The organism is Pseudoalteromonas sp. S2755, assembly GCF_005886535.1.
Lineage (GTDB): Bacteria > Pseudomonadota > Gammaproteobacteria > Enterobacterales > Alteromonadaceae > Pseudoalteromonas.
Genome location: NZ_PNDS01000024.1, coordinates 1 through 57,671, shown reverse-complemented (window position 1 = coordinate 57,671; position 57,671 = coordinate 1). Strand labels below are relative to the sequence as shown.

27 protein-coding genes (1 of these 27 running past the window's edge) are annotated in these 57,671 nt (G+C 45.0%); 9 read left to right on the top strand and 18 right to left on the bottom strand.

Annotation, left to right across the window (positions count from 1 at the left end; translation table 11 throughout):
• The 6 genes from acnB to CWC03_RS04880 form a co-directional block, all read right to left on the bottom strand.
• On the bottom strand, positions 1-1,063 hold the beginning of the coding sequence (gene acnB, locus CWC03_RS04905; RefSeq protein ID WP_138524450.1) for a bifunctional aconitate hydratase 2/2-methylisocitrate dehydratase. 1,535 nt of this gene lie to the left of the window's left edge; only the first 1,063 of its 2,598 coding nucleotides appear in the window; the start codon lies at positions 1,061-1,063; the stop codon falls past the left edge of the window.
• A 310-nt stretch (positions 1,064-1,373) separates the two neighbouring features.
• Positions 1,374-2,423 (bottom strand): OmpA family protein, encoded by a 1,050-nt coding sequence (locus CWC03_RS04900; protein ID WP_138580804.1) that lies wholly within the window; start codon positions 2,421-2,423, stop codon positions 1,374-1,376.
• 151 nt (positions 2,424-2,574) lie between these two features.
• Positions 2,575-4,353, bottom strand: coding sequence for an ABC transporter ATP-binding protein (locus CWC03_RS04895; RefSeq protein ID WP_138580801.1), 1,779 nt, complete (start codon positions 4,351-4,353; stop codon positions 2,575-2,577).
• Positions 4,354-5,775: a protein adenylyltransferase SelO gene (locus CWC03_RS04890; RefSeq protein WP_138580800.1), complete on the bottom strand. Its 1,422-nt coding sequence runs from the start codon at positions 5,773-5,775 to the stop codon at positions 4,354-4,356.
• Between the two features lie 16 nt (positions 5,776-5,791).
• Positions 5,792-6,472: a DNA-3-methyladenine glycosylase I gene (locus CWC03_RS04885; protein ID WP_138580803.1), complete on the bottom strand. Its 681-nt coding sequence runs from the start codon at positions 6,470-6,472 to the stop codon at positions 5,792-5,794.
• Positions 6,473-6,683: 211 nt separating this feature from the next.
• Positions 6,684-8,318 (bottom strand): cyclic peptide export ABC transporter, encoded by a 1,635-nt coding sequence (locus CWC03_RS04880; protein WP_138580799.1) that lies wholly within the window; start codon positions 8,316-8,318, stop codon positions 6,684-6,686.
• Between the two features lie 99 nt (positions 8,319-8,417).
• On the opposite strand from CWC03_RS04880, the gene CWC03_RS04875 reads away from it, so the two are divergent.
• The 6 genes from CWC03_RS04875 (at position 8,418) to dhbA (ending at position 15,004) form a co-directional block, all read left to right on the top strand.
• Entirely contained in the window at positions 8,418-9,173 is a 756-nt protein-coding gene (locus tag CWC03_RS04875) for a (2Fe-2S)-binding protein (protein ID WP_138580798.1), read from the top strand.
• A 79-nt stretch (positions 9,174-9,252) separates the two neighbouring features.
• Positions 9,253-10,467, top strand: a complete 1,215-nt coding sequence (locus CWC03_RS04870) for an isochorismate synthase (RefSeq protein ID WP_138580797.1) — start codon at positions 9,253-9,255, stop codon at positions 10,465-10,467.
• Positions 10,454-12,070 (top strand): (2,3-dihydroxybenzoyl)adenylate synthase, encoded by a 1,617-nt coding sequence (locus tag CWC03_RS04865; RefSeq protein WP_138580796.1) that lies wholly within the window; start codon positions 10,454-10,456, stop codon positions 12,068-12,070. Before CWC03_RS04870 ends, CWC03_RS04865 begins: the two co-directional genes overlap by 14 nt.
• 9 nt (positions 12,071-12,079) lie before the next feature.
• Entirely contained in the window at positions 12,080-12,946 is an 867-nt protein-coding gene (locus CWC03_RS04860) for an isochorismatase family protein (RefSeq protein ID WP_138580795.1), read from the top strand.
• Positions 12,946-14,253: a condensation domain-containing protein gene (locus CWC03_RS04855; protein WP_138580794.1), complete on the top strand. Its 1,308-nt coding sequence runs from the start codon at positions 12,946-12,948 to the stop codon at positions 14,251-14,253. The genes CWC03_RS04860 and CWC03_RS04855 overlap by 1 nt, the downstream gene beginning before the upstream one ends.
• Positions 14,240-15,004, top strand: coding sequence for a 2,3-dihydro-2,3-dihydroxybenzoate dehydrogenase (gene dhbA, locus CWC03_RS04850; protein ID WP_138580793.1), 765 nt, complete (start codon positions 14,240-14,242; stop codon positions 15,002-15,004). Before CWC03_RS04855 ends, dhbA begins: the two co-directional genes overlap by 14 nt.
• Here the strand turns inward: dhbA and CWC03_RS04845 are convergent.
• The 7 genes from CWC03_RS04845 to CWC03_RS04815 all read right to left on the bottom strand — a co-directional run bounded on the left by CWC03_RS04845 (position 14,979) and on the right by CWC03_RS04815 (position 40,826).
• Positions 14,979-16,322, bottom strand: coding sequence for a PepSY-associated TM helix domain-containing protein (locus tag CWC03_RS04845; RefSeq protein ID WP_138580792.1), 1,344 nt, complete (start codon positions 16,320-16,322; stop codon positions 14,979-14,981). The genes dhbA and CWC03_RS04845 overlap by 26 nt on opposite strands.
• Positions 16,323-16,375: 53 nt before the next feature.
• Positions 16,376-18,457: a TonB-dependent siderophore receptor gene (locus tag CWC03_RS04840; protein ID WP_138580791.1), complete on the bottom strand. Its 2,082-nt coding sequence runs from the start codon at positions 18,455-18,457 to the stop codon at positions 16,376-16,378.
• Between the two features lie 81 nt (positions 18,458-18,538).
• Entirely contained in the window at positions 18,539-22,495 is a 3,957-nt protein-coding gene (locus CWC03_RS04835; protein WP_249313948.1) for a non-ribosomal peptide synthetase, read from the bottom strand.
• An 88-nt stretch (positions 22,496-22,583) separates the two neighbouring features.
• Positions 22,584-25,694: a non-ribosomal peptide synthetase gene (locus CWC03_RS04830; RefSeq protein WP_138580789.1), complete on the bottom strand. Its 3,111-nt coding sequence runs from the start codon at positions 25,692-25,694 to the stop codon at positions 22,584-22,586.
• A 15-nt stretch (positions 25,695-25,709) separates the two neighbouring features.
• Positions 25,710-26,771 carry a TauD/TfdA family dioxygenase gene (locus CWC03_RS04825; RefSeq protein WP_138580788.1) on the bottom strand — a complete coding sequence of 354 codons (1,062 nt, stop codon included), beginning with the start codon at positions 26,769-26,771 and terminating at the stop codon, positions 25,710-25,712.
• 226 nt (positions 26,772-26,997) lie between these two features.
• On the bottom strand, positions 26,998-36,066 hold the full coding sequence (locus tag CWC03_RS04820) for a non-ribosomal peptide synthetase (protein ID WP_138580787.1): 9,069 nt from the start codon (positions 36,064-36,066) through the stop codon (positions 26,998-27,000).
• Positions 36,067-36,209: 143 nt separating this feature from the next.
• A complete protein-coding gene (locus CWC03_RS04815) occupies positions 36,210-40,826 on the bottom strand; it encodes a non-ribosomal peptide synthetase (RefSeq protein ID WP_138580786.1) in 4,617 nt (1,538 codons plus the stop codon).
• Between the two features lie 194 nt (positions 40,827-41,020).
• Here CWC03_RS04815 and CWC03_RS04810 point away from each other — a divergent pair, with 194 nt between their 5' ends.
• Positions 41,021-43,186: a TonB-dependent siderophore receptor gene (locus CWC03_RS04810; protein WP_138580785.1), complete on the top strand. Its 2,166-nt coding sequence runs from the start codon at positions 41,021-41,023 to the stop codon at positions 43,184-43,186.
• Between the two features lie 67 nt (positions 43,187-43,253).
• On the opposite strand, the gene CWC03_RS04805 is transcribed toward CWC03_RS04810, so the two are convergent.
• The 4 genes from CWC03_RS04805 to CWC03_RS04790 form a co-directional block, all read right to left on the bottom strand.
• The gene (locus CWC03_RS04805) at positions 43,254-45,674 is read right to left on the bottom strand and encodes a penicillin acylase family protein (protein WP_138580784.1); all 2,421 of its coding nucleotides are present in this window, start codon (positions 45,672-45,674) and stop codon (positions 43,254-43,256) included.
• Positions 45,675-45,798: 124 nt separating this feature from the next.
• A complete protein-coding gene (locus CWC03_RS04800) occupies positions 45,799-50,190 on the bottom strand; it encodes a type I polyketide synthase (protein ID WP_138580783.1) in 4,392 nt (1,463 codons plus the stop codon).
• A gap of 3 nt (positions 50,191-50,193) precedes the next feature.
• The gene (locus CWC03_RS04795) at positions 50,194-55,419 is read right to left on the bottom strand and encodes a non-ribosomal peptide synthetase (RefSeq protein ID WP_138580782.1); all 5,226 of its coding nucleotides are present in this window, start codon (positions 55,417-55,419) and stop codon (positions 50,194-50,196) included.
• Positions 55,420-55,569: 150 nt separating this feature from the next.
• The gene (locus tag CWC03_RS04790; RefSeq protein ID WP_099031308.1) at positions 55,570-55,773 is read right to left on the bottom strand and encodes an MbtH family protein; all 204 of its coding nucleotides are present in this window, start codon (positions 55,771-55,773) and stop codon (positions 55,570-55,572) included.
• Between the two features lie 284 nt (positions 55,774-56,057).
• Between CWC03_RS04790 and CWC03_RS04785 the strand changes: the two genes are divergently transcribed.
• Positions 56,058-56,570, top strand: coding sequence for an RNA polymerase sigma factor (locus CWC03_RS04785; protein WP_138580781.1), 513 nt, complete (start codon positions 56,058-56,060; stop codon positions 56,568-56,570).
• A gap of 29 nt (positions 56,571-56,599) precedes the next feature.
• Here CWC03_RS04785 and CWC03_RS04780 read toward each other — a convergent pair whose 3' ends face one another.
• Positions 56,600-57,040, bottom strand: a complete 441-nt coding sequence (locus tag CWC03_RS04780; protein WP_010374385.1) for a tellurite resistance TerB family protein — start codon at positions 57,038-57,040, stop codon at positions 56,600-56,602.
• A gap of 54 nt (positions 57,041-57,094) precedes the next feature.
• Between CWC03_RS04780 and CWC03_RS04775 the strand changes: the two genes are divergently transcribed.
• On the top strand, positions 57,095-57,469 hold the full coding sequence (locus tag CWC03_RS04775) for a hypothetical protein (protein ID WP_138580780.1): 375 nt from the start codon (positions 57,095-57,097) through the stop codon (positions 57,467-57,469).
• The last annotated feature ends 202 nt before the right edge of the window (positions 57,470-57,671 follow it).

Below are 57,671 nucleotides of genomic sequence, written 5' to 3'. Positions count from 1 at the left end.
CAGTTAGACCACGACCGATGATCAGTGGAATACGACCACCAGCACGTACTTCATCAAGAATTACGTCTGATTTTAGTGAGAACGTCGAGATAACTTCGTCTGTACCGTGACGCTTAACTACACCTTCGTATGGGAAGATGTCGATTTGGTCGCCCATGTTCAATTCATCAACTGGAAGTTCAATAGGTAGTGCACCTGAATCTTCCATGGTGTTGAAGAAGATAGGTGCAATTTTACCACCTAGACACACACCGCCAACGCGCTTGTTTGGCACGAATGGGATGTCATCACCCATGAACCAAAGTACAGAGTTAGTTGCAGATTTACGAGATGAACCCGTACCAACAACATCACCCACGTATGCTAGAGGCAAACCTTTGCCATTAAGCGCTTCAAGCTGTGCGATAGGACCTACTTCACCAGGTTTGTCTGGGTTGATACCATCACGCTCGTTTTTAAGCATAGCTAGTGCGTGTAATGGGATATCAGGACGAGACCAAGCGTCTGGGGCTGGAGACAAGTCATCTGTGTTTGTCTCACCTGTTACTTTGAATACAGTGACAGAAATTTTGTCTGCAACGGCTGGCTTCTCAAGGAACCATTCTGCATTTGCCCATGATTCAATCACTTGCTTAGCAAACTCATTACCCGCTTTTGCTTTTTCTTCTACGTCGTAGAATGCGTCAAACATCAGTAGCGTGTGAGATAAACCTTTAGCAACGATAGGTGCAAGTGCTGCATCGTCTAACAGATCAATCATTGGCGCGATGTTATAACCACCTAGCATAGTGCCAAGCAGCTCAGCTGCATATTCTTTTGAAATAAGTGGAGATTCCGCTTCGCCTTTCGCTACTGCAGCCAAAAAGCCTGCTTTTACGTAAGCAGCATCATCTACACCTGGCGGTACACGGTTGATAAATAGATCAACGATGAACTCTTCTTCACCTGCAGGTGGAGTTTTTAGTAATTCGATAAGGTCAGCAGTTTGCTGCGCGTCTAACGGCTTAGGCACGATACCTTGCGCGGCACGCTCTTCTACGTGTTTACGATATTCTTGAAGCACAATATTGCCCTCTTGGTGACGTGGACAGACAAGTAAATGATCTGGCTGCGATTATTGATACAATCGGCTGAACCATTCCCTTGACCATAAAATATAATGAACAATTATAAGGTCTTTGAGTATAGATGAAAATCTTGCATACGATACCTCGCCTTATAGTCACTATAAATACAATGAATAAGCATACCGGAACAAGTATATTTTGATGAATATCAGTCAAACGAGAATCATTTTAATTTTGCGAAAAGGTACTAACAATTGGATCAAAAAAGGCTCCTGAAGGAGCCTTTTTGCATAAGCTAAGTGAAAATTAACGCTTAACTTTTACTTTCTCTTTAGAAGAAACGTGCGCTTCTACACGACGGTTTTCCGCATGTGCTTTTAGCGTGTTTGCTGGATTTTTCAAACGCTCTTCACCGTAACCAACCGTGGTAATACGCATTGAATCTACACCCATATCAACGAGTTTCTCAGCAACGTTTTTCGCGCGGCGCTCAGAAAGCTTTTGGTTGTAATCAGCATCACCCACAGCTGACGCGTGACCTTCAATCACAACATCTGCATTTTTATGCTCTTTCAAGAACTTAGCAACCGCGTTGATATCATCAACATATTGCTGTGAGAAAGTTGCATCGTCATGCGGGAAGCGGACTAGCAGACTTACTTTATCTTCCTTAGTCTCGTACAAAGTACAACCAGAGGCATCAACAGCATCCGTCATTGGTGTGTTAGCACATTTATCTTCGCTATCCACAACACCATCTTTGTCACTGTCTTGCGGTGCTTCTGCAACTACAGGAGCAGGGGCTGGCGCAACCTCTTCCGATTTACCAACGCTACCGAATGAGTAGTTGATACCAATTTTACCACCAACATCAGTAAAACCTGCTTCTAGACCTTGGTAAATTGCCGCTTCTGCATTCACGAACAAATGATCGGTGAAGTAATGACGAACACCTGCGCCGACGTTAGCAAAAGTGTTATCTGAGATTACATCTAGGTTCATCTTTTTGATACCCACTAAACCATAGAATGGGCCACCATCAAAGTGGTACAAACCGTCGATACCGTAACGCTCGGCGTCCATTGAACCGTTGCTGATCCCACCAAGATCAAAGTCCATATCTGCATATTCGATACGACCACTCCAAAACTTGTCAAAGCGGTAGCCAATTTCAGCACCCCAACCAGTAGAATCTTCTACGTCCAGACCAGCCATATCACGGTGATTCTGCCAGTCAGCATCATAGTAATCACCAAACACACCTAGATATACGCCTTCTGTAGGCTCAGTAGTGTTCGCATTTGCATTGGCTGTCACTGCCATCGCAACTAGTAAGCTCAAAGTTTTAATTTTCATCATTCCTTCCCATCTCTGTTAGTTTACGCATTGAGTATCGACTCGGATAGTCTATCAGAAAATGCGTCTACCGATTACGTTGCATAGATAATATTAGCTCGTCTATTAATGTTTACTTAACGTTACATAAGGAATTTTTGCTATTTATGAATTAATTTTGATGACCAAATAGGATTTGATACAGACCTTGTTCCTTTAACAGTTCCTTATGTTCTCCATACTGGGACACTTCACCATCATCTAACACATAAATTAAGTCGGCTTGTTTTATTGCGCTCAGTCGATGTGCAATAATCAAAGTCGTTCTATCAGCCAAAAACGCTTGCAAATTGCGATGAATTTTTGCCTCAGTCTCAATATCAAGTGCCGAGGTTGCTTCATCCAGCACCACTACTTTAGGGTCGGCAACAACCATTCTAGCAATGGCTAACCTTTGCTTCTGTCCTCCGGACAATTTGATCCCGTTTCGACCAACTTGTGCATCTAACTCGTCGGACAGCGCAAGTACGGTATCGGCTAACTCTGCAACATGGAGTGCCTGCCACAATATTTGGTCAGATACCTCACGCCCCATTGCTAGGTTTTCACGGATGCTAGTATTAAAGAGTATTGGCTGCTGCAGTACAGTCACTATATTATCTCGCACGGCTTCGTAACCAATTTGCTCTACTGGTGTGTCATTTATATGAATCTCGCCACTTTGCTTTTCATACAATCCCAAAAGCAATTGCACCAAAGTAGATTTACCACCTCCAGACACCGCTACTAACGCTACTTTCTTCCCTGCTGGAATATGCAAAGATACCTGCTTGAGCACGGGTTGCTCTGCAACGTAAGCGAAGTCTATATTGGCAAATTTGATATCAACCTGAGATGAATCAAAGACGGTTTTCGTAGCGGGATATTGTGCTTCTGTCGCAAAATTAAAAACCTGATTTAACCTACTAAGCGCCGCGGAGGCACCATAGTACGCATATTGAATACCAAGAATTTCCTGCACAGGCCCCATCATGAACCAAAGGTAACCAAATACCGCAAATATCTGGCCGACTGTTAAATCAGAAAACACCACCATAAACATAGCGACAGCACGAAAAAACTCGAACCCCACCAAAAACACGGTAAAGCTTAAGCGGTTAACCGCGTCCGTTTTCCATTGTGACTGCACCGCGTAATGTTTGAGATCTTTGGCGGCTACTTTAACCTGTGCAAAGTAGTTACCCTCTCGACGAACGGCTTTTAGTTGAGAAATAGCATCTAGCGTCTCGACTAACGAAGTTTGCAGTGCTTCAAATGCAGCATTCTCTTCCTTTTTCAGCTCTTTAACATGTTTGCCAAACTGTCGAGAAAAATAGATAACCGCCGGATTGAGCAACAGGATAACCAGCCCCAACATCCAGTCAATCCAAAGCAAAATCGCCGCAGTGCCAATAATTGTGAGTAAACCGATTAAAAATCGTGACAAGGTTTGACTGATAAATTTATCCAAAGTTTCTACATCGGTAATACAGCGAGAGCTAATTGCTGCACCACCTTGGCTTTCGTACTCCTTCAGTTGAACTTTAGGTAAATGTGTAAGTAAACGCTCACGGATTTGATAACTAATGTCCTTGCCGATAATAGTAAACTGGCGTGACTGCATCACTCCTAGCACCAGGCTGGCCAAGCGCATAGTTATTACAGCTAACAAAATAACCACAATATAGCCACTGGGGCCATGCCATTGCTCGGGTAAGACTGAGTTCATCCAAGCCACTGCTCTGCCTGGTGTGTCTAGTAAGACTTCATCGACCAGCAACGGCATCATCAAAGGGATAGGGACACTCACCAACGCGGCAAACAAGGCGATGATATGCGCCTTAATAAGCGGTCGCTTGTGCTCGAGGACTTTACGTTTAATTTCTTGCCAAGAAAGCTGCTGTTCTGCCATTTAGGTTCCACAAAAAGTTTGATAGTGGGCCGGTGTAGACGCACTAGTCCACGATTCAGGGTAGTCTTTGTAATCATAGGGCGACGTCAACGCAGTTAGCCAATCCTCTAGCGTTTGACTCATGCCTTGCTGATTAAATAGCGCAATCTCAGCCTCCACCAACGCATTACGAGGGATAAGTATCGGGTTAGCTTGACTCATCAGGTTAGCCGCAACGTCATCGGGAGCCCGCCTTTGTCCCCATCGCAGCTGCCAGCTCTCCAACTCCGTTGGCATGGATAAGGCTTTGTTTGGGTGACCAAGCAAGCTATTGGTTAGTGCCGCAAAGGAATTAGTAAAGTCTAGCTCATGCTCTGTCATCAACTTGAGTAAGTCACTAAGGAGAATGTCGTCTGCGTCGCTCCATTCATCAATACCAAGCTTAGCCGCCCACATATCTTTGTACTTGCGATTAAACGATTCAGAAAACTCCGCCAAAATTTGACTAAATGCTTCAATTCCCGCTTGCTCATCCTGCCATAACACCAATAAGGCCTCGGCAAGTCGCGCACAGTTCCAATTCATGATGTTTGGCTGATTACCAAACGCATAACGGCCTTGACGGTCGATAGAGCTAAACACGGCGTTAAAATCAAACTTTTCCATCATTGCACAGGGGCCAAAGTCTATCGTTTCACCACTGAGTAAAATATTGTCGGTATTCATCACGCCATGAATAAAGCCAACCCGCATCCACTCGACAACTAAATCAACTAACTGCTCACACACTTCACGGAACAATTCGAGCACATCCTGTTCGGTCTCAACTTTAAAACCCTCAAATAATTGCTCGCCCAGCAAGTTAAGTAGGCTCCATAGCTCATCTTTATTTTGCTGAGTAGCCAGATATTGTAAGGTGCCGATGCGGATATGACTTTTTGCCACACGACATACAACCGCGCCAGGTACTTCACCTTGACGATAAACATGGTGTCCAGTGGTTACAACAGCCAGGCATTCCGTAGTTGGAACACCCAAGCCAACCATAGCTTGGCTCATGATGAACTCACGTACCGCAGGCCCTAGTGCACAAAAGCCATCACCGCCTCGAGAAAATCGCGTCGCTCCAGAGCCTTTCAAGTGCAGGTCGTATTGACGTCCGTCATCGAGTTTCACCCCACCAATTAAATGCGCTCGACCATCACCAAGTAACGGGTTAAATTGCCCAAACTGATGACCACTGTAGGCTAAGCTCGTAGGCTCAATGTTACCTAAAGGACGTTGACCACTTAACAGCTCAGCAAGCGCTATGGTGTCGTATTTATCTAGCTCAAGCTTATTTAGCAGCGGCGTATTGGATAGTAGTAATGTGGGCTGATTAAATCTTGCTGGTTGCTCCTTAAAGATCAGAGCAGAGCCTTGATAAGGCTGAAAAAATACCATGCGGCCATCTCCATTTTTAGCGAATATTATCACCAACACTCATTGACACAATTTGGCTTAACTCTTGTAAGCTAAGCCCGCTATATTGACGCATTTCATTGAAAAACTGCTGCGCCGCTTGCAGTGACTTCTTACTTTGCAAGCCACCGTCGATGATCTCCTCAGCACGCAGTACCGTTTCGACATCTTTACTCAGTAAAAACGTATCTTTACCTAACACACGAAGCGCATAAGGACCGGTATTCCCACCAAGTCTCGAGCCATGCTTTTTCAAGTACAACCACAACCCAACAATATTGTCTTCAGGCCAGTGTGCGACAAATTCACTAAAGCGGCCATGCTGTTGTTGCACTTCAAAAATCATATGGCAATTGTCAGCAATACTTTTCACCTTTTTAGCATTACGAATGATCCGTTCATCCTGACTACGTTGCTCGTACATTTCAGGAGACATCATTAACAGCTTCTCGATTGAGAACTGCCAAAACACTTCTCTAAAGCCGTCCCATTTATTATCAACCACCGCCCAATAAAACCCACTTTGAAATATCTTGCGAGTAAATTCCTCTAACCATTGATCATCACTTAATGCCAGTAGTGATGCGGTGCTCAAGGGTTGATTAAGCTTAGCTTTTAGCGCCGCCTCAGAGCCTTTTCGCTCGGCAGCTCTATGATAAATTTTTTCGAATATTTTCATGCTCATGACCGAGTTTGCTTGGTATTGTATACAGGGTAACTTATCTCGCCTGAGCTCGGAATAACAACCTGTTCTCTAACGGTAGTTTTTCCTCATTGTTATCTGAGTCAACCATTAATGTGAGAGGTTTTGATGGGATCTTAATGAAGGCTACGCCTAGCCGCGTTACTGACTGCGGCTAGGTTGATGTTTCGTGTATAAAGAAACCTTATTAGGCTAATGCAGGAGTTTGAGTTATTGGGAGTTGGGTGACTTCGGTTAGGCAGCCATTTTCCATTTTTAATAACCTGTCAGCCAAAGAGAAGTATTTATCATCGTGCGTGATCACCAAAATCGTTTTTCCTTTGTTTCTTAATTCAGGCAGAAGCTCTCGATAAAATACATCTTTAAAGACTGGATCTTGGTCCGCTGCCCACTCATCAAAGAGATAAAATGGCCTATCCTCCAGGTAGGCAACAACTAAAGCAAGACGTTTTCGCTGGCCTTGTGATAAACGTTGTGTCGTAAAGCGGCCTGATTCAATACTCACTTTATGGTGTAAATTAAGCTTGCGAATTAGCTCATTTCCTTTTCGCTCCAGCTGATCGCAAGGCACATTTAACAGACGATCGAATAAGTAGTAATCACCAAACACCGTACTAAAAAGCTGGCGATAAGCATCTAATCCAGCGCCACTAATCGGCTGGTTATCTACTACGATCTCTCCTTCGTCTGCTTCATACAAACCGCACAGTACTTTAGCGAAAGTTGTTTTGCCACTGCCATTACCACCAACAAGATAAATGAGTTCGCCTTGCTTAAACTCAAGATCTATTGGTTTCAGTGAAAATATATCGTCGCTTTGTTCGTGATAGTAACGGTGACACAGTGCGTGTAATTGAATACGGTTAAACTGTTTGAAGACTTGCACACTATTTCCATCATCACTCATCAACTCATCAGTTAATGTTTTGATGGTATTCGCTGAGGCTTGCGCCGCAAAAGCTCTGGGTATATTTGCCAGTAAGGTTTCTAATGGCGTTAGCATATAGAGAAATAACAGTGCGAAGCCAGACATAATGCGCTGACTCTCTTCACCAGTTTGCTGAGATAAAAAATATAACGCCCCACCAATGAAGGTAAAAATCAAAAAGCCACCCCAAGAGGACGCCATATGCAAAATAGAAACCCCCTCAATACGTTCTTTTCTTAAAGCGTCTATCGCCGGGTGCAATACTTCTAACTTGAAGAACGCTCGCTTACTGCGGTTCAGTTTAAGCTCTTTGATACCGTCAGTGATCGCATCAAACTGTTGAAAAAGGCTGTCTTGCATCGCTGCAGCGTTCGCTATTTTTTTAAACGCAACATTGTTTGCAAAGCTATAGCTCACCGAACCTAAAACCAAGGTCAGTAATGCGAAAAGAAATATTAACCAGTCTAACCAAGCCATATATACGAAAGCACCAAGCACTATCATGGCATTCGTCAATATACCCGGCATACTCATGAAAAACCCTGCCACCTTTAAACTATGCTCTGTTAAGCAAGATTTGATCTTCGCGTCTCCCTGTAACTCTATGTGACTAATTTTTGCTTCAATCGTTTTATCAGCAACCAGTTTTCTTAGCTCAGCTTGGCTATGCTCACTCAACTGTTCAGCAACTAATTTAGAAATTAGCTGTACCACGACCCCTGATATTGCCAGCGCCGCAAAAACCCAAAAGAACTCTGTCTGACGCTCGCCTTTGGCATTTATGATTTCGTTAATAAGTGCCACCAGTGAAACACTAATAATGCCGAATACAACGCTGCTCAGCGCAGTGGCCACAAAGCGCTGCCAAGTCTTTTTTATCAGAAAAACTAACACGATTTCTCCCAAGGATGATCAAATCCCTTACAGGACGACTTTGAACTAAAAAAATTCACTTGGATCGCGTCTTATATTAAAAACTCAACAACCTTGACTATGTTGCCAATTCTTAAACCTTACCTGTCACCACCGCTTGATAACTATGCTAGAGGTGTTGCACTTATTTCTGGTGATAAACCCTCTTTTGCTCAGCAAATCAAAAATATAACCACCTTAAGTGACGCGATCTCTCGCTTTGGTTCAACAAAGGGAGTGACAAATAAAAAGGCGCAGGCTTCAGTTTGGCACATGCACTACACACTGCGTATCATGCCCTCAATTTTATTTACGCACAGTGTGTTGGGCCGTGTACTCCCATTGGCTTTAGATAAAGTCGTGATCGACATGGAGAGCTGGCAACTACAGCTGCCCAATCAAGGGAGAGCCGTGGAGTATCACGATACAGCTACGCACTATGCCGAGTTTATTGACGCGCATTTAGCTCCGTTACATGCCTTTTTAAATCAGCAATTTGGGGTTGCTGAGCATGTTTTATCGAGTAATTGCGCTTTTCGTTTGAGGCAGTTTTTTCCAACCATCATTCATTATGTAGGCGAACGCCCTAAGGTAAACGATGACTATCACACTTTGTCTCAGGCAGTGAAGATCGGGGAACATGTAAACCCTTTCTATACCCCAAAGCTGCAACTCTGTGACGAGCGTGGTCCCTATCAACTGAGGGAGTCATGCTGCCTGTTACATAAAACAAGCGATGGCAAGCTTTGTCGCGACTGCCCAAAGCATCCTCATCACTTTGACGCCCATCAACAACAGCGAACTTTGCGCAGGGTTGCTTTAACAAACTCGATATAAATCTAAATCTTTATTGTTTACCTTCGTCTTGATTTCAATTAATTCGTTTTCACTGCTGTGATATCAGCAAGGTGTGCTTATGGACTTTAGCCAAGTTATTCAACTCGAACAATATGCAAAAGCCACGCAATTTAACCCGGAGAACAACTGCCTGTTTACAACGGGTACGCATTGCTTAGTTAGTCAAGGGATCAAGAAACGCGTCACTTTACCCATTGGTGATACAAAGGATTTGGTCGCTACAATTGACTCTCACATGCATAATGAGCCAGACAACACTATCGCCTTTGCCGCTTTGCCATTTTGCAAAACCGAGCACGCGCAAATTATTATTCCAGAGCAAGTTTCTCGTTGGGAAAAAGCGGCATTCAGTGCTTGGTTTGACGCTGAGTTAGCGTCATGCCAAGGCGTACCAAACTCGCTATTAGGAATTACCGATTTACAGCCTCAGGCTCAATTTGAAAACGCAGTTTCTCAAGCCAAACTGCTATTTGATACCGGGCTACTCAATAAGATTGTTTTGAGTAAACAGACTCAACTGCGCTTTGCAGAGCCAATAAATTCCCAAGCCGTACTGCGGAATTTGCTACAACAAAGTCAGTCTGGCTACCACTTTTCATTCCCTACAACCGACAACGCAATTTTAGTGGGTGTCAGTCCCGAGCTATTACTGCGCAAGCAAGCTGAGAAATTAACCACTAACCCGCTGGCAGGTTCAATTCCAAGGGATCCTTGCCCAAAGGAAGAAGCGCACCGCCGCAGTGTATTGTTTGCCTCTAAAAAAGATAGATATGAGCATGCTGTTGTCATTGAAGACATTCAACAAGTATTGACGCCACTTTGCAGTACCCTACATATTCCAGCTCAACCTGAGCTATTGAGCACCGCCACTATGTGGCATTTATCTACAGTCATTTCAGGTGTCTTAAAAGAATCAGCAACCCATAGCTTAGCAATTGCAAACCAATTGCATCCAACCCCCGCACTCTGCGGTAAGCCAACTGCTGATGCTTACCCCAAAATAGCAGAACTAGAGCAGCAAAGCAGAGGATTGTTTTCGGGGATCATTGGCTGGTTTGACAAGCACGGCAATGGCGAATGGGTAGTGGTGATCCGCTGCGCAGAATTACGCGATAAGACCGCAAAGTTATTTGCGGGAGCGGGTATTGTTGCTGCATCAGACCCGCGCTCTGAATGGCTAGAAACAGAAGCCAAACTCAATACCATGCTAAACGCACTCGAAACCAAGCAAGCATATTACGCAATGAGAAATACATTCCATGAAGCAAATTGATTTTACTCCTTGGCCAGCTGAATTAGCCGAGCGCTACCGCGAAAAGGGTTATTGGCAAGACCTACCGCTAACTTGTGTAATTGGCGATCAATTAATACAGCATGCAAACAAGGCTGCTGTCATTGACGAACACCGGAGCTTAACTTATTTGCAGCTTGATCAATATAGCAATCACTTAGCTGCTTATCTCTCAGCGCAAGGGGTTCAACAAGGAGACACAGCGCTTATCCAGTTGGCTAATCAAGCCGAATTCTATATCAGCTTATTCGCACTTCTCAAGCTTGGCGCAGCCCCTGTGTGCGCACTATTCAGCCATAAACAGACTGAAATTAGAAGTTACTGTGAACAGCTAGCACCTAAGGTGTTAATTGTTTCTTCAGCACATGAACTATACCGAGATGAGCAGTTCATATTATCGTTACAAAAAGACTACCCTAGCATACAAGCAACACTGATAGATCACCCAAAAGGTAATAGCCAGCTTAAACAAGCTTACTTGCAATCACGACCATTTTCAGCGCCAGACTTAGACCCGACTCAGGTAGCATTTTTCCAGCTCTCAGGTGGAAGTACTGGCACACCAAAGCTGATCCCAAGAACTCACAATGACTACTTATATTCCGTGGTGGCAAGTAAAGACATTTGTGCATTGACGGAGCAACATATTTATCTTTGTGCTCTGCCAGCCCCGCATAACTTCCCGCTTAGCTCTCCGGGCGCCTTGGGTTTTTTTGCTGCAGGTGGCACCGTTGTCTTAGCCCCAGATCCAAGCCCCAGCAGCTGCTTTAGTTTGATTGAAAAATATCAAGTAACACACACAGCATTGGTGCCTCCAGCTTTGCAGCTATGGTTACAACATGCCCCCAAAAGCCAATATCGCCTAGACAGCCTTGATGTCATTCAAGTGGGTGGCGCTAAATTAAGTTTAACGATAGCACAACAAGTCAAACCTGTTCTTGGCTGCCAACTACAACAAGTTTTTGGCATGGCTGAGGGGCTTGTTAACTACACACGTTACAATGATGATCTATGGCACATTCTCAATACTCAAGGGTGTCCAATTAGTGAAGATGATGAAATCAGAGTCGTGGATGAATACGGCAACCCCGTGCCCGATGGCGAAGAGGGGCGATTGTTGACACGAGGACCCTATACCATTCGAGGATATTATCGCTCACCTGAGCACAACCAAACTGCATTTGATGAGCAGGGATTTTATAGTTCCGGAGATTTGGTAAAGCGTCTGCCATCAGGACATTTAATCGTTACAGGTCGCGTCAAAGATCAAATCAATCGAGGCGGGGAAAAAATAGCAGCGGAAGAAGTTGAAAACCTGTTACTCAGCCACCCAAATATTCAACAAGCCGCCATTGTTGCGATGCCTGACCCAACCTTGGGAGAAAAAAGTTGCGCTTTCCTGACCGGTATACCGCTGAAACCATTAGCCATTCGCAAATACTTACGTGAACAAGGAATTGCAGATTACAAGGTACCGGATAAGTTTAAGTTTATAGATAACTTACCACTAACTCCCGTGGGTAAGGTCGATAAAAAACAGCTCCGTAGCGAGACTGAAGCACTGCAAAAATCCATTCAACTTTAGAGAAGTAAAATGACTATACCTAAATTAAATCACTATTCTTTACCTCGCGCAGCTGAACTTGCGCCAAACCGAGTGGATTGGCAACTTGACTCGCAACGTACTGCGTTACTTATCCATGATGTCCAACATTACTTCGTCTCTTTTTATGGTTCAGACAATCCGCTAGTACAAACCATGATAGAAAACATTCAGCGAATTAAAGCGTATTGTTACCAACATGATATTCCAGTCTATTATACCGCCCAGCCGATCAAACAAGGTCGCAATGAACGAGGGTTACTGCTAGACATGTGGGGAGCTGGACTACAAGATCCAAGTCAACAACCCATAGTTGATGCATTAGCGCCAACCGAACGGGATATTGTCCTGACAAAGTGGCGATATAGCGCTTTTCAAAAATGCGATTTCGAAGCGCAGCTAAAAGCACAGCAACGAGACCAACTTTTGATTGTCGGTATTTACGGCCATATTGGTGTGATGACCACAGCTATTGATGCATTTATGCGTGACATACAGCCTTTCGTTGTCGCTGACGCAATTGCAGACTTCACTAAAGACGAGCATATGATGGCCCTACACATCATAGGCCAACGTGCAGGAAAGGTGATCACGACAGCAGAAGTGGTTGGCGAAGCAAGTATTGACCTGACGACGCTCGCGGGACTTAAAGCATTCATTTTGCCTTTGATCGACTGTGAGCCAGATGAGTTTGATGAACATGAAAGCTTGATTGATTACGGTCTAGACTCCGTGCAAGTGATGAACTTGATTTCATTATGGCAACAACAAGGTATTGAAACTAACTTTATTGAGCTAGCACAAATGCCTACTCTCGCAGCTTGGGTAGAGCTGATTGAATCTCGGATGGCAGAATAATGGCGTTGCCATTAACCGCTTCTCAACACGCGATGTGGCTACTACACACGATCAGTGGCCAAGGCAACTTATTTAATGTTGCTGAGTGCTTAGAGTTTCGAGGTAAAATAGATGCCGAGCAATTTTCCATCGCACTCCACCATGTCTTTGGACAAAGTGATTTGTTGCGCAGTAACTTTATCCATAATGACGATTTTATTCCAAGCATAGTAGTTGGACAATCGCTGCCTCTGCTGATCACCGAATATCTTGATCATGATATTGCTTCTCTAGCTGAGTTTATGCCACAACAAGTAGCGCATGAGCTAGCCAAATCTTTTGACTTAAGCTCTGGTTGCTTGATGCGATTTAAATTGGTGCGCACCCCTAGCCAAGATTATTGCTTTATTGTTGCCCATCACATTGTCCTTGATGGCTTTGGCTTTGGTTTATTTCATCAAGCGTTAAGTCGCAGTTATCAGGCTTTAAACACAGGGAAGCCTCTGCCAAATTGCCATTTTGCTTCACAGCAACAACTGCTAGATCTTCATGGTAGTGAGCGCTACCAAAAGCAACTATCTGAGGCTGCAAGCTCTCTTAATGAATGGCTTGATGAATACCCGGTGGCGCAAAGCTTTAGTGATAGCAAAGCTGCGATTACTGAACCAAACCAACGCTACCATTTCGCGTTAGCTCGAACTCAGTGGCAAACGTTACAATCGGCAGCAAATCTAGTTCAATCCACACCCAGCGAAATATTGCTAAGTGTAGTTGCCATAGTGTTAGCGGCTAAATGCAACAGCCCTAAAGTGACATTAGGATTGGTGATGATGAATCGCCAAGATCCAGTGGAATTTTCATGTCCCACCGTACAAAGCAATGTGTTACCACTGCCGCTAACTTTGCCAACGTCAGGAGGACTGGCAGATGTGGCCAAGTACATCAATGGGCAGATAAAACGCGTGAAGTCATTGCAATGCTATCGTGTTGAGCATTTAAAACGAGACCGCAAACAACAAGGTAAAGCGATTGAAGTTAGCGGCCCGACAGTAAATATTTTGCCCTTTACTAGCCACCCACGCTATGGCGAAGTCAAAAGTCGCAGCCATATTCTTAGTGCTGGAACGACGGACGACTTTATGCTGCAAATCTATTTAAATGGTGATGACCCCGTGCAGTTTGATATTGATTACAATCCAGCAAGGTACTCCCCTGAGCTCGTTGTGTCTATCGCAGAAGCAATGCAGGAAGCGGCTAATGTCTGGTCGAACACACCGTCTTTGCCTTATCTCTCCGTTATAGAGGAAATGAACAATGTGCTTCGATGACAGCCTCAAGCAAGAATATCACAACAAAATTGTTTGGGTGACTGGTGCAGGACAAGGCATAGGACTAAGTGTCGCAAAGCAGTTTGCGCAGCTTGGCGCTCGTGTCGTGGGTTTCGATAAGCAGTTTGCAACGACAGAACCACTATTTAAAGCCATACACTGTGATTTAGCAGACCTCGTAACATTGGAGCATACGCTGGCAGCATTAGTACGACAAGACCTCGCTCCATACAGCTTAATTAATGTTGCGGGCGTACTCGAGCTTGGCGCGCTAGAGGCATTATCACTTGCGCAATGGCAACACTGTCAGCAGGTTAACGCTGGCGCTGTATTTGTTTTCCTGAAGTCGTGTGCAGCTCATTTCAAACAGCAGCGTAGTGGCAGTATAGTGACGGTTAGCTCCAATGCGAGCCATACGCCCCGCCAAAACATGGCAGCTTATTGCGCGTCGAAATCAGCCTCAACCCAATTAACCCTTACTGCAGGGTTAGAATTGGCTGAATATGGCATACGCGCCAATGTGATTGCTCCGGGCTCTACGTTAACGCCAATGCAAACAGGTATGTGGCGAGATAACTCAGGCGCAGAGCAAGTGATCAAAGGGTTCCCGAGTCAATATAAACTTGGGATCCCACTGCAAAAGCTTGCAACACCTGAAGAAATGGCCCACTCGGTGCTATTTTATGCCTCATCCCTAAGCTCACATACCACCATGCAAGTGATCACTATAGATGGTGGTGCGACACTTTAGGTTTACTAATAAGCGTTGCTTCGCGACATAAGTGAAGTAACGCGCCTCCCCATACAACAATGATAAAGCAAGTGACTAACGTCCAAATCGACAAAAACAGCGCCGAACCTGTTGGTAGCACAGGAAACTGACCTGCGACTCCATAGTTCATAAGCGTATGGTAGGCGTAGTAAGCAATACATAACAAAAGGCTTAAACTGAAAACCAAAGAAGCTTTCACGCCTCGTAGATCTTCTTTTCGGCGCAGCTTGAGCTGGCGTTTAACATACATATAGGTGCCGCTAAGCACTAAAAAAGATAGTGCAATCCCAAAAATGCACCACAATATTTTTACCCATATACCGGCAAAATTACCAAAATGCAAAGGATCCGCGGTATCAGATAAACGCCAATATACTCCCTGACTAGACGCAGTTTGGCTATATACGACTTCCCCAGTATAAGGATTCATATACACCTTATTTGCTCTGTCCCTTACCAATACGTCACTGGATTGGCCTTCAACATAAAAGTACCCTTCGGAATATCTAATCGCTCTAATTTCCAGATCAGGTCTCGCTTCTCTGACTTTTGCCGCAAGCGCCACAACAGAGAGCTGAGGCTTATCTTGTGGTTGCAATTCCGGTAAGGGGTTCACAGCAAAATCACCAACATCTGTATACGCAGTTTTACCATCAGCCAAGTCCATTCTGACAAACTCAAACAAGTACCACATACTGGTTATCGCAATCACCACTGCTAACCACAAACTCCATACTCCAGCTAATTTGTGTGAGCTTGCGACCTTAGCGCGAGTATCGCCGCTAAGCTTTAGCGTAAAAAACTTTTTCCACCAGCCTCGATACAAATACAAAGCACTAATCGTGGATACGCATAGCGGAATGGCAAATAGCAAAACCAAGTAATAAGACACAATGCTGTCGAACACACCAAAAAAATGCATATGAAAATCTCGGAAAAACCGCTGAATATTCAAAAAGCTCGTTTTCCCTTGTATATTTCCAGTGTATGGATCAACGTAAATATGCTGCCATGGATTATCTGGCAAGCGAACCACAAAATCGTGAGCAAAATACGCTTCTGAACCCGCAAAAGCGATCCCTATTCGTGCGTCTGGATAGGTTTCTTGAACCTTTTCGTAAGCATTCGCTAAACTGACTTGTGGACTACTTTCTGCCGCTCTCACCCTGTTATCGAATAGCCAATCTAATTCGTAAGAAATGGTCGCAAATGCCCCTGTCCAACAGATCACGAACAATAGCAAGCCGAACCAAACACCGCTTAAACTATGCCAACTGAACCATTGTTTTGCTGTCATTCTTTTCTCCTAAAAAGAGCAATTGGCTAAAAAGCCAACTGCTCTCTCCCTGTTTAAAATCGATAGTCGACCGTTAAGCTCGCACTGCGTGGATCGCCTGGAAACAACTGGCTATAACTATAGCCGCCTGTCCAATGTACTTTGTCGAACATATTGTCAATCACCAAAGAGGCCTTCCAACTATCTACCTGATAATACACACCTGCGTTGTAGAGCAGATAACTAGGCAATACTAACCCTGTAGAGGAGGTTGCTCGCTCCCCCACATAGCTCGCCCCGATCCCAAATGCCCAATTATCATCTAACTGGTAACGTGACCATACAGTGGCCATATGTTTAGCAGCGCCCTCTTTGCGTTTGCCAACTTCACTATCATTCAAATCTTTGGTTACTTTCGCTGAGTTATAAGCATAATTGGCAATTACGGAAAGTTGTTCCGTGATTTGACCATTAAGATCGAACTCAAATCCACGCGCTTGCTCGGCACCACGCTGACGATACATATATCGAGCAAAATCGATTCTGGCTGATGCTTCAGCATCATATAGCACGACATTTTCACGCGTTATTTGATAGATAGCTGTGGTTAATTGTAAATCATCGCTAAATAACCGCGCCTTAAAGCCAACCTCATATAATTCGCTATCTTGCGGTTTAAATGGACCACCTTGTTCAGGGTTATTTGAGTATAAAGGAGGAGGCTCAAAACCCTGCATCCAACTCGCATAAATGCTCTGGGTATCTGATAGCTTATACACCGCTCCCAATCGTGGTAGCAGTTGGCTATCTTTCGAGGAACCGCCGCCGGTATTATCTAGATCAAAGCTTTCTTCACGTAAGCTCGCCAGTACCGACCATTGACCAAATACCATACGGTCTTGAATATAGATCCCTTCACTTTGCAGGTTACCACCAAACACAGGTCGCTGAGTTGCATTGTAGCTACCAGTATCTCGGCGCTTGTATTCAGGATTTAGAATATCGAACTGCATCGCGTTGTTGGCAACTCGCTGGCTGGATTCTCTAAACCTATCAATATAGTCATAGCCAATCACCACATTATGTTCGATATCACCGAGGTAAAAGTTGCCATTTAGATAACTGGAAAAGGAGTCTGATTGTGCTTCTGAAGCACGTTCAATGTAGCGTAAATTGACGATAGAGTCTGAATCATCAGCATAATTTCCAATGCCATGCTCGACTAAGTCTTGATCACTATTCTGATGCATGTACTGCACAGCTAACCACCAAGCATCGCTAAAGCGATAGTCAACTGCCAAGCTGCTGATCAAGCTTTCTGTATCTAGCTTATCCCCTGGCTGTGTTGCTGAAACTTCAATCGGTATCGTGCCCAAACGCTGATTGCCACGGATATTCGGCTGCCCTCGTTCTAAGATCCCTTCACTGTCTGAATACACCAGTTCGAGATTAAGCTTAAGCGTGTCACTGGGAATAAAAGTGACACTAGGTGACACTAACAAACTTTTATTAAACGCTTGATTTCTAAAAGATTCAGAGTCTTCATAACCCACATTGAGTCGATACAGAACTGACTCCGATGGATTGATTGCACCTGTGGTATCCAGTGCAACATACTGCTCTTGGTAACTACCGACCCGAGCACTCAATTCATGACGACTAGTCGCTAAAGGCTTTTTGGTTACGGTATTGATTACTCCACCAGGGCTGGCGTCACCAAAAATAGCTGAGGCTGGGCCTTTAACCACCTCCACTCGCTCAACATGCGCAATGGCGGTTTGTGACCAAAAATCATTATAAGTTCGCATACCATTGAGGCGGCGATCATCTTGGCTGCGAAAACCTCGAATGGTGATGTCGTTATACACCGAAAATTCGCTCGCTCCACTAACAAAAGGTGTCACGTCGTTAAGCCGCATCAATCCTTGTTGCTTGATTAGTTCTTTTGTCACAGCACTAATTGACTGCGGCAGGTCTAAAATATCAGCTGCCGTTTTTGTTGCTGAATACGTGTAGGTGGCAAAGTTTTTTTCCGAGTCCCGTCCCAACACTTCAATCACTTCAATGTCTTCATTTGTCATTGATTGTTCAGCAGACCAAGCTGGTGCTGTGATACAACTGACAAGTATAAGCACTCGCTTACATACAAATTGCATGGTAATAATCTCCCTTTTACATTAACCTCGGGTTAATTACCTACAATAGTAACGAAAACAGTTATCATTTACAATTTGATTTTATTCAACGCTTATTATTTTTTGTACAGTTTCAATAACACTGGGATGTGAGATAATCTGCATATGATCGGCATCAACATAGTCCGAGTGTTGAATATTCAGGCGCTGACAAAATCGTTTTGCAACTCCCACATCACGCTCGTTACTCCACACAGTATAATAGTTAACACCATCACCTTGCCGATAGTTAAGAGCATGACGACCAGCACAGCGCAATAAATAAGTCTGCTCTAAGGTTTGCACTATCTCGGAGGTAGGCATAGCTGCAACACTTTCTTCAAGCACATTAATATGTTCGAGAAGAAAGCGCGTGATATCGTCAGCTCTTTCAGTCGCCGAAGCTCCATCAGACCAAGAAAACTGAGCTACCGCTTGATAAAACTCAGCTTCAGAGTTTGGAGCTGCAATACTCTCTGAGAGTCTTGTTAAAATATAATCACGCCAACTTTCTAGCTGGGTATTGGTTGATTCGAACGGGTCCCAACTATCAATTAAAAACACACTGTCTATGCGTGTATTTCTCCCCTCCAGCGCTTCAACCAACTGCAATGCTATCGCCCCCCCCAAAGACCACCCAAGTACATAAACATTTTGATACTGCCTAAGGTCTCCGAGCTGTTCCGCATAGCGATGCGCCAAAGTACTAAAGTCATCCTGTTGTGATAACTCAAGATCAGGGGTAATACCAATACAGCGAATATATTCAGGCAACGCCATCGCAAGGGGTCTGTATGACATAGTAAAACCACGGCCATCATGAAGACATATCAGCAAATCGCTATATGACTTCGATGATGCAGATTCAGGTAAAATGTCAAAAACATTAAATTGTTTAGAAAGTGCAATTTGCTGAGCCAAATCACGTAAGTTATCTGCTTGCCAAATAGCTTGTGCGAGTAAGGGCTCTGGTCGAGCTAATTTTTGCCATTGATGCACCATACGTAACGCATGAATGGAGTTACCACCCAACGCAAAGAAGTTATCTTCTCGATATACTTGGTTAACCTGCAGCACCTGCTGCCATACTCTAGCCAGCGCTTGCTCAAGATGACCTTGAGGTTGCGTACCCTGACGGCTTTCCTGCAACGGTTTGGGTAGTGCTTTTCTATCCACCTTGCCACTGTGATTAAGCGGTAACGCTTCTAACAAGATGATTTGTTCTGGCACCATATAACTGGGTAACAAATCACTGACAGCTGCTGTTATTTGGCCGCGACTTAACGTCTGCGTGCAAACATAAGCAACAAGCCGTTTATTATCCTCATCACCATGCGCTACCACTACCGCTTGATTGACTCCTTCCACCCTTAACAACTGGCTTTCAATTTCCCCCGTTTCTATACGGTGCCCACGGATCTTCACTTGATGATCTGTCCGCCCAAGAAAGCGCAGTTCGTTGCGTTCGTTACGCTCAACCAAATCTCCCGTGCGATAGAGTCGCTCGCCTACACTGGAAAAAGGATTCGCAACAAATCGCTGTGCCGTCAACGCGGGTTGATCCATGTAACCTCGCGCTAACCCAGCACCACCGATGTAAAGCTCTCCAGCAACCCCCGTTGGGCATACGTTAAGGTAGCTATCTAAAACATATAACTGTGTATTACGAATTGGGAAGCCAAGGTGAATACTATCCTGTACCCGATGGCATGAAGACCACACCGTGGTTTCAGTCGGGCCATACATGTTATAAAGCGCAACCTGCTTGGCTTTTAATGCTTGAGCCAACACTGGAGGTAATGCCTCTCCACCGCATAACCCAACGACAGGATGTGAAAGCAGTGATTTAGCCAGTAGCCCCTGCCATCCCGCAGGAGTGGCTTGAATATGACTAACTCCCTCTAAGTCACCTTCTTTCAAACTGAATACCGAATCTGCAATCCTAACTTGTGCACCGCAAACCAATGGCAGATATAACTCTAAGCCCGAAATATCAAAACCAAGTGCAGTTAGAGCCAACCATTTTGAATCTTGCGTGAGCGAAAACTGGGACTTCATTGCTAAGATAAAATTCACCAGATTGTCGTGGGTAATTGCGACCCCTTTCGGTTGCCCTGTGGAGCCTGAGGTATATAAAATATAAGCAAGCTGCTGAGCACAAACTCGCAGTGATGCCTTATGGTCTTGATACCGTGTTCGGTTCACTTTTGCAATCGACCAAACCGGTAATCCACTTGGATTAAATATATCTTCCAAGTTAGTCACGATAGCCCTTGCAGCACTTGATGCAAAGATTAATTGCTGCCGCTGATGGGGCATATTGGGATCAACGGGGACATAGACCACACCTGCCTGCATACATCCGAGCAGTGCTACAACCATATCTATCTGGCGCGAAACGACCACCGCCACTCTATCCTCGGATTGCACGCCTTGTTCGATAAGAAAGTTTGCAAAATTCTCACTGAGTTGCAGTAGTGCTTTGTAATTCAGCTTATCACCGCTGTCATCTTGCAATGCAACTGCAGCCAGAGGGAGCTGCTGCTGTTTAATCAATTCGACGACTGTAGTGACTTCGTTAGTTTGTCGTGATGCACACAAGGTAGGATCTGGTTGATAGACAGTTATGTCATTAATAGCTGCTTCAGGCTTGCTGATCAATGCATCCAGTAAGTTCAGGTAACAGGTTAAGAGCTGATCTAATAAAGCCGCGCGATACATAGCACCATCAGCTTCGAAGTAAAGCTCGATAGTCCCATCTTGCACGCTCACGTCCAATGATAATTCAAACTTAGCAACCTGACTTTCAACATTCATCGGGCGTAGTGCCAGCGCCATGTTATTGCTTGGAACAGTGTCGCTTTGTAAATAATTAAACAGAACTTGAAAGTGCGGATGCCTATCCGCTAATACAGGCCAATCTAATTGCTCGGCAAGCCACTCAAACGGAACTTGATCTTCGTTTATCAGTCTTAGGGTATGGCGCTGGTTTTGGTTGACGGCATCTATGAATGTCACTCCCGCACGCACTTCATTTTTATAGAGCTGCGTATTCATAAAACAACCCACTACATCAGCCAGTTCAGGCAGGTTTCGAGCAGCAGTTGGCGAGCCAATCAAAAAGTCTTGTGTGCTGCTAAACCGGCTTAATGTTGCTTGTAATAAAGTCATAAAAACGGCCGCTGAAGTACAGCCATGACGCTGACACAGAGCATTAACTTGCCGGGCTTGCTGCTCAGATAGCCGATGACTGAGCATTACTGGAAAAGAGGAAAGCGTTGTCGTTGACTCCTTGCTCGGCAAGGTGATCGGCTGAGGCTGCTGTTTAATGTACTCCCGCCAATAAGTCAGCGTTTCTTTGCCACTGTCATGAGCAAGATATTCACTTTGCCACGTTGCATAATCTAAGTAGCGGCAACTTGGTTTGACCAATGCTTGCCCTTGATATGCAGCTAATAAATCTTTTAATATCAGTGTTTTTGACCAAGCATCACTGACAATATGATGATTCCGTAATAATAAATACCCACCTTCCGCCGTATTCACCCAAGCGGCTTTTAAAAGTGGTACCTGACTTAAATTAAACGGTACATCACACCATGACTTCACAGCAGCTTGCTCAAGAAGTGATTGGCTATCTAATATCGAGTCTATGTCAATAATAGTGAGCGGTACCTTACATGCTGAGGCGACGACCTGAGTTGCTGTGCCATCGAACTGATAATAAGTACGAAAGATCTCATGACACTCGACTAGTGCGTCTAATGCTGATTGCAGCCGAGTAAGATCCAATGAAGTAGGCGCATGATATGTACGTAATACGTCGTAGGCATTACTTTGTGGATCTATTTGCTGGAGCAGCCATAAGCGTTTTTGTTGCAATGAAAGTACACCCGAAACACTCTCTGTTGCAACAACCCCTGTCACTTCATCCTCTACCTCAGGCTCACTCCATAACTGCGCCAACAGGTCCAAATCAAGTCCATCTACCAATTCATCCGCTAACTCATTATTTGACATACACATACTCATAAAAATAAAAGTGGGAGCCGCTGGCTCCCACTTCATAGTCTAAAGATCATCGAAAGCTACGCCTTCACTTTGATATCTATGTGGCTTTCAGACCCATTTTTTCACGCAATGCCGCCTGCTGCTCAGGGGTCAGCGTTGCCAGTTTGATTTGCGTCAATGCTAATTTCTCCAATCTAGACGGATCGCCACTTAAGTTATTTAGTGCTTGCGCTAAAGATTGAATACTTGGATTGTCAAAGACCACACCTGGCTCAATGTTGAGCAATAGTAACTTCTTTATCCGCGTCGCAAATTTGATGGCTGATAGTGAATGACCACCTAAATCAAAGAAGCTCGCATCACAACTTACTCGTTCCACTTCTAAAATCTTCGCCAGTGTTGACGCCAGCAAGGTTTCCAACTGACTATTCGGGGCTACATAGGTAGACAATGTCAGGTCGGCAATCTTAGGTAGACCTTGACGGTCCACTTTACCATTAGCCAGTAAAGGCAGCTCAGCTATGCTGACAAAGAATGCCGGTACCATTGCATCAGGCAACACTTCACGTAGTTGCGTTTGCAGCGCTAAATTGTCTTGCCCTGTAAGTAGCTCAGCCGGAGTAGTTTGTTTATCCAAATACTGAGTAAGGAAGGCAACCAACACAGCCTCGTTGCCATAATGCTGTACAGCGACAAAGCAATCGATACTTTCCAAATGCTGAGAAATTGACTGTGCCACCTCGTTAGGCTCCACCCTGAACCCACGGATCTGAACTTGGTCGTCTTTGCGACCGGATAAGCTAATGGATCCATCCGGTAGATAACGAGCGAGGTCCCCGGTTCGATAAAGTCGCTCAGCCCATTGGCTGTTATTTACAAACACATCATCGGATCCCACGTTGATGTAGCCGGGAGACAATTGCTGACCAGCGATACAAAGTTCACCCTGCTCACCAGTAGCACACAGTGCATCTTGGGAGTCTAAGATAAAAATTTGAGTGCCAGAGAAAACATGACTTAATCTAGGTACCGCAGCATCAAAGCGCGCATTATTTTCGTATTGGTGTGACATTACACCGACCGTCGTTTCAGTTGGGCCGTAATGATTAAATACCTGTGCCTGTGGGGCAAGTTTATGCACTTTTTGGATCAACGCAGGTTTTGCCGCTTCCCCCCCCAGGATCAATTTACTTGGCAGACGCGCCGGTACGACTTCTAGTAACGCTTGCAAGTGAGAAGGTACTATTTTTACGCAATCAACGTCTTGCTCTGCCACAAAGCGACCAAATGCCTCACCATCAAGCATTTCTTGCTCATTCGCTACAACTAAACTTGCACCGTTGTAAAACGCATTAAACAATGTTGTATTGCCAATATCAGCCGCTACGGTCGACGTTAAGCCAAAGCGTTGATTCTCTTGTAAGCCTAAAGCATGGGATGAGGCCGCACAGTACTGCGCCAGTTGTCGATGTGCAATCGCCACGCCTTTTGGTACCCCCGTCGAACCCGACGTAAATAGCACATAGGCGGTGTCATCCAAGCTTATTTCAGGTAAGACACCCGCATCAAGCTCAAGTTGTTGTGCATCAAGTAGTAACTGCTCAATATTTTGCTCATTAATATGAAGTGTGGCACTAGCAGCTTCCAGTACACGCTGCTTACGCGCTTCTGGCCAACTCGGGTCGATAGGGCAATATGCTGCACCAGCTCGCATCACGGCCAACAGCGTAACAACCTGCTGCCAACCTCTAGGCAGTGATAACAGCACAATATCACCCTGCTTTATAGCTTGAGCTTGTAATGATTGAGCCAATTTATTAACTAAAGTCACTAGCTGGTTATAGCTCAGAGCATGCGCGCCATCGACCAAAGCCACATGCTCACTTTTAGCATCAGCAAAATAGTCGAGCTGTTCAAAGATATGAGAGGCTGTTACCCCTTTATCGGCATTCAATTCAACAAAACGCTGCTGCTCCAATGGCGTAACTAATGAAATTTCACTCACTGGATTCGCCAACTTTTGCGGTGCCTGAGCGAGCAAATACACAAATTGCTCCAGTAACAAGGTAGCAGCTTGATGAGAATACGCAGCACTATTAAATTGCAACCTAACGCGGTCATCAGCAATGGTTAAACTCAACTCAGCATTATCAGCCGTCACAGCTGTGGCTTCAACGCTCGCAAGTGTAGAAGCGAATTGAGTCATCACGCTACTTGTTGCTAAGCCCTCAGGGCTTTCAAAACATTCAGCCCACTCATTATGTTGTTCTAGCGTAAAAGCAAACTGGCCTATCCATTCCTTCAGTACTTGCATCGCAGCCGCAGGTACTTGAACGGGTAGTGCTTGGGTATAAACCCCGAGCGCACCAGCTAGGTCTTCACTCATTCTGCGAGGATCATAGCCAATACTAGTGACAAAACTTTGCCCCGAGATACGTGCTAATAACAACCACCAGAGTGACAAATAAACACTTTCGGCTTCGACTTCTAACTGTTGTGCCAGCGCTGCAATGCCGTCAGTAACCGCTGGTGATAAGTCATAATCAATGCATTGCAAGCTCTGTAACGTACCTTGCTCAGGGGCTTTGTGATAAGGCAACGCGAAGTGATCCTTTGCCGTGCTAAGTTGACTAATATATTGCTGCCAATAAGCTTTCCCCTGAAGTGACTCTTCACTGCTGGTCAGCTCTTCAAGCCAAGCGAGGAAATCTGGGTATTGAACACTCTCCTCATGTTCAACGCTCGGCGCTAGCAATCGCTGCGCAATGTATTCAGTACTCGCAAGATCAACACATAGCGCATGCGTGCGCACCAAAAGGTAAGCCTTGTCTTGATGGGCGACTCTTATTACTTGTAGATTCTGACCCGATGCAGGGTTTAACGACAGCGGATATAAACTAGCTAATGTTGCTAAGTTGATGCTGGTGCTTGATTCTAGCGTCACTGACTCAACCACTGGTTTGGCGACCTCTTGAGGTAACTGCCTTAACCCACGAAAGCCTGGAACTTCAGCAAATGCAAAACTTAGTACAATATTGCCATCGATTATTTCGTTTAACCTTACCTGTAGCTGCTCAGCGCTATACTGAGGATCCAGCCGTGAAAGCGTACTATTAAAAGCCAGTGGCTCTAATGAATTACCTTGGTTTTGCTGCTGTGTACTCAGTGAAATACCTTGTGGATAAGCAGAAATATATTCTTGGATCATAAGATACACTACCTTTTACTGTACATTATTTGCGTGTTGTAACTCTTGTTGCGTATAGATGTCCCCCATCGCAACAACGATTTTTCGTGGACCCTCGAATGGGTCTCTTGCGTGTGCAGCAAGCATATTATCTAGCATCACGACATCGCCTTGCTGCCAGTCAAAGCGAACGGCACAGGCTTCGTATGCGGCACCAATGATCGCCATCTCTTCCTCACTAATCGCGCTTCCATCACCAAAATAGACATGCCTAGGTAATCTCTGCTCACCGACCAGTTCAATAAGACTTTCTTTAACCTCAGGCTCCAAACAGGCGATATGATGCAATTGAACCTGGTTAAAAAACGACCTTTCTTTGGTAAGCGGATGGACGATTACCCCATGGGTTTTAGTTTTGGTTTGTAAGCCATCGTTTTCTAACCAGCTGTATTCAATACCTGCTGCGCGGAGTCGCTCTTCCACCTCAGCTTTGCTATCGGTCTTATAAAAATGCTGCCAACTTACATCCACACTTTTGTGGAAATTGCGAAGATAAAGCAGGCCTTTTTCTTCAATTTTCTTAACCAACTCACTTGGCAACACAGATAACATGCGACGACAATCGACAATCGGGGTTGTACCACCAACAGGAGAAGGTAGTTCACAAAAAAACCACTGTTTACGAGGCCACTGCTCTAAGTGAGAGCTCTCGTTGTGATAAAGGATCATTTTGTTTTCAGGGTAGGGAGTCGATTTATACGTCTTCTTGCCGCCCTCTTTTTTAGGCAGATCACCATAATTACCATAAAGCCCAGGTTGGATCGCACTGGCAAATTGCTCAAAGTCCTGCGGTGTTTTTAGACCAAAACCACGGAAGACCAACCCTGCATATTTCAGCAAGTTAGTTTCTATAAAATCTCGATTTGCTTCAGCCCAAATGTACGGGTCTAAATCTTTACTGGTTGGTTGGATCACCGCAGGAAACCCTTCAGCTCCTGGGAAAAATGTCGTAGAAGTTGCAGCCTGAGTAGCGCTAGCTGCGGGTTTTACCCCTTTTTTAAGTGATGAAAATTTACCTTTTCGCACAGTGGACGTCATCGTTTTCTCCTGTCATAGACTCATACCAATCCGCGGTAATGAACTATCGGACCTCCAATAGAACATCGCCCTGCTACCTTGAGTTGGTCTGCTTAGCGATATGACGTAAGACAAATTATTTTCTTTACTACAAAGTAGAAGATTTACTTGATTTGAATCAAAAATGAGGTGCATCTCGCACCTCATTTTTATACAGATAGTTAAACCGGTTATGATCTGGAGCTCGCTACTTCTTTAACTTTGCAAACTTCGTTGATTTAAACTTATTCTGACTCGCTTGTTTGCTAATTTGCGGTCTGAACGTCGCTAAACTTAGTGCGGGCTGTTGCACTAGCTGCCCAAGCAACGCTAGCCATCTATCCAGTGCAACTTGCATTTTATCTCGTCGGTATAGTCCGCTCTTGTAATAACAACGACCTTGATACGCGCTCTTTTGAGCATCAATAAAGATTGCTGAGTCAAACTTGCTCGATGTATCTGTAGAGGAGAGCCCTTCCATATTGAGCCCTTCAATTGGCCAATCCGGCTTTGGCGTATTTTGCATTACAAAAAGCTGTTGGAATAATGGCGACAACCCCGCAGTTCTTTGTACACCTACCTCATTAATCACGCCGTCTAAGGTAAACAACTGATTGCTTTGTACATCGAGTAAGGTGTGTTGAACATGCGCACACAGCTCAGCAAAGCCCATAGCGCCAGTAAGGCGGATACGCAATGGAAGTACCCTAATAAAATATCCGATCAAAGGTTCTAGGTCGGCATGTTCTCGTCCCGACAGATCAGTGCCTAGCACTAAATCTTGCTGCCCAGTTATTTCATATAACCATGCAGCATAACTTGCCAGCAGTACACTAAAGACAGAACACTGCTGATGTTGCGCTAACTGCTCGATGGCTTGGCGCACCTCGGCCACGATGGTAAAGTCGATAACTTCACCTTTTGTATCACTATTTTCAGGACGCGGTGAATGCAGAGGGATCAGGGTTTGCATAGGTGCATCAGCCAATTGAGTTCGCCAATACTGAGCAACCTCGCGCGCCTCATCACTTGCCAAGCGCAGCTGCTGCCACTTAGCATAATCACTATATTGAACTTGCAGCGCAGGTAAAACGACTTCGCGTTTCTCAACCTGTGCCAAATAAAACTCACCAACCTGCTGCACCAGGTTGCCCATAGACCACCCGTCACTGACGATATGATGCATGTTAATAGTTAACTGATAGTGTTTATCCGCAATTTCGACCAGCAACACGCGTAGTAAAACATCTTGTGCTAAATCAAACGGTGTGCGCTCGAAGTGCTGACGCAACTCGGTCGCCTCTTGCTTATTGTGCTCTAAGCTATCAGTCAGTTTCACGAACTGCCAATTCAGTTCATTTTCCTCACTGTAAAGCGCAACCACATCGCCTTCTTGCTCCATGAAGCGATAACTGAACGTACGATGCCATGCCAGTAACTGAGTAAATGCTTGCTGCAGGCTTACCACATCAAGCTCACCAAAGAGATTCACACTCGTAGTGATGTTATAAGCCGCTTTATCTTTTTCTTCACTTAATTTGTCCGTGATCCAGAGACTGCGCTGCTCCGCCGATACGGGCACTTGCTGCTCGAAAGGCAGTGCTTGTAGTACAATCGCTTCAGCCTCCCTATTCGCTTGATGCTGCTCAGCAACATATTGTGCCAACGCAGTAAATTCACTGCGTTCAAAGATTTCCCTGACCCCTAGATTCAATTCAAATGTTTGATTGATTTGCGAGGTCAACCTCATCGCTAGAATAGAATCCCCACCCGCATGGAAAAACTGGCTATGGGATGATGCTTCAACGCCTAATAACGCCTGCCAAATTACCGCCAGTTGCTTTTCGTGAGTGTTCATTGCATGGCTTTCAATCTGGCTTACTTGCCGTGAGGGCTGAGGTAACGCTTTTACATCTATTTTTCCGTTTATAGTCAACGGAAATTGGGCCAATGCAAACCAATGAGCCGGTTGCATATAATCAGGTAACCTCTGCTGAGCTTGTGTTTGCAGCGCATTAAGATCCAGATCTTCTCCTATCACATAAGCAACTAGCTGTGTTTCTTGCAGACGGACCAGTGCACTATTTACGCTAGGCATTGTCATGATTTGCTTTTCGATTTCAGCCAATTCAATGCGATAACCGCGTACTTTAACTTGTTGATCCGCGCGCCCGTGATAAACAAGTTCGCCTTGCTTGCCCCAACGCACCAGATCACCTGTACGATATAAGCGCTCGCCTTTATCGCTAAATGGGTTAGCAATAAAGCGCTCTGCGGTTAAATCCGCTCTAGCAAAATAACCTTGTGCCAACGTACCTGCAATATACAACTCACCAATTCCACCTTGCGGCGTAAGGTTAAGCTCTTCGCTCAACACGTAGGCATGACGCTCGCCAACAACTGAACCAATCGGCACATAAACGCTATCGAGCAATGAAGCATTATTGTCTTGCCAAATGGTCGGCGTGATCACTGTTTCTGTTGGCCCATAAGCATTGATAAATTGTGTGTGAGGTGCACGCTGACGCCATTGAAGTAGCTCTTGCACAGGCCAAGCCTCGCCACCTACAATGCACAAGCGAACAGCATCAAGATGCGGCAAGTGCTGTAAATAGGCGCGCGGTAAGTCGACGATATTGATCTGCTTGGCTGTGATGAGTTCGCTACACTGCTCCGGTAATAGCGTTTTACCATTCACCATCGTGAGTTGGGCACCCATTAACAACGGCACAAAAACCTGCTCAAGCCCAGCATCAAAGCCCAATGAAGCAAATGCTAAAGCATGATCGGCGGCCTTGTATTGATAAGCATCGGCTATTGCCAAACAATGGCTCAATAGTGCTGCTCGTGTGACCGCAACCCCTTTTGGTTTGCCAGTAGAGCCAGAGGTAAACACCAGATATGCCAATTGCTGTGGATACTGTATAGATACTTCTCGCTTAGCGTGGCTCGCTAAGTTTATGATACTGCTGAGAGAAATTTGCTCAACAGCACAGTGCTCAAGCCCTTTCCCTTGATATAGCACCAATCGCGGTTCACTCACTGCAAGGATATCATGCAGACGGGAATCTGGAGAGTCGGAATCAAGAGGGACGTATATTGCACCAAGCTGCCAAATGGCTAAGATACTTGCGAGCGTATCGAGTCCTGTCCTCATCAATAATGCAACACGATCTTCACGGCGGATCCCTTGGCGTTGGAGACCACCGGCTATCTTTTCGCTATGTACCAACAGAGCCTGATAACTTAGTGACTGGTCTTCAAAGTGGATCCGTGCACTATGCTGATGCAGCTCAGCTTGCTGGTATAAGCATTCCATAATATCGACTTTTTGTGTTTCCTGCCTGCTTCGGGGATCACCAAGTTCAAGTAATGCCTTTTCCTGCTCCGTACTCAATGCGGTTATATTGCCAAGAGGCTGCATCACCCCTTGCGCCAGCTGCGAAATAATAAGTACAAAGCGCTCAAGTAAGTGCTTTGCCTCAACCTTATTTAATGCTGCGAGTTGGTAGTGGAAAGCAATGTCGATGGTCTCTTGCTGTGAAATCGATACCGTCAGTGGGTAATCCGTCTCTTCGCGGCTAGCCACAAGCTCGAATTGCGTGGATTCCTTATCAGCTTGCTGAAGTGCCTCCGCTATCGGGTAGTTTTCAAAGACAACCAATGTATCGAATAATCCACTTGGGCAGTCCAATCCACCTTCTCTTGCCCATTTTTGAACATCACTTAAGGGAGTATATTCATGCTCACGTGCAGCCATGCCTTGGCGCTGTAGCTGCTGCAACCACTGCCCTACGGGCAATTCTGGCTCCAACGTTACTATGGTCGGCAACGTATTGATAAACAGACCGAGCATGCTATCACTTTGGGGAAGCTGTGGTGGTCGCCCTGAAGTCACCGAACCAAAACATACGGCATTACGCCCAAGAACGGATTTCAATACCAATGACCATGCGGCTTGGATCAACGTGTTTACCGTGATCTGCTGGTGACGACAAAAAGACAGAAGGCTTTCGGTCTGTGTGGAGTCAATTACCCTACTTGTTTGACCGGCTTGATTTTCTGCTACATGCGATTTTTCCGCTTGATTGAACAGCGAGCAAGGCTCACTCAATCGTTGTAACTGTTGTTGCCAATAACGGCTATTCTGCACTTGGTCTTGTGCTTGTAAAAACGCAATATAACTATCGTACTGACCAGTTACAGCAGTCAGTGCTTGTCCTTGATAAGCACTCAGTAATTCGCCCATCATTCGAGAAGCACTCCAGCCGTCAGTGAATAAATGGTGATTGGTCCAAATAACTCTGTATTGCGTGGCATTGAGCCGAACGATAACTACACGGTTAAAGCCAATGTCTTTCTCTAAATTAAAGCCTGATGCCACTTGCTGCTTTGCCAACTGACCGAGTTCAGCCTGTACATCTCGGCTTTTCATGGACCAGTCAAGTACCGTAATATCAGCCTGGTGTGATGCAACAACATATTGATGTGGCGGCGTGACCTGAGTGAGTAAGCCCGCTCTTAACGCATCATGGCGATCTGTCACTCGTTGCCAAGCAGCGCTAAATGCGTCTATATCTAAACCGGTTACAGCGAACTGCATTTGATTTATGTAAGCACTATTGTCACTGTACAAAGCGTGGAAAAGCATGCCTTCTTGCATCGCTGAAAGAGGATAAACTTTGCTGATTTTCTCAGCATCTAACTGCCGTAATGTGTCGTCCGAGAGTTGTGCTAGTGGCACATCAGACCGACTTAGTTTTGCGGTTGCTGTTTCGCAGTGGCTTACCAACTCCTCCAAGCATTGCTGGAACAATCTCATAAAATCATTCACTGTGCCTGCGCTCAGTCGAGCCTCAACAAAACTTGCGCGGATCTGGAGCTGTCCTCCTAAGACCTGTGCTTGTATCGCCAGCTCACTCGTCACCTTTGCCAAGCCATTATGGCTTGCCCCTGTAGACTCAAGGGCAGGCTGCCATATACCATTACTGGTAAAGTTATTGTCTAACTGACCTAAATAATTAAATTCTATATCCGCAATTTCTGACGAGTGTGCAGGTGTGGCGAGATTGGCATACTTAAGTGCGCCATAGCCAATTCCTTTATTTGGGATCCTACGCAGAGCCTCTTTTGTGCCGGTGATCGTGTCGAGCCAGTTACCGTGGCGTGATAGCTTTAGCGGAAACATAGCGGTAAACCAACCCACCGTGCGACTCAAATCGATCTCTGATTGCCAAGGCTCTCGACCATGTCCTTCCAAGTGAAGTACATATTCATCTTTTCCTAACCAGCGATACACCGCTTCGCTCAGCGCACTTAATAATAAGTCATTAACTTGGGTGCGATATGGCCGACTTGCTTGGGTCAGTAACTGTGTTGTGAGCTCGACAGAACATTGATGTTCTGCGGTTGCTACGTTGGCTTCAACTGCACTTGCGTCTGCATCCTGATATGGGAAAGGCAAAGGAGATGCGGTTTGCATATGCCAAAAATGAGCTTCATCAGCAAACGCTTCAGCATAGTGCTGTAGCGCTTCCGCCCACTTTTTCACACTGCTCGACTTGGCTGGTAGCTGCCAGTCTGGAGAATTTAATAACTGCTCATAGCCAGTTGCTAAATCATCCAACACAATGCGCCAAGACACACCATCAATCACCAAGTGATGAACCACCAGCAAAACACGATAGCTGCCGTCGGCTACTGTCATCACTGCCGCACGCATCAAAGGCCCATCTTGAATATTCAAGCTTGCTTGTATTTCCTCTGCCAGCGGAGTGATCTGTTCACACTCCACCTGATGCATTGTAAAAACCTGCGCCAGCATCGACTCATGATAATCACCAAAAGATTGTTGCCAATCACCTTGACCGTCCTTGCTAAATGTTAGCCTTAGGGCGTCATGATGCTGAATGAGTCGACCTATCACTTGCTGGAGTACACGCCAATCCAACGCTTGCTCCAAGCGTAACATGACCGCTTGGTTGTAGTGATGTGGTGCATGCTCTCGCTGTTCAAAAAAAGCCTGCTGAATAGGCAAAAGTGGCGCCTGCCCTTTAACTTCTTCCACATCGCTCGGATTTGGCTCAGTTAACTGGACGGCAAGCGCCGCTATACCGGCTATGGTTTGCGCTTCAAACACATGTCCAGGTGTTACTTCCCAGCCAGCTTGACGACACAAAGACACCATTTGTAGGCAAATTATCGAGTCGCCACCGAGGGCAAAAAAGTTATCATCTCGGCCAATTTGCTCTAAATTAAATAATTTGCACCAGATTGCAGCGATCACTTGTTCTGCCTCACCAACACAGGCTGTGACTTGTGCTTGCTCTTGGTGCTTGGGTGCAGGTAAAGCTGAACGGTCCACTTTGCCATTGGCGTTCAGCGGCAGACTGTCCATTAATGTAAAGACCGCAGGAACCATGTATTCGGGTAGCGCCGCTCTGGTATCGGCTTGAATGTCTTGTGCCGTTCTATGTGAGCAGAGATAAGCGAGTAACCTAGTTGTTCCTGCATGCTGCTGAGCAACAACAGCCACATCACTTACGCCTGCCATCGCACGTAATTTAAGCTCTACTTCTTCAATTTCGACCCGGAAACCACGGATTTTGACTTGGTTATCGACTCGACCAATAAACTCAAGTTGCGCGTGTTCGTTCCATCTCACCAAATCTCCAGTGCGATATAAACGTTTGCCTGAGTCACTAAATGGGTCGGCCACAAAGCTTGCTGCAGTTTGGCCGGCTCGGCCAAAGTAACCCTGAGCCAGAATATCGCCTCCAATATAGAGTTCACCCGCTTGCCCTTGTGGTACCAAGTTCTGCTCTGCATCTAGTACATAGAGTTTACGCTCCGCAATAGCGGTCCCAACAGGAACAGAGTCGATATGCGCAACATCGAGCTTAGTACAATCAAAGATTGCGGCCTCCACCACAATTTCGGTGGGTCCATAAGTATTGACCAATTTTACGTCAGCCAAGCCTGCTTGTCGCCAAGCGCTGATCGCTTGTTTTGACATGGCTTCGCCACCGGAATGCACCTGTCGTAAAGCCGGTAAGCGCCAATTGTGTTTGGGCATTAAATAACACCAATCTTCAGCTATTTGGCGCCAATAAGCGGCACTTAAGTCCATAACACTGATGCGGTGTTTACTGGCCTGCTCAAATAATTGTTGTGCATCCCACAAGCTATCGTCTCGAATAACCAGTGCGGCGCCAACCACTAAGGTTGGAAAGACCTGCTCAACAAAGGCATCAAAGTTCGCCGTCGCAAACTGTAAAACCACATCTTGTTGCGAAAGATTAATAAAATCAGCTGCCGTAAATATATAACGGCTAAGCGCCCCATGTGCTACCGCCACCCCTTTCGCTTGACCCGTCGAGCCAGAAGTGTAATTAAGATAAGCAATATGCTCAGGATGGACGTCAATAGCTAAGTCTTGTGCAAACCAACCAGATGTATCCGAGCACACTAATGCATCTTCTGCTATCAAAGGAAGCGAAGATAATTGCGATTGCTCGCCCAATATCAAAACACAGCCGCTATCTTCTATCATGTGAGTTAGCTTATCTTCGGGCAGCTTAGCGTCTAGTGGTAAATAGGTCACTCCAGACTTGAAACACGCGAGCAAGCTTGCCACCAAATAAGGCGACCTTGGTAGTGCAATACCCACGACCTCTCCGGCCTGCACACCAACAGTTTGAAGTTGCGAAGCAATATAGTTGGCATGTGCTTCTAACCATTGATAATCAAAGTGATGATCTTGAAAAATCATTGCGGTATTCGTTGGCGTAGCAAGTGCCTGTTGGCGAATTAAGGTGTGGGTTAACTTTTCAACTGGAGCTAAGGTTTTACCCTTACTCGCGTTACTTTCAGGCAAATACGGGCGCTGGTTTTCGTAGGCCACATCAATCCAATTACCAATGGTCTCATTTTCATGCCCGAGTGCTAAGGTAAGCAGCAAACAGAACTCTCGTTGTAATGTCTGTATATATTGGAGATCAAACTGTGCGAGATCGTACTCAATTTCACACGCTATATTGGCCTCGCTAGTTTGCACCGATAGTGCAATGGCAAACTTGCTCTGGGTACTGCCACCCACGACAGGCTCTAGTGAGAAATCAGCGAAGTTGAGTTGTCCCTGTAACTGCGGTTGGCAATCAAACCCCACTTGAAAAAAACTACCTTGATTCTGCTCAGCGCGATGCTCTGGCAACACCGACAACACATATTCAAAGGGTACATCACTGTATTGCATGCAAGTAAGTGCATGTCCTTGTATTCGTTTCACAATATCAAGAAAAGATCGAGCGGCATGGGCCTCACAGCGATAGGCTTGTGTGGTAATAAAGCAGCCAACGATGTCTTGTACTTGCTCTTGCGAGCGACCCGCGTTGGGGACCCCAATAACAAATTGATCATTCCCATGGTGGCGAGATAGCAGTAACTGCCATACCGCCAGCAAGGATGCAAACGGCGTGACCTGATTTCGTTTACAAAAATCATTAAGCTCCACACCTAACGGTGCATTGAGCGTAAATTGCTGACGCGCGCCTTCTGAGCTTAACTTATTAGACGTGATGCGCTGCTGGTGTAATCGCACAGGTTGTCGCGGAGCACTTAAATAATGCTGCCAAAAACCGACAGCAGGATGCGCGTCGGACAGTTCACTGCGCTGCCAATGTGCAAAATCAAGATAGCGTAGTGCAGGTTTAGACAGGGAAAGTCCCTGATAGGCGCGTTTTAAATCGGCCAAAATTAGGTTATTAGACCAACCATCAGAAACTAAGTGATGATAACTTAATGCAAGAATTTGCAACTGATCGGCGCAACTGATGAGTTGAGCTTTGAGTTGCGGCACTTGTGTTAAATCGTTAGGTGTCATTAACCAAGTATTTAATTCTTCGCTCGCCAGATAACTAGCTCTGCATTGTTCACTCTGAACTTGTTCTAACGAAAAAACAGCACTGTCCAGCTCAACTTGTGTTGGCTCACTCCCCTTCGCGATAAATTGCGTTCTAAATACACCGTGATTGGCAATCACTGCTTGTAAAGCCAGCTCTAGTTTGATGGCATCGACTTGACCATGGACTTCAAAGACGACAGGCATAAGATAACTTGTATTCGACGCATCTAATGCTTGCAGCGTCCAAAGCTGTTGCTGTAAATATGATAAGGGTGCGGTATGGCCGGATAGGTGAGGGATCCCTTCGCTGGCATCTTGCTCTAACAGTAAACTCAATATATCGCTATCAATATCCGCTAAAAAATCATCTTGCATATTTACACCATGCCTATCTTCAAAGTTGACACCGCGAGGCGGCCAAAGTATCAGTAAGACGGTATAGCGCTATTGAAATTTACTTTTCATTTTAAAAGCCAAGTCTACTCACTTGGCTTTCATCGTTATCACTCAGTAATCACTTACCGCGATTTAAATTTGGCAAACTTGTTAAGCTTTGGCTTATTGTTTGTAGCAGATGATATTGAACGATAGAGTTCGCTAATCACCGTATTTGGCTTTGCTGTAAGAGATAATAGAAGCTGACTCCATTGCTCTAGCCAAGCCGCCATAGCGGGTTGATCATAAAGTGCTTTTCGATATAACCAAGTACATTCAATTTCGTCGTTAGGGGTAACAAATAACGCATTGGCAAACTTGCTGTACTTAGGCAAATCAATATCGGCGGGGGCAAATAAGGCCCCCTTCACTTGCCAACTTGGCTTTGGCGCATTTTGCATCACAAATAGTTGCTGTAGGATCGGTGCATTAAACTGGTTTCTGGGTGGGTTCACTTGCTTAATTATTTCATCTAAGCTCATCAATTGATGTTCCATCGTCGCAGCTAACGCCTGGTGCACTTCTTTCAGTACTTCTTCCATAGTGGCGGCTGAAGATAGCTGGGTTCTAACAGGGAGCACTTTCACAAAATAACCTATGATAGCTTCCAACTCCGGTACTTCTCTGCCAGCAAGATCAGTTCCGATCACTAAGTCTTGCTGTTTGGTCACACATTGTAAGAACAATAAGTACGCGGTCATCATTACCGAGTTTAGAGAAACATTCTGTGCCTTGGCAAACGTCCTAAGCTGCTCACTTTGCTCAACAGATAACACCAATCGCACTTCTTCTCCCAGATCGCTAGCATGATCAGATAAAGGCTTATGCGCAGGAAATAACGAAAGCGCAGGTGCATCACGTAATGTATTGCGCCAGTAGCTTTGTTGCTTTGTCGCTTCTTCACTTAGTAAACGCTGCTGTTGCCAATACGCAAAATCAGCATAGTCATAGGGAATTTCCGCCCCCTTCACTTGACCAGTATCACCATAAAATTGACTCAAGGATTCAATAAAAATCGCAATGGACCAACCGTCAGAAATAATATGATGCATATTCACCAGCAAACGTAGATGGTCTGACGCAAGCCAAACGGCCTTAACTTTAATAAGGGGAAGTGCTGCAAGGTCGAATTGGTGCGCTGACAGTTGTCGCTGTTGTTCTGCGAGCGCATGCGTTTTTGCACTCTCAGTCAATGCAATTAAATCCTGTTGTTCAATCACAATTTGATTATGAGCAACAGTCACTAGTCTAATTTCACCTTCTATTTCTTCAAACCGCGTCCGCAGCGCAGATTGTTGCTCAACCAACTTATCTAACGCGTATTGTAATTTGTCTATATCCAAGTTACCGCGTAAATCAACTCCACCAAACATGTTGTAACTCATGGCTTGGCCCTTATTTGCCGCAAGCTGATGCGCAACCCACAAACTTCTTTGCCCCGGTGATGCCACTACAGGGAGATCCTTAGGCCTTTTCTCAAACGCTGTAATAGTACCTTGTTCAAGTTCAACCGCCTCTGCAAACTGCGACAGTACAGGACTAAGCAACAGCGTTTTAAGCGCTATGCTGTAGCCAAGCGCTTGATTAAGCGCAGCGATAAAACGTAGTGCAATAATGGAATCTCCACCTAGTTTAAAAAAGCTATCGTGTCGGCTCACTTGATCAAGACCAAGCTGGGCTTGCCATAACCCAGCAATCAATTGCTCTACTGCTCCTTGTGGTGCAACAAAGTTGATATCAGCTTGAAGATCCACTTTCGGTAATGCCGCTTTATCGACTTTGCCATTTACAGTAAGTGGTAAGCACTCTAAAGCAATAATGGTGGATGGCAACATGTATTGAGGTAGCTGCTTTGCTAATTGAGAAAGTACTTCCTGCTCGTTAATTTTACTGGCCACAACGTACCCGATAATGCGTGAGGAGTTTACGCTTTCATCAACTATTACGGTTGCTTCATCGATGTTTTGCAACGCGCAAAGCTGCGCTTCTATTTCCGCAAGCTCTATACGATAACCGCGAATTTTAACCTGACTGTCACTGCGCCCAAGATACAGCAAAGTCCCATCCGCTTCGTAGCGCACGATATCTCCTGTGCGATATAAACGGCTGCCATCATCGCTAAATGGGTTCGCAATAAAGCGTTCAGCGGTCAAATCAGCACGTCCAACATAACCTTGAGCAAGCCCTGCTCCGGCAATGTAAAGCTCACCAACCGCGTTGGCAGGACAATGATTTAAGTATTCGTCCAGCACAAAGAGCTCGGTATTGTTTAGCGCATTGGAGATAGGCTGAACGGTATAGTCGGTACACGACTTTGGCGTCACTGTATATGCGGAGCACCCTACCACCGTTTCTGTCGGACCATACTCATTAATGAATCGGCTATTGATTAGCTGTCGGCGAAGCTTACTCACAGTACCAGACATCAACTTATCACCACCTATAACAAAACAATGATGGCACGACGAAACGATGTCACGGCCAAGGCTTAATAGACCATCAAGGTGTGCAGGTGTGAGTTTAAATAAGGTATCTTCAGTTGCTTGTTGAATACTATCCGCAACATGATTTAGCAATGCGTCATCTTGATTTATCATCTGCACGCTTTTACCCGCGTAGATAGGCACCAGTAAGCTCGTGATCGTTGCATCAAAAGACAAGGTCGAGCTCACTACCGCACGCTGACAGTCATGCATATAACGCGAGCTTGCGTCCGCTAAGTAGTTATTTAATCCCGCTAAGGTGACAGCTACTCCTTTTGGTAATCCCGTAGAACCCGATGTATAGAGCACGTAAGCAAGTTGTTTACCATGACGTGATGACAACACCGTACCTGTGAGCGATTTAGTCATTAGTTGCCGATAACTCACTTGCTCACAGCTTATCTCTGGTATGGCTTCAACGTCGCTCACCACCAGTGCAAGTTGACTATTCTCAACAAGATACTGCTGTCGTGATATAGGCAATGAAGCATCAATGGGGACGTACGCCATTCCTGCTTTTAAGATACCAAAAATACACACTAATGATGCGATATCACGAGACATTCTCAGCCCAATTAAGCTTTGTGGCTTGAGGCCTTGCGCTTGCAGTATTGCAGCAACTTTATCACTATGTTGTACCAGTTCTTTGTAGGTGAGTGCCCCAGATGCACCTGAAACCGCTATCGCTTCTGGCTGCCGATGGCCAAATCGCTGTAGCTGAATAAGCAAATCATCTGGCGCTTGAACACGCGGACCACTTGGCAATCGACTCACAACATCACCTTGCCATAAACTTGCCTGTGTCACGGGCACCGCAGCTAATGCACTAAGGTGAGTAAGCGCAGACAAAAATGCAGTTTGCAATTGCGCGATAAAACCCGCTTGATATAGCTCCTTAGCGTAATAAAAGTGGCACTGAACGCCTTCATCTTGAATATCAATAATGTCTAAGTGCAAATCAAACGGCATAGTAAAGCGATGCGCTTGAGTATGGGTTAACGCAATATTATTTAGCTTTTTGGCACTTTGTTTATCACGACGTAAATAGTTAAACATCACCTGAAAGAGCGGATGTGTGCCATTGACTCGCTCAACGGCTAGCGCGTCGATAAGCTGTTCAAATGGTAAATCTTGATTAGATTGCGCGAAGTGATGATGATCTTTTGCTTGCGCTATCAGTGTCGCAAAGCTATCGCTATCTTCAATTTGTAGGGCACTGACTTGAGTATTGACAAAAAACCCGATCACACCCAAAGTTTCGGCTAAATGTCGGTTTGCAACGGGCACGCCGACTAACACATCCTGTTGACCACTATAACGTTGTAATGTCATTTGGAAGACTGTAAGCATCACAAGATAAGGCGTCGTACCAAAGCGCTCTGCTGCTGCGCTAACCGTCTCAGCCACGCTTTCTGATAAAGTAATACTATGCGTCGCCATTGTATAGGTGTCTAATCGCCTTGCTGACTCCGTTGCCGGTAAGGTGATTGCTTCTATCCCCTTCGGTAGCCGTGCTACCCAGTTATGTTTTTGCTGTTCGAGCTTCGCGCTATTTTCTTGCTTGGATTGCCACAAAGCATAGTCAATATAGTCGACTTTTTTCTCAGTAGACGGCTCCTTGTTAAGGGCAATCAATTGATACACATCTATAAACTCATCAAACAAGATTTGCATTGAAGTACCGTCGGTAATGATATGGTGCATTACAATTAACAGTTCGCAACGCCTATCTTGTGTGCTCAATACCACACGTAGTAACGGGTCCGACAACAAGTCGAATGGCCGCATTGCTTGCGTATGCGCCTCAGTGATCAAGTCTTGGCTTGATTGCGCTTGCGACAGCGCAACAAATTCAAACGTCAGTTGAGGGTTTTGCTGCTGAAAAACACCTTCAAGCGTTTCTGTAAATTGGATTTGTAATGCACCATGGCGAGCCTGCAGTACCAAAAAGCTCTGCTTCACCAACTCAGCATCTAACTGTCCATCGAAATACAAAGAGCCCGCCAAATTATAAGCTTTATCTTCTGGTGCTATTTTCCAGGCATACCAAAGCCTTTGCTGTGCGGCTGTTAACGGTGCTTTAGCCTGCAATTCAGTGCGGCTCAGTAAACTCATTTGAGTTGTATTTGCCCTTTGTTTTATCAAGTCATTTAGCTGTTGGGCTGATGTCGAGTGTAGCCTAGCTTTTCGTTGGCGTTTTCTCGTTGGTGCTTCCACTTTCGGTCTCCAATTTAGGACAATGCAACTGCCACTTTTACTTGGCAAGTAGACGAGTGAAAAAATGAAAAAAACAGTCGCAAATAAAAATGATTCCTTTTACTAAATTTTTGTTTCCACTTTTCGTCCTTGGGGAAGCGCACTCAGTGCGCTCAATTATTGCCAAAATAACAAAATCAGGAATGGAAAAACCCATGCGAAGCAAAGCTCATCAATCAACAGCATTAACGCTCATGCTGTCACTGGTATACTTCTCTCCAAACGCTCAGGCCAACACTGAAAAAAACAGTAACAACATTGAGCGGATCGATGTTGTGGGCCAGCCCATTAAACGTAATTCAGGCCCCACTGGCCTAGATCTTAGTATCAAGGAAACACCTCAGTCTGTTACTGTGCTAAGTCACCAGTACATGGATGACTTTGAACTAGACGATTTGGAAGATGTGCTGGTTCAAACAACGGGTATCTCTCGTTATAAGTTTGGAGCCGGTGACAATACCGAGTTTACTTCTCGCGGCTATCTAATTAATGCACTTGTTAAAGACGGCCTACCGACTTCTATCGCAGGTCCCCAGGAAAGTCGTCTTGATACCATAGTCTATGATCGCGTTGAAGTACTCAGAGGTGCAGCTGGCTTAATGGCGGGAGCAGGACAACCCTCAGCGACATTAAATGTTATTACCAAACAACCGGATCGCGATGGCTTTGTTGAAGTGGGTGCGGAATTTGGTTCTTGGAATAAAGTTCGCACACACGTTGATGCCACAGGTGCTCTTAGCGATGATAAAGCGCTCGCAGGCCGTATTATTCTCGCGTATGAAGACAAAGATAGTTACGTAGACAAAGAGAACAGCAATAAAATCGTTGCTTACACTCAGCTGCACCATTACTTTTCTGAAGATACCGAAGCGTCATTTACCGTGCACTATCAAGATAATGAGCTAAAACTATCACCATGGGGACTGCCAATTTTTTATTCTGATGGTTCTTCTGTTGAGGTAGATAAAAAAACCAACCTCTCTTCCCCGGATAGTTACAATGGTAATACCCATCAAAGTTATCACTTCAAGCTTTCTCATCAAATCAACTTAGATTGGGAACTGAACTTTGGTGCACAGTACAGCAAAACGGAAGCTGACATTACTATGACCTATTTCAGTGGTAATCCAGATAAAGAAACCGGACTTGGTTTGCAAGGTGGTGATCGCCGTTGGGTTGAAACCGTTGATGGTACCAACTTTATTTTAGGCTTGGTTGGCCGATTTGAGCTGTTTGACCGCGCTCATCAAGTGAATGTAACTTATCTAAACGCTGACTTTGAGTCTACGGATGATCGTTATGAAGAGTTAGATGAAAATACCCGAACTATCTTCTATCCGCTGCAATCCATCAATAATAACCTTCATCCAGCATCACATTTAACCGCTACGGACAAGCAGTTTATTGGTTATTGGGATAAGACAACTAAAGAGCAAAGCTTAGCGATTAGTAGTAAGCTCGTGCTAACCGATGATTTACATGCCATTGCGGGTATCAAGTTTTTCGATTACGAGCGCACCAATGAGCGAGATTTCGCTTGGAGTGGATTCTCTAGCGATAAGGGTGACGAAACTGGGGAAAGCTTATACCTAGGCCTCGTCTATGACATCAATGAACAGGTCAGTACGTATGTGAGCTATACCGATGCGTATGAGCCTCAGCTAGACAAAGTCGACGTCAACTTAAAGCAACTCACTCCTATTACTGCGCGTAATGTCGAAGTCGGGTTTAAAGCCAACTTAATTGATAACCGCTTACGCTTAAACATGGCTTACTTTGACAGCTTGAAGGAAGACTTTGGCGTTGTTATTCCGGAATATGCCGATCAGCGACCTGCAAGATATCGCCCGGTAGATGGTGCCGAAGCGGATGGCTTTGAAATCGAATTAGATGCCAACATTACAGAAGATTGGCAGGTTAATGTTGGCTACAGTGACTTTGATGTAGTTGATGAGAATGGTGAAGACATCAACTTATACGCACCAAGACAAACGCTTAATGTTAGCACTAAATATACCTATGAAGCGTGGAGCTTCGGCTTAAATGCAACATGGGATACAGACCGAAAAGTAGATATTTTAAGTGTGCCTGGTGTTGATCTTGGCCTCCCAGCAGGTGGTCGTCGCGGGGCAGTACGCGCAGAGCAAGAAAGTCAAACGCTAGTAAATGCTCATATCAAGTACGATCATTCAAAGCAGTTAAGCTTTAAATTGAGTGTCAGCAACCTCACGGATGAAACGTTTTACGATACGTATGGATTCGTTCCTAAAAAGTATAGTGAACCTCGTGCATATAACTTAAGCATGAAGTATCGCTTCTAATAGCAATTCGCTTAATCTTGAATCATAAAAAGGGGCTGCAAAGCCCCTTTTTATGTTCAGTGTATTATCACTGTTTTATGATTTGCGTAGAAACGTGTTTTGCCGCAACTTCAGCTTTGCGAAAAGGTAGTGCTACCAGTTTATTTTGCTCACTATAGTATTGTGTTTGATCATTCGCATTGAGCGAGTTTGGATGCTGTGATTGAGAATAAGTTAACAAGCCTTTTGCCTTCACCCCTGACTCATCGAAGTCAACAACCATCATCCAACTTGAACCAAAGTGCAACTCATAGCCTCGTTGCGATAACCCACTCCACAACGGCCTATCGTTATACGGTGTCATCACTGACGCCGTTACAATCGGAGCAAATGTCGTTTGATCGAGGCGATTTTGCGTAGCGAACACGTTAAGTCCACCTTCAACATTCATATTTCCCTGCCAAGCAAAGCGCTTCCCGTGCTGTTCAAAAAACTGTATATCACCAAGCGGCGCATCCAGTGCAAAGCCTGCATGGCGAATAATTTCTCCAGCAATGGCTAGTTCTTTGAAAAGCGCTTCATTGATACGGATATTTCGTGGGGTATTTACTGGATCCTGCGGGTTGAAACTAACCTCGAAGTCTTCTCGGTCATTGACTCTTGCGACAAATTCTCTCACCAAGTGTGCAGCCAATGAAGACTGCTCAAAACGCCCGTCCCACTTTTTAAGAGCTTGGCATGTCGGGGCTAGTGCAAAAATTTGACCATTGACTGTAACCTCTTTGGTTTGCCAGCTTTGCTCGCACGCTGCAATGACAGTATCAATGATCGGCTTGATTTGTGCGGTATTGGCTAACAGAATTGCGGTGACTTCATCCGCATCAAACTTTTGCTCGTCACCAATTGGATGACTTATTTGCGCCAAAGAATATCTCGTTCTACGGCTTTGTAAAACCCTGTGCTGACCATAAAGAGGGGAAGCTTCGGCAATAGGGGCACTGGCATTTGCAAGCCAATATGAATCATTGGCATTTTGCACATAGTCCTTACGTGCAAGCTTAGGCTTTTCTGCGTACGGTACACTTTGTTGATAATAATAAGCGGAATCATCACCGGGTAGCACTGGCACTCTAAATTTTTCAAAATACTGTTTTGCCTGTATATTCTCATTCAAATAGCGAAGCGCTGTTGATGATAAATGCGGTACATTGGCAGCATCAATATAAAATGCGTGTCCATCTTTATCTGTATAAATCGCGTTATTGAACATTAAGCCATTATGATCTTTAAAGCTTTGTTGAAATTCCTGCAAAGTTTGCGCTTTATTTATCGCAAGCCAATGATCGATTGCAGCAAAATTATCTAAGTTCGTATTTTTTAAAATATACGCGTGCTGTTCTGTCCAATCTAATACACCTGGGATTTCAATCAGCATCCCGCCCTCAGCCTTATATACGGGCTTATGTAAAGATTGCATCTCACCCGATGCACTCAATACCTCAACAACGATGTCCTTTTCCGCAATCCGTTTAGATTTACCATCTAGCACATAGCCAAGTGGGGTTGCGCTATCCAATGTTAAACGGTAAATCACACTTTGTGTCGATGCTGAGTAAGTATGGCTCCATGCAATATTATGATTGAAGCCAATATTCACTACCGCCGGAAAGCCCAGCAATGATGCTCCCATCACATCGAGTTCGCCAGGGATATTGGCGTGATAGGCCCAAAAACGCATCTGTCCTGTCATGGGAAAATGCGGATTTGCCATTAATATCCCTTTACCATCATCACTAAAATCGGCACCGATAGCCCAAGCATTTGAGCCTTGTGTCATAAGCTTGTCGCCGTCAGGGACTGCAGCTAACGGCGAGGTTAGCTTTAGAGGTTCTGATGCACTGGGCAGCCAAGCATTACCTTGCTCTGGGTGTGCTTGTAAAATTGCGGTAGCAAACTGACCAAGACTCGCGCCGCTTCCCGCAGCGGCAATGTTAGCAAGTACATCAACAGCCGTTATGGGCTTTACCCAGCTTTCACCTTGGCAAGTTGGTTCTAACCTTGCCTTACCTTGTTGCACTTCGGTGAGATACAAATTAAAGCCGGCAGCAAACCCTTCTGCAGCAGCTTGAGTATCTTTGGATAACGTCGGAAAAGCGAGCTTAGCCTGCCCATAAATATCAGCAATTTTATATAGATAATCAGACATTACATGACGGTTATCACCAGCTTGATAGTGATCAGGCCCAAAATACTTAGCACGCTCTCCTCGAACTCTTAGATAGCTATCGGCAAGCACACAGCCATGGTCTTGCGCTTGAGCATACCCAGAACCAAAAGCTAATGAACGTAAGTTGCTGGCTCTAACATGGGCAATACCAAATTCGGTTCGAGTGATTTTGGCTTTCAGTTTTGAAGTGTGTTTTATATTACTTTGCGCTGCCGAATGATCAGCCTGACAGGCCAATGGGCCAAATAACAACAAAGGGATGAGCAGCATATTGGAATTCATAATTATCCTTTTTAATAAGTACTGTTTAAAAATCAAATCATTCATTGACGAATAGGGTAAGTAAGGCGGACTTAAGTAACAGGTGAAGTAAATACAAAAAACGGGTGATAGCCACCCGTTTTAGTTATTGATTTTCTATCTCTGCGAGCAGCGCTTCTTCAATAAGAAACGCTAGGTTATCGATAGTTGGGTCTTCAAAAAATGCAGCTGGAGCTATCTCAACAGCGAAAGCCTGTTTAGCCTTCGCTATCATTTGTATTGCAATAAGCGAATCACCACCTAGTGTAAAGAAGCTATCAAAAATACCCACTTCACTATAGCCAAGTGACTCACTCCATAGTGTTGCAAGACGTTGTTCAAGCTCACTTTCTGGCGCTTCAAATTCAACATCCATAACAGGACGAGATTTTCCTTGTTGCACGCTGTTAGTGCTAGGATTGGCAATCGCTGCTGCAGTGAGTAACTCTTGCAACTTAGCTTCTCGTTGTGCCCAGTTCATGGCTGCAGCGTAGAGATGTGGCAAGTCAACAGAGATGGCTTGCATAAACAGTGCCGCACCTTGTTCACGATTGAGCCCCAAGCCACTCGCCACTTGTTGCCCAGCAGCCATACCTATGTTATCCCATCCATCCCAGTTGATTGTGCATACCGGGAATGGTAAAGCTTGATAAGGCAGCGCATCTAGATACGCATTTGCAGCACAATAGTCACCTTGCCCAAAGGCGCCAAGCACAGAGGCGAGCGACGAGCAAAATATCATTTTCGTTAGTTGATGATGCGCGAATGCCTGTAATAGATTATTGGCACCCGCTACTTTTGCAGCTAAGGTTTCAGATACTTGCTGCGGGCTTAACTGAGATAACACACCACCTCCGGCTACGCCGGCTGCATGAACAACGTGACTGATATGACCGAGCTGCGCTTCTGCTTCGGCTATGGCATTGGTTAATGTAGGCAAGTCTGTTACATCCCCTTGCAACACCATCAGGTCTGGCGCGAGTGCCTTTAGCTCGTTCAACTGAGTAAATAATGCCTGATTTTTTGGGTCTTCGTTATTAACAGCAAGTTCAGGCCATTGTTGCGCAGTGGGTATGGATCGGCGGCTCAACAGCGCGATTTTATGTCCTTGCTGCGCCAGTTTATTCGCGAGAATAAGCGCTACACCTCCTAATCCCCCCGTAATAAAGGTAACTGGATTATCCGCTCCCGATGCTGTTGTTACCACCTCGGGTACTACATGCTGTGACAAGCTAAAAGCATTTCTACCACGCACAGCAATCTCTAAGCTGCTCTTCTGTGCTAAGTTTTTCAGTATTGTTGAAACCAAGGTTTTACTGTTTGTTGATGACTCTACCTCTGCGACTTCAACTACCTGTACCAACAACTCAGGGACTTCATGACACAAGGCTCGAGTTGCACCTAAAATCGTCGCCTTTGATGGTGATACCGCTTCATTGCCCAACACAGAGAAAAGTCCAGTAGCAACTAAACTTACCCCTATTTTATGTTCAGAAGCCCATTGCAATAGCGCCAAGTGGCTAGTAAACGCCAGGTTATCTGCCCCAAGTAACCTTAAGTCAACGACGCGAACAATATCACCAGATTGCGACATAATGGTCTCAAACGTTTCTATTTGTTGAGTATTACCGCGATAAACCTGCGCTTGTTGCTGATCAAAATCATTACCATGCCAAAGCTGTAGTATAGAAACTTGTTCTACATTCAACGCCTCCAATAAGGCTTCACATAATGGGCTGTCATCACAGACGACTAGCCAGCGCTGACCACTCAAAGGTGCGCTTGGCGCAAGGTTTTGCATCGCCTGTTGCCACACTGGAGCTAATAGTTCAGGCTCAGAGACCTGCGCGTCAATCACAGCATCATGGTTGCCTTGTGCCGCTTGCCAGAAACTTGTGTTTGCAAATGCATACTCTGGTGCAAGCATCTTTTGACCATGGGGATATTTCGTAACTTTGTGCCAATCAACATGCTGACCGCATTGCCACAATGTAGCAAGGGTTTTCGCAAACGGGGGCACGCTGTATTTTAGGTCTCTTACATGGGCAATTGAGTGTAGGACTAGTGCTTTCTCACCAAGGTTTTGACTACTCAGTTTTTGTAAGGTATCACCGGGGCCTGCTTCGATTAATACTTGACATGTTTGCGCCAGTGTTTGAATTCCTTTAGCAAAATCAACTGGCTGACGGATATGATCAAGCCAATATTGTACTGAGCTTGCTTGGCTATCTGTGATCCATTCCCCGGTAATATTAGAAACAAAAGGAATTTTCGGCGCTTTTAGCTCAACCTTTGCAAACGCCTGTGCAAAAACTGCTAATACAGGCTCAGTTAGATGACTATGAAATGCGTGTGAGACGTGTAAACGGGTACAGCTGACCTGCTTCTCTTTCAATTCACCTTGCAGCATTTTAATCGCCGCTTTGGTTCCTGCCACCACCGTATTTTGCGGGCTGTTATAGGCTGCAATATCCAGTTCAGCATTGAGGAAAGGTGCAATAGTATCAGCGTCTGCCATAACAGAAAGCATCGCGCCTTCTGCCATTTGCTGTAACGCTTCCCCCCTTGCAACAACGAGATGAATGGCATCATCTACAGACATCACCTCCGCTAAACAAGCCGCAACATATTCACCAATACTGTGACCTAGCATCGCATGGACTTGTACTCCATGCGCTTGATAGCATTTAGCCATAGCATAAGCCACAACAAACAATGCAGGTTGCGTCACCCTAGTTTGATTTAAGAGTTGATTGGCAGCTAATATCTGCTCATCGGAGGGGAAAAATATCGCTTCTAGTTCTGCACGTAATTTACTTGGGAAACGTGCTAGTACGTCATCGAAGTGAGTCTTAAACTCTATAACATGACGATATAAAGGCTGTGCCATCGTCACATATTGTGAGCCCTGCCCTGAAAACAACAAGCCTATCCGCTCTGCTTTCTTGACTATCTCATCGGCATATTCACGATTTAACAACTCAATTGCCTGCGCTTCATCTTTTGCGACAATGGCCTGATTTGCAGGCAGCCTACGCTTTTTATGCTGCAGCTGTGCAGCTATAAGCGTCAATTGCTGTGGATTCTGCGTTATGACTTCTGCAAGTTGTTGACGCTGCTTGGCTAAACTGGCTGTATTAGCCGCTGAAAGCGGTAAAATGTGCCATGGCGCGGGGGCGCTTTCGATCTCGCTAGTAGCAGGTAAATACTCTTCCAAAATAACGTGTGCATTGGTCCCTCCCATTCCCAAAGAGCTGACTGCAGCACGGCGAGGACCATCACAATCCCATGTTTGCGCGTGCTTCGGTAAATAAAACGGACTGTTCTCGAAGTCAATTTTACTATTTTGAGGCGAGCTATGAATGCTTGGCGGGATCTCTTTGTGGCGCAAAGCTTGAATAGCTTTAATTAAACCAGTCACACCAGCCGCTGAGTCTAAATGACCAATATTTGCTTTAATTGAGCCAAGGGCACAATATTGTTTTTCAGTGTGCTGATAAACTTGTGATAGTGCTGCTACTTCAATTGGGTCGCCAAGCTTTGTGCCAGTACCGTGGCTCTCAATGTAACCGATAGAGCGCGGCTCTACATCTGCAAACTCCAAAGCGGCACGTATCGCATTAGCTTGTCCCGTAACGCTTGGCGCGGTATAGCCAACCTTGTCTCTACCATCATTATTAATAGCAGATCCCTTAATCACTGCTAAGATGTGATCGCCATCTTCTATCGCTTCTTCCACACGTTTTAATACCACAGCAGCAGTACCACTGCCAATCAAGATGCCATCGGCGTGTTCGCTAAATGCACTCAACTTACCACTGGTTGATAAGCTACCACCAGCGGGGGCAAGATACCCTTGTTCGTCGAGTAAATTGAGCCACACCCCACCTGCAAGGGCTGCATCACACTCATAGTTTTGCAACGCTCGACAGGCCATATGTACGGCGACTAAAGAGGTTGAGCAAGCCGTTTGCACCGTTACCGCGGGTCCAGTTAAATCAAGTTCGTAACTAATGCGAGTAGCCAGTGCGTCTTTCTCATTGCCATTGGTGAGCGCTAAGAGGCTAGTGATATCACTGTCTTGCTGCTGCGGCAATAAATGTTTGAGTAAGTATGCTGGCACACCACAACCGGCAAATACGCCTGTGAACTGGCCACTTGCGGGTAAGCCTGCATGCTCCAAAGCGTGCCAACACGTTTGCAGAAATAGCCGCTGTTGAGGATCTAATTGTGTAGCTTCTTTTGGCGTATAGCCAAAAAACTCCGCATCGAACTGAGCTTTGTTTGCAAATGGGATGGAGGCGTTAACATAATCAGGGTGGCTGCGCTGTGCTTCACTGACCCCTGCAGCCGTCAGCTGCTCTTCTGTCAAGGTCTCAATAGCGCAATGACCATTGCGAACGTTTTGCCACAATGCTTCAACGTTATCGGCGTCAGGAAAGCGCCCAGCCATTCCCACCACCGCAATATCTAAAGGATTAAATGTTTGCTCTGTCATTAGTTACACTTCTCTTGATTTACGCTTCTTGGCAGCAAAGGCACTCATAGCTTGCTTTTGTTTTTTATTATTTGACGTTGGCAGTGATGTGGTTTGCGCACTGACAGTTGTCGTCAAATAACTCGCTAAGCTGGCAATACTTGGGTACTGGAATAGATCCGTTAATGATAATGATGGATGATCAGGCTTGAGTTCATCGTATATCGCCATCAGTAACAGAGAGTGGCCACCTAAGTCGAAAAAGTTTTGTTCTACTGCAATAGAGTCTCGTTGTAGGTGGCGAGCAAATACTTTGATTAACTGCTGTTCTAACTCACTTGCGTTTGATTTAGGTGTCTCAGTGCTCTGCAGCACTTTGATATCCGGTAGTTTATGACGCTCTAATTTGCCACTCTCAGAAAGAGGCAGTTTATCTAACACCAAAATCGCATCAGGGATCATATAATGAGGTAATTGCAGCTGTAACGCTTGTTTCAATTCAGCTTCGGTTACACCATCAGCCTCAACATAAGCGACTAAACTTGCTGCGTTTTGCATATCTCTCAGCTGTACCACCGCATGTTTAACGCTAGGTAGGTTGCAAAGTTGTGCTTCAACTTCTGATAACTCAACTCTAAACCCTCTTATTTTCACCTGATGGTCTTGACGACCTATGTACTCCAGCTGCTCTCCATGCCAACGCACCAAGTCGCCGGTAGCGTACATACGAGCGCCATTTTGGCTAAATGGATCAGCAATAAACTTACACGCTGTCAATCCTCGTTGCTGCCAATAACCTCTCGCTAAAATATCACCACCAACGTACAACTCGCCTACTTCACCTTGTGGCACTAACTGTAATGCACTATCTAATACATAAAGCTGTCGCCCTTGGATAGCATTACCAATCGGTACATTGGCAGATGGTTCAAGTACGGTGCAATCAAATACACTTGCTTCTACAACAATCTCTGTAGGCCCATAGGTATTCAGCAATGTGACATGACTTAACCCTGCAGCCCGCCAATCAGCGACGCCAGTTGTCGACATCGCTTCACCACCTGAATGCACCTGACGAAGATAAGGAAGCGCCAGCGCACCATGATGTTTAGCTTGTTGCGCCCACGAAGCGGCGATCGTACGCCAGTAAGCCGCACTTAAATCCATGACGGTAATTCGATGTCGTTGCGCCTGGATATAAAGCGTATGTGCATCCCATAATGCATCTTCTCGAAGTACTAAGGTCGCACCCACAGTCCAAGTTGGGAACACTTGCTCCACGAAAGCATCAAAGTTTGCAGTCGCAAATTGCAACACCACATCCTTTGCAGTTAACGCCATAAAGTCGATTGCAGACGTAATATATTTTGCCAACGCCCCATGCTCTATCGCTATTCCCTTAGGTGTTCCAGTCGAGCCAGAGGTATAATTTAGATACGCCACAGCAAAATGATTAATATCACCAACATCCTTTATTTCATCCGCCAGTCCTAAGGTGTTGAATAACTCTGTAGGTGTAAAAACATCGCCCTGCCATACCGAGTTAGTTGAGACATCTTCACTAATGAGTTTGCAACAGTTGGCATCTTCTAGCATGAACGCTAATTTGGTGTCAGGGAAATTGGCATCTAATGGTAAATAACCCGCACCAGCAAGTAGGCATCCTAGGGTACAGGCCAGCATCTCAGGCGTTCGAGGTAACAGGATCCCCACCACGCTTTCCGCTCCAACGCCCGCAGCGGAAAGTTTGTGTGCAACACTCGATGCGCGTTGCCACAGCCAGCTATAGCTATAATCTTCATTGCGATAAATAATGGCAGTTGCTTCCGCGCTTACATTCGCATGTTGCGCAATTTGCGACAGCCAGTCGATTTTTTCTTCAGTGCTCGCTTTGCCCTTCCCAAGTGCTAATAATGCGTCCTCTTGTGTCACCATCACTAACTCTGCAATCGCTTCATTGGGGTGTCGAATTGCCTGTTGTAGCAGGGTGAGCCAGCTTTGCATAAAGTTTTGCATCTGCGCTTTTGAGAGCAGAGTACCGTTATACTGAAGCTCTAAATCAAGGTGGCCTTCATTAAATAATCTAGAATCTAAGCTAAAGTCAAACTGTACTTCTTGATTGAGCGCTTCCACAGTACTTGCTTCCACAGATTCACTTTCACACCAAGGGTTGGCTTGGTACTCAACGTGGTTAAGCATAAATTGGAATAACGGATTGTGCCCAAGCTTGCGATCTGGATTTAACAACTCGACTAGTTTTTCGAATGGATAATCTTGATACTGTTGCGCCTCTAGCGCTCGCTGTTTTACCTGAGCTATCACATCACCGAACGTCATGGCAGGATTAATATCTGCAGTAAGCACTTGCGTATTAACAAAAAAACCTAACATTTCTTGAGTCGAGGCACTGCGTCTATTTGCGACAGGAACGCCAACTCGTGGCTTTGATTTACCATATAAACGATAAAACGTAACCTGCAAAGATGCTAACAACAACATGTACAAACTTGCACTTTGCTGATGTGAAAAGGCTTGGAGTTGCTGAACTTGGCGATAATCTAATTGCTCACATAGCGATCTAGATTGTAACCCTTGCTGTGTTTTTTCACGCTGCGTAGTGATAAGCTCCTCATCCCCATCACCTGATAGCTGTGCGAGCCAGTATGCCTGTTGCTGTTTTGCATCCGCACTCTCGAGCCAATCTTGCTGCCATTGAGCAAAGTCACCGTACTGCAGTAAACTCTGCTCGATATTTACTTCAGTGCCTTTTTCAAGCGCATGATATATATCAGCTATTTGCTTTATTAACAGCTCGAAGGACCATGCATCCCCCACAATGTGATGCATCGCTACCAATAAAGTAAACTGTCGCGGCGCAATCTCCACCAGTGCAACCCTGAAACAGTCTCCCTCCATAAGGGCAAAGGGAGTTTGATACCATTTATCAATCCAACTGGATTGGTGCTGCTGAGATAAATGTGACATATCTTCAACACACCAGTTCAATGGACGAGATGACGCAGCCTGTCGCCATTGCCCATTTTCACTTTTCATAAATTGCTGTCTCAAGATTGGGTGGCGGGCAAACACCACACGGCAAGCCTGCTCTACATGCTCAATTGACACTGGGCCTAATAAAGTGGTTTTTGCCCCAATATGATAGGCGTTGCTTTCAGGCTGCAGTTGCCATAAAAACAGTTGCCTTTGCTGTTGGGCGCTCAAAGGATGATCTATCTGATGCGTTGGGAGTAACTGATGCCTGTTCTTGTTCTGCGCCTTACTGTGCTTGACAAGCTCACAAAAATCACCAAATTCAGGGGCATTAAATAAACAAGTCGTCTCCAGTTGGCAATCAAACTGTGTTTGAACCAACGCAATTAAACGTACCGCTTTTAGTGAATTCCCGCCTAAAGAAAAAAAGTTAGCTCGGTTATTTGTCACTGGATAGTTGAGTACCTGCTGCCACGACTTAGCGATCGCTTGTTCAAAATCAGACCATGCTTCTACCGTACATTCTACTTGCCCAAGATTGCGCAACGCTTCGCTATCGAAAGCACCGTATGGCACCAACTGCGCTCTTTGATATAACTTAAGACAAGCGCTACGCTGCAATTTTCCGCTAGATGTTTTCGGCAATGTGCCCTGATCAAGCAGTAGCACGAGTTCGGGACTGTGGCCGAATTGCGTACTAATAAAGTTTCTTACTACTTCAGCAGTGAGCTCCGCCGCAACAGTGTTTCGATAGCTGTTCGTGGTCTCGATAGCAAGGCCAATCCCTTCTCCAGTTTCCGCGCTTGGAACTGGAAATGCTGACACTCGACCTTTACGCACAAAGCTCAATTCAGCTTCAATCACTCTTTCGATATCTTGGGGATAGACATTGTGGCCATTCATGATGATTAGATCTTTTTCTCTTCCTGAGATAAAGAGTTGGTCATCGTAGATATAACCCACATCACCTGTTCTTAACCAACGCTTGCCATCTAGCTCGATAAATGTGGCTCGTGTCGCTTCTTCGTTTTGCCAATATCCTACTGCGATACTGGGACCTGCAGTCCATATTTCTCCAATCAAACCATCTGCAAGTTGCTGATGAGTTTGCGGATCGCTAATACGTAAGAAATGCTCACTGGCGACGATACCGCAGCCGACTTGATGGCGATAATGTTCTGTATTTCTCCAGTCCTGACTTGGAACCGACTTTGCAATACCTGCGGCTAATTTAGCGCTATCAAATGCCGTCACATACGCGCCTTGATTGGCATGACTGCCAGTCACCATCAATGTTCCTTCAGCGAGTCCGTAGCACGGGTATATAGCCTGCTTGTTTAAACCACAAGCAGAGAAGCGCTCAGCAAAGTCAATGAGTGTATCGTGTCTGATGGGTTCAGCCCCAGAGTATGCAACTCGCCAATGACTAAGATCGAGCTCTTCTAACACTTTTTCCTTTACTCTCTCCAAACATAATCGAAATGAAAAGTCAGGGCCTCCAGAGATAGTCCCCTTGTACTGACTTAGTAGTTGCAACCACCTTACAGGCCTTTCCATAAAGTAACGAGGAGAAGTCAATACCAAAGGAAAGCCCATAAATAAAGGTTGTAGTAAACCTCCAATTAACCCCATATCATGAAATAGCGGCAACCAGCTAACCATGACATCGCTGCTCGTCGTCTCCATCCGCTCACTAATCGCTCGCTCATTCGCAATTAGGTTCTCATGACTGACCATCACCCCTTTAGGTGTTGCTGTTGAACCTGATGTGTACTGCAAAAATGCAATGTCACTTGGCGCTGTATTGGCACGTTGAGCTGATATATTTATCTCTTCCAGCTCATCAACACTTAGCATGGACGCACCAGAAGTTTGTTCGGTCAGTGCTTGTACCGTCTCACTGAAGCGGGCAGTGGTGAGAATTAAAGTCGCACTGGCGTCTTTGGCGATCCCTATGGTTCTCGCGAGATGTTGTGGCTTCGTCGATTCAGGAGGAAAGCTAGGAATAGCAGTGATCCCACAATACTGACAGGCTAAAAAGCTGGCTACGTACTCAATACCAGTTTCCATCAAAATCAGGGCTCTATCTCCTGGTTTTGCATACTGTTGAAAATGACTGGCAACAAGCATCACTTTTTCAAGTAGCGTTTGATAAGTCCACTGCGTAGTCAATTTGCGCTCAACACAAACCAGCGCAAGTTGATTAGGCTGGGTTTCAGCATGATGTATAAGATGGTCAGTTATTGTAATGGCGGACATAGTTTACTCCGTAAATCACCGACGTTTTGAATGGTATCCAGCCACGTTCTAACGCCTGCTAACGAAAAAATCGGATAAATAGGCTGATCTATTGCAACATAAAAATTACAAAATCATCGATACTAAATGGATAACAGGTAATTAGGGCAATCAGCTTGTTAAAGCTTGACGTAAGCTCAGTGGTCTCATATCAGTCCAATGTTGATTGATGTAATCAAGACAAGTCTGCTTGTCTCCTTCACAACCTACTTCACGCCATCCTCCAGGAATTGATTTATAACTTGGCCAAAGAGAGTATTGTTCTTCATGATTAATCAATACTTTAAATGTGCTATTTTCATTATCAAAGCTCATAACTTTTACCCAGACTGTAAATAAACGAAGTTGCTAGCAATGACGCCTCAACTGCAAAATTATTTAGTTTTATTTCACTCAAAATGAAACTTAGGCGCTCAGCATTGCAGTTTCGTTGATGGTTAAATCCCCAAAACCAATACTTTTGTTAATCATAAGAAAAAAATAAAACACAAAAAGTAAACTTTGCACTTGACAGCCCTCATTTATAAAAAATAGAATAACTGATAATTATTATCATTTGCGTTGTTGTTATTTTTGAAATGCTTAAGGAGTAAGTAGCTGTGTCTCAATTTGCGGTTAAGTGGTCGCGTGTTATCTCTGAAAACGAGTCAAAATTACTTGTATACCTATCCAGTATTTTACGCTGTCCGTATTTAGCTGAAGATGCCTTGCAAGATACCTATATTCGGTTAGCTGGCATGTCTACAAGCCAGAATGAAGCCGTCAAAAATGCAACTAGTTTTTGCTATCAAGTTGCACGAAATATCGCTATCGATATGTTGAGAAAGTTCAATCGTGAAAATTTAGTTGATATTGAGGCCAGTCACTTTGACCAACTGACTGACCACCAAATAGATGTTGAATCTAAATATGAAAGTGAGCAGCTGAGTGGAAAGATCAACGATACAATTGGAAAGCTATCTCGCCGCCATCAAAACATTCTTTCTTTTTATCGTCATGGGAGACTCAAACAGAAAGAAATAGCCAACCTTTATAAAATCTCTCCTACCTTAGTCAACTTTATGATCAAAGAAGCTATCAGTAGCTGCCAAACGGAGTTAGTTAGCCATTAGCAATTGATTAGTATAAAGCAGCGCACCGATCACTCTGGCTGTGCGCGAAGCTTTGCTGCGATAAAATCGGCATGGGCAACATAAAACAGCCCGGCTATTTTCCGAATGATATGGTCTTCATGGCTGTCGAGTTCGCCATCTGCATAAGCAACGTGCCACAATAGCTCAATAACCTCGATGCGTTCAATGTCGCTGGTGTGGTTATTCACTTGTTTGGCAAAAGAATACATATCTACTGCCTGTTCCACCAATTGCTGTGCTTGCGTTATCAGTGCACTGACTTGTGGTTCAGGCAATTCACAACGAGTTTTGAGTAGCTCCGCAATTTTATCGAACTCCGACTGTTGTAGTTTGCCGTCCGCTCGCATCACTTCAACCAGCAACGCAGCAAGCGCGGTATTAAAGTCGATTTCTTGTTTCGGTGATGACTCCTGCAAGCTTTGAAATAGTTTTTTAAGTTGGTTAAGCAAGTGGCTAATCTCCCATGTGATATACTAGTAATGTAGCAGACTAAAAGGATGGTTATGCGTAAGTTATCATTGAGACTAAATTCATTAAAGCTAAGTTCCCTAATTGTAAGTGCAACACTGCTCTCGGCATGCCAATATACACCGGTTCCACGAGGCGAACCTGAAAAGCTCTATGACTTTGACCACAAAGTACATTATGAGCAAACCACGTATAACGATGACCACTTTCGACTGGCAATTAAGCCAGATAGTTATGCGCATTTTAGGCAACAAAGCGTATTTTTGCTGCGCCATGCCAAACGCTTATGCCAAGGCAGTAACCCACAATTGACATTACTTGGTGGCGTCCAAGGCTTTGATAAGATGCCATTAGAGCCAAGACCTTACCAAAATGACTTAACAGTAGACGTAAAATGTGTGGCCAAATAGCCACACATTTTTGTTAACGCTATAAATCTTTTTCAGTAACCCGCTCTGGGTTTAGTCTTTATACCAGTTGTATTAAGTAAATGATCTATCTTGAAGCGGGAAAATAGCTTTAGTAGCAAGGCAAAAATTTTGCTATTTGGTTGTTCTAAATCAGAAATTTTTAACGAAGCTAATATGCTATTTCACCCTTCAAATTGATTAT

Bases quoted from the DNA above. Each gene is read 5' to 3' on its own strand.
- CWC03_RS04900 (WP_138580804.1), bottom strand. From the start codon at position 2,423: ATGAAAATTAAAACTTTGAGCTTACTAGTTGCGATGGCAGTGACAGCC.
- CWC03_RS04895 (WP_138580801.1), bottom strand. From the start codon at position 4,353: ATGGCAGAACAGCAGCTTTCTTGGCAAGAAATTAAACGTAAAGTCCTC.
- CWC03_RS04890 (WP_138580800.1), bottom strand. From the start codon at position 5,775: ATGGTATTTTTTCAGCCTTATCAAGGCTCTGCTCTGATCTTTAAGGAG.
- CWC03_RS04885 (WP_138580803.1), bottom strand. From the start codon at position 6,472: ATGAAAATATTCGAAAAAATTTATCATAGAGCTGCCGAGCGAAAAGGC.
- CWC03_RS04875 (WP_138580798.1), top strand. From the start codon at position 8,418: ATGTTGCCAATTCTTAAACCTTACCTGTCACCACCGCTTGATAACTAT.
- CWC03_RS04870 (WP_138580797.1), top strand. From the start codon at position 9,253: ATGGACTTTAGCCAAGTTATTCAACTCGAACAATATGCAAAAGCCACG.
- CWC03_RS04865 (WP_138580796.1), top strand. From the start codon at position 10,454: ATGAAGCAAATTGATTTTACTCCTTGGCCAGCTGAATTAGCCGAGCGC.
- CWC03_RS04860 (WP_138580795.1), top strand. From the start codon at position 12,080: ATGACTATACCTAAATTAAATCACTATTCTTTACCTCGCGCAGCTGAA.
- CWC03_RS04855 (WP_138580794.1), top strand. From the start codon at position 12,946: ATGGCGTTGCCATTAACCGCTTCTCAACACGCGATGTGGCTACTACAC.
- dhbA (WP_138580793.1), top strand. From the start codon at position 14,240: ATGTGCTTCGATGACAGCCTCAAGCAAGAATATCACAACAAAATTGTT.
- CWC03_RS04845 (WP_138580792.1), bottom strand. From the start codon at position 16,322: ATGACAGCAAAACAATGGTTCAGTTGGCATAGTTTAAGCGGTGTTTGG.
- CWC03_RS04840 (WP_138580791.1), bottom strand. From the start codon at position 18,457: ATGCAATTTGTATGTAAGCGAGTGCTTATACTTGTCAGTTGTATCACA.
- CWC03_RS04835 (WP_249313948.1), bottom strand. From the start codon at position 22,495: ATGTCAAATAATGAGTTAGCGGATGAATTGGTAGATGGACTTGATTTG.
- CWC03_RS04830 (WP_138580789.1), bottom strand. From the start codon at position 25,694: ATGATCCAAGAATATATTTCTGCTTATCCACAAGGTATTTCACTGAGT.
- CWC03_RS04825 (WP_138580788.1), bottom strand. From the start codon at position 26,771: ATGACGTCCACTGTGCGAAAAGGTAAATTTTCATCACTTAAAAAAGGG.
- CWC03_RS04820 (WP_138580787.1), bottom strand. From the start codon at position 36,066: ATGCAAGATGATTTTTTAGCGGATATTGATAGCGATATATTGAGTTTA.
- CWC03_RS04810 (WP_138580785.1), top strand. From the start codon at position 41,021: ATGCGAAGCAAAGCTCATCAATCAACAGCATTAACGCTCATGCTGTCA.
- CWC03_RS04805 (WP_138580784.1), bottom strand. From the start codon at position 45,674: ATGAATTCCAATATGCTGCTCATCCCTTTGTTGTTATTTGGCCCATTG.
- CWC03_RS04800 (WP_138580783.1), bottom strand. From the start codon at position 50,190: ATGACAGAGCAAACATTTAATCCTTTAGATATTGCGGTGGTGGGAATG.
- CWC03_RS04795 (WP_138580782.1), bottom strand. From the start codon at position 55,419: ATGTCCGCCATTACAATAACTGACCATCTTATACATCATGCTGAAACC.
- CWC03_RS04790 (WP_099031308.1), bottom strand. From the start codon at position 55,773: ATGAGCTTTGATAATGAAAATAGCACATTTAAAGTATTGATTAATCAT.
- CWC03_RS04775 (WP_138580780.1), top strand. From the start codon at position 57,095: ATGCGTAAGTTATCATTGAGACTAAATTCATTAAAGCTAAGTTCCCTA.